At 38.1% G+C, this 57,671-nt stretch carries 46 protein-coding genes and 1 riboswitch (1 of these 47 cut by a window edge); of the genes, 35 read left to right on the plus strand and 11 right to left on the minus strand.

Annotated features, from left to right (window positions below):
- From BGC7_RS04790 to BGC7_RS04820, 7 genes are all read left to right on the plus strand, one after another.
- Positions 1-592 carry the 3' portion of an alpha/beta hydrolase gene (locus tag BGC7_RS04790; protein ID WP_050700421.1) on the plus strand. The gene continues 281 nt to the left of window position 1, outside the view, so 592 of the gene's 873 nt are visible here — the last part of the coding sequence; its start codon lies beyond the left edge, outside the window; it ends in the stop codon at positions 590-592.
- A 29-nt stretch (positions 593-621) separates the two neighbouring features.
- Complete coding sequence (locus BGC7_RS04795) at positions 622-1,845, plus strand: isocitrate dehydrogenase (NADP(+)) (RefSeq protein WP_050700422.1); 1,224 nt, start codon at positions 622-624, stop codon at positions 1,843-1,845.
- 111 nt (positions 1,846-1,956) lie between these two features.
- Entirely contained in the window at positions 1,957-3,081 is a 1,125-nt protein-coding gene (gene dnaN, locus BGC7_RS04800; protein ID WP_050700423.1) for a DNA polymerase III subunit beta, read from the plus strand.
- Between the two features lie 93 nt (positions 3,082-3,174).
- Positions 3,175-3,945 carry a 3'-5' exonuclease gene (locus tag BGC7_RS04805; RefSeq protein ID WP_050700424.1) on the plus strand — a complete coding sequence of 257 codons (771 nt, stop codon included), beginning with the start codon at positions 3,175-3,177 and terminating at the stop codon, positions 3,943-3,945.
- 136 nt (positions 3,946-4,081) lie between these two features.
- Entirely contained in the window at positions 4,082-4,897 is an 816-nt protein-coding gene (locus tag BGC7_RS04810; protein WP_242034346.1) for a patatin-like phospholipase family protein, read from the plus strand.
- Between the two features lie 17 nt (positions 4,898-4,914).
- Positions 4,915-6,603 (plus strand): alpha-amylase family protein, encoded by a 1,689-nt coding sequence (locus BGC7_RS04815; RefSeq protein ID WP_050700425.1) that lies wholly within the window; start codon positions 4,915-4,917, stop codon positions 6,601-6,603.
- Positions 6,604-6,686: 83 nt separating this feature from the next.
- Positions 6,687-7,625, plus strand: a complete 939-nt coding sequence (locus BGC7_RS04820; RefSeq protein WP_050700501.1) for a ribose-phosphate pyrophosphokinase — start codon at positions 6,687-6,689, stop codon at positions 7,623-7,625.
- Positions 7,626-7,685: 60 nt separating this feature from the next.
- On the opposite strand, the gene BGC7_RS04825 is transcribed toward BGC7_RS04820, so the two are convergent.
- Positions 7,686-8,648, minus strand: coding sequence for a PhoH family protein (locus tag BGC7_RS04825; protein ID WP_050700426.1), 963 nt, complete (start codon positions 8,646-8,648; stop codon positions 7,686-7,688).
- A gap of 281 nt (positions 8,649-8,929) precedes the next feature.
- On the opposite strand from BGC7_RS04825, the gene folP reads away from it, so the two are divergent.
- Positions 8,930-9,769 carry a dihydropteroate synthase gene (gene folP / locus BGC7_RS04830; protein WP_050700427.1) on the plus strand — a complete coding sequence of 280 codons (840 nt, stop codon included), beginning with the start codon at positions 8,930-8,932 and terminating at the stop codon, positions 9,767-9,769.
- Positions 9,770-9,844: 75 nt separating this feature from the next.
- Here the strand turns inward: folP and BGC7_RS04835 are convergent, their stop codons facing one another.
- Both BGC7_RS04835 and BGC7_RS04840 read right to left on the minus strand, forming a co-directional pair.
- Complete coding sequence (locus BGC7_RS04835; RefSeq protein ID WP_050700428.1) at positions 9,845-10,240, minus strand: VOC family protein; 396 nt, start codon at positions 10,238-10,240, stop codon at positions 9,845-9,847.
- Positions 10,241-10,287: 47 nt separating this feature from the next.
- Positions 10,288-11,352 (minus strand): tyrosine-protein phosphatase, encoded by a 1,065-nt coding sequence (locus BGC7_RS04840; protein WP_050700429.1) that lies wholly within the window; start codon positions 11,350-11,352, stop codon positions 10,288-10,290.
- A gap of 234 nt (positions 11,353-11,586) precedes the next feature.
- On the opposite strand from BGC7_RS04840, the gene BGC7_RS04845 reads away from it, so the two are divergent.
- From BGC7_RS04845 to BGC7_RS04870, 6 genes are all read left to right on the plus strand, one after another.
- Entirely contained in the window at positions 11,587-12,546 is a 960-nt protein-coding gene (locus BGC7_RS04845) for a tyrosine-protein phosphatase (RefSeq protein WP_050700502.1), read from the plus strand.
- Positions 12,547-12,809: 263 nt separating this feature from the next.
- Complete coding sequence (locus BGC7_RS04850; RefSeq protein ID WP_050700430.1) at positions 12,810-13,208, plus strand: DUF5856 family protein; 399 nt, start codon at positions 12,810-12,812, stop codon at positions 13,206-13,208.
- A 155-nt stretch (positions 13,209-13,363) separates the two neighbouring features.
- Entirely contained in the window at positions 13,364-15,031 is a 1,668-nt protein-coding gene (locus BGC7_RS04855; protein ID WP_050700431.1) for a formate--tetrahydrofolate ligase, read from the plus strand.
- A 10-nt stretch (positions 15,032-15,041) separates the two neighbouring features.
- The gene (locus BGC7_RS04860; RefSeq protein WP_082206475.1) at positions 15,042-15,896 is read left to right on the plus strand and encodes an N-acetylmuramoyl-L-alanine amidase-like domain-containing protein; all 855 of its coding nucleotides are present in this window, start codon (positions 15,042-15,044) and stop codon (positions 15,894-15,896) included.
- A gap of 6 nt (positions 15,897-15,902) precedes the next feature.
- Positions 15,903-16,790, plus strand: a complete 888-nt coding sequence (locus BGC7_RS04865) for a CPBP family intramembrane glutamic endopeptidase (RefSeq protein WP_199318938.1) — start codon at positions 15,903-15,905, stop codon at positions 16,788-16,790.
- A gap of 30 nt (positions 16,791-16,820) precedes the next feature.
- Entirely contained in the window at positions 16,821-18,233 is a 1,413-nt protein-coding gene (locus tag BGC7_RS04870) for an undecaprenyl-phosphate glucose phosphotransferase (protein ID WP_050700504.1), read from the plus strand.
- A 7-nt stretch (positions 18,234-18,240) separates the two neighbouring features.
- On the opposite strand, the gene mltG is transcribed toward BGC7_RS04870, so the two are convergent.
- Together mltG and BGC7_RS04880 are read right to left on the minus strand one after the other, a co-directional pair.
- Positions 18,241-19,260, minus strand: a complete 1,020-nt coding sequence (gene mltG, locus BGC7_RS04875) for an endolytic transglycosylase MltG (RefSeq protein ID WP_050700433.1) — start codon at positions 19,258-19,260, stop codon at positions 18,241-18,243.
- Positions 19,261-19,273: 13 nt separating this feature from the next.
- Entirely contained in the window at positions 19,274-20,494 is a 1,221-nt protein-coding gene (locus tag BGC7_RS04880; RefSeq protein ID WP_050700434.1) for an S-adenosylmethionine:tRNA ribosyltransferase-isomerase, read from the minus strand.
- Between the two features lie 85 nt (positions 20,495-20,579).
- Here BGC7_RS04880 and BGC7_RS04885 point away from each other — a divergent pair, with 85 nt between their 5' ends.
- Genes BGC7_RS04885 through BGC7_RS04895 form a run of 3 tightly spaced genes read left to right on the plus strand, consistent with a single transcriptional unit; the run spans position 20,580 to position 22,571 of the window.
- Positions 20,580-21,626 carry a DUF2027 domain-containing protein gene (locus BGC7_RS04885; RefSeq protein ID WP_050700435.1) on the plus strand — a complete coding sequence of 349 codons (1,047 nt, stop codon included), beginning with the start codon at positions 20,580-20,582 and terminating at the stop codon, positions 21,624-21,626.
- A 32-nt stretch (positions 21,627-21,658) separates the two neighbouring features.
- Positions 21,659-22,246, plus strand: coding sequence for an LEA type 2 family protein (locus tag BGC7_RS04890; protein WP_050700436.1), 588 nt, complete (start codon positions 21,659-21,661; stop codon positions 22,244-22,246).
- A 49-nt stretch (positions 22,247-22,295) separates the two neighbouring features.
- Positions 22,296-22,571: a GNAT family N-acetyltransferase gene (locus tag BGC7_RS04895; RefSeq protein ID WP_050700437.1), complete on the plus strand. Its 276-nt coding sequence runs from the start codon at positions 22,296-22,298 to the stop codon at positions 22,569-22,571.
- 80 nt (positions 22,572-22,651) lie between these two features.
- On the opposite strand, the gene BGC7_RS04900 is transcribed toward BGC7_RS04895, so the two are convergent.
- Positions 22,652-22,846, minus strand: a complete 195-nt coding sequence (locus BGC7_RS04900) for a CDGSH iron-sulfur domain-containing protein (RefSeq protein ID WP_050700438.1) — start codon at positions 22,844-22,846, stop codon at positions 22,652-22,654.
- 242 nt (positions 22,847-23,088) lie between these two features.
- Between BGC7_RS04900 and rpsO the strand changes: the two genes are divergently transcribed.
- From rpsO to BGC7_RS04915, 3 genes are all read left to right on the plus strand, one after another.
- Positions 23,089-23,358, plus strand: a complete 270-nt coding sequence (gene rpsO / locus BGC7_RS04905) for a 30S ribosomal protein S15 (RefSeq protein WP_050700439.1) — start codon at positions 23,089-23,091, stop codon at positions 23,356-23,358.
- An 81-nt stretch (positions 23,359-23,439) separates the two neighbouring features.
- Positions 23,440-24,216 carry an acetylglutamate kinase gene (gene argB, locus BGC7_RS04910; protein ID WP_050700440.1) on the plus strand — a complete coding sequence of 259 codons (777 nt, stop codon included), beginning with the start codon at positions 23,440-23,442 and terminating at the stop codon, positions 24,214-24,216.
- 111 nt (positions 24,217-24,327) lie between these two features.
- A complete protein-coding gene (locus BGC7_RS04915) occupies positions 24,328-24,936 on the plus strand; it encodes an outer membrane beta-barrel protein (protein WP_050700441.1) in 609 nt (202 codons plus the stop codon).
- A gap of 68 nt (positions 24,937-25,004) precedes the next feature.
- Here the strand turns inward: BGC7_RS04915 and BGC7_RS04920 are convergent, their stop codons facing one another.
- A complete protein-coding gene (locus BGC7_RS04920; RefSeq protein ID WP_050700442.1) occupies positions 25,005-26,900 on the minus strand; it encodes an amidophosphoribosyltransferase in 1,896 nt (631 codons plus the stop codon).
- 293 nt (positions 26,901-27,193) lie between these two features.
- On the opposite strand from BGC7_RS04920, the gene BGC7_RS04925 reads away from it, so the two are divergent.
- Positions 27,194-28,798, plus strand: coding sequence for a fibrobacter succinogenes major paralogous domain-containing protein (locus tag BGC7_RS04925; RefSeq protein ID WP_050700443.1), 1,605 nt, complete (start codon positions 27,194-27,196; stop codon positions 28,796-28,798).
- An 89-nt stretch (positions 28,799-28,887) separates the two neighbouring features.
- Here BGC7_RS04925 and BGC7_RS04930 read toward each other — a convergent pair whose 3' ends face one another.
- Genes BGC7_RS04930 through BGC7_RS04940 form a run of 3 tightly spaced genes read right to left on the minus strand, consistent with a single transcriptional unit; the run spans position 28,888 to position 32,231 of the window.
- Positions 28,888-30,627 (minus strand): DNA polymerase III subunit gamma/tau, encoded by a 1,740-nt coding sequence (locus BGC7_RS04930; protein ID WP_050700444.1) that lies wholly within the window; start codon positions 30,625-30,627, stop codon positions 28,888-28,890.
- 28 nt (positions 30,628-30,655) lie between these two features.
- A complete protein-coding gene (locus BGC7_RS04935) occupies positions 30,656-31,030 on the minus strand; it encodes a DUF3127 domain-containing protein (RefSeq protein WP_050700445.1) in 375 nt (124 codons plus the stop codon).
- A gap of 55 nt (positions 31,031-31,085) precedes the next feature.
- Complete coding sequence (locus BGC7_RS04940; RefSeq protein WP_050700446.1) at positions 31,086-32,231, minus strand: AI-2E family transporter; 1,146 nt, start codon at positions 32,229-32,231, stop codon at positions 31,086-31,088.
- An 85-nt stretch (positions 32,232-32,316) separates the two neighbouring features.
- Here BGC7_RS04940 and dacB point away from each other — a divergent pair, with 85 nt between their 5' ends.
- The 11 genes from dacB to BGC7_RS04995 all read left to right on the plus strand — a co-directional run bounded on the left by dacB (position 32,317) and on the right by BGC7_RS04995 (position 46,577).
- Positions 32,317-33,759, plus strand: coding sequence for a D-alanyl-D-alanine carboxypeptidase/D-alanyl-D-alanine endopeptidase (gene dacB, locus BGC7_RS04945; RefSeq protein ID WP_050700447.1), 1,443 nt, complete (start codon positions 32,317-32,319; stop codon positions 33,757-33,759).
- 73 nt (positions 33,760-33,832) lie between these two features.
- Positions 33,833-34,867, plus strand: a complete 1,035-nt coding sequence (gene galE, locus BGC7_RS04950; RefSeq protein WP_050700448.1) for a UDP-glucose 4-epimerase GalE — start codon at positions 33,833-33,835, stop codon at positions 34,865-34,867.
- Between the two features lie 140 nt (positions 34,868-35,007).
- Positions 35,008-37,803, plus strand: coding sequence for a DNA polymerase I (gene polA, locus BGC7_RS04955; RefSeq protein WP_050700449.1), 2,796 nt, complete (start codon positions 35,008-35,010; stop codon positions 37,801-37,803).
- A gap of 42 nt (positions 37,804-37,845) precedes the next feature.
- Positions 37,846-38,322: a hypothetical protein gene (locus BGC7_RS04960; RefSeq protein ID WP_157258661.1), complete on the plus strand. Its 477-nt coding sequence runs from the start codon at positions 37,846-37,848 to the stop codon at positions 38,320-38,322.
- A 34-nt stretch (positions 38,323-38,356) separates the two neighbouring features.
- Positions 38,357-40,051 carry a hypothetical protein gene (locus BGC7_RS04965; RefSeq protein WP_157258662.1) on the plus strand — a complete coding sequence of 565 codons (1,695 nt, stop codon included), beginning with the start codon at positions 38,357-38,359 and terminating at the stop codon, positions 40,049-40,051.
- Complete coding sequence (locus tag BGC7_RS04970; RefSeq protein ID WP_185112946.1) at positions 40,035-41,720, plus strand: hypothetical protein; 1,686 nt, start codon at positions 40,035-40,037, stop codon at positions 41,718-41,720. Before BGC7_RS04965 ends, BGC7_RS04970 begins: the two co-directional genes overlap by 17 nt.
- A 3-nt stretch (positions 41,721-41,723) precedes the next feature.
- Positions 41,724-43,403 (plus strand): hypothetical protein, encoded by a 1,680-nt coding sequence (locus tag BGC7_RS04975; RefSeq protein WP_157258663.1) that lies wholly within the window; start codon positions 41,724-41,726, stop codon positions 43,401-43,403.
- 79 nt (positions 43,404-43,482) lie between these two features.
- Positions 43,483-45,075 carry a YfhO family protein gene (locus BGC7_RS04980; RefSeq protein WP_050700453.1) on the plus strand — a complete coding sequence of 531 codons (1,593 nt, stop codon included), beginning with the start codon at positions 43,483-43,485 and terminating at the stop codon, positions 45,073-45,075.
- Positions 45,076-45,083: 8 nt separating this feature from the next.
- Complete coding sequence (locus BGC7_RS04985) at positions 45,084-45,296, plus strand: hypothetical protein (protein ID WP_050700454.1); 213 nt, start codon at positions 45,084-45,086, stop codon at positions 45,294-45,296.
- On the plus strand, positions 45,289-45,735 hold the full coding sequence (locus tag BGC7_RS04990) for a YqaA family protein (protein ID WP_050700455.1): 447 nt from the start codon (positions 45,289-45,291) through the stop codon (positions 45,733-45,735). The genes BGC7_RS04985 and BGC7_RS04990 overlap by 8 nt, the downstream gene beginning before the upstream one ends.
- A 62-nt stretch (positions 45,736-45,797) precedes the next feature.
- On the plus strand, positions 45,798-46,577 hold the full coding sequence (locus BGC7_RS04995; RefSeq protein ID WP_050700456.1) for a radical SAM protein: 780 nt from the start codon (positions 45,798-45,800) through the stop codon (positions 46,575-46,577).
- 89 nt (positions 46,578-46,666) lie between these two features.
- Here the strand turns inward: BGC7_RS04995 and hcp are convergent, their stop codons facing one another.
- Positions 46,667-48,307: a hydroxylamine reductase gene (gene hcp / locus BGC7_RS05000; RefSeq protein ID WP_050700457.1), complete on the minus strand. Its 1,641-nt coding sequence runs from the start codon at positions 48,305-48,307 to the stop codon at positions 46,667-46,669.
- A gap of 153 nt (positions 48,308-48,460) precedes the next feature.
- Here hcp and BGC7_RS05005 point away from each other — a divergent pair, with 153 nt between their 5' ends.
- The 3 genes from BGC7_RS05005 to BGC7_RS05015 all read left to right on the plus strand — a co-directional run bounded on the left by BGC7_RS05005 (position 48,461) and on the right by BGC7_RS05015 (position 57,665).
- Entirely contained in the window at positions 48,461-49,135 is a 675-nt protein-coding gene (locus tag BGC7_RS05005; protein ID WP_050700458.1) for a Crp/Fnr family transcriptional regulator, read from the plus strand.
- Positions 49,136-49,180: 45 nt separating this feature from the next.
- Positions 49,181-49,424: riboswitch (cobalamin riboswitch) on the plus strand.
- 247 nt (positions 49,425-49,671) lie between these two features.
- A complete protein-coding gene (locus BGC7_RS05010; RefSeq protein ID WP_050700459.1) occupies positions 49,672-56,754 on the plus strand; it encodes a DUF4465 domain-containing protein in 7,083 nt (2,360 codons plus the stop codon).
- 35 nt (positions 56,755-56,789) lie between these two features.
- Complete coding sequence (locus tag BGC7_RS05015) at positions 56,790-57,665, plus strand: porin family protein (protein ID WP_050700460.1); 876 nt, start codon at positions 56,790-56,792, stop codon at positions 57,663-57,665.
- Positions 57,666-57,671 lie beyond the last annotated feature (6 nt).

A 57,671-nucleotide genomic window follows, 5' to 3' on the forward strand; every position in this document is an offset into this window, starting at 1 on the left:
ACTTTGGCTCACCAAACTGGGTGTTACAGGCATTGTACTGAAATACAGAATGCCAAACCAGCACAAGGAAGTTCCGTTAGACGATGCGTGGCAGGCAATGTCCTATGTTCGCAGTCATGCAGAGGAACTGGGTATTGACCCCGGCAAAATAGGTATTGCAGGATTTTCGGCCGGTGGGCATTTAGCAGCAACGGCATCTAATCGTTTTGCCTCTTTAGGTACAAGTACACGCCCCGATTTTTCTATTTTGTTTTATCCTGTTATCACTATGGAAGTAGCTACTCATGGAGGTTCTAAGAAAAATCTGCTGGGAGAAAAGCCTTCAGCGACAGATGTTCATATTTTCTCGAACGAGAAACAGGTGAATGCCAACACTCCACCTACTATTCTGCTGTTGAGCGATGATGATACAAGCGTGCAGCCCGAAAATAGTATTTGCTATTACCAAGCGTTGAAACAAAATAATATTCCGGCTACAATGTACGTTTTCCCAAGAGGAGGGCATGGCTGGGGCATGCGCGAAAATTTCAGCTATCATACCCAAATGCTTACTTTGTTGGAAATGTGGTTGAAAGATATTCAGAAGAAGTAAAAACTAATAAGTAAAACAGTTCTTGAAATATGCAAAAAATAAAAGTAGACAATCCCGTAGTGGAAATGGATGGGGATGAAATGACCCGCATTATATGGCAATATATAAAAGATAAGTTGATTCTTCCCTATGTGGATGTGGATCTCAAATATTATGATCTCAGTATCGAAAATCGTGATGCAACAGACGATCAGGTGACGATAGATAGCGCCGAAGCTACAAAAAAATACCATGTAGCCGTAAAGTGTGCTACAATAACTCCCGACGAAGCCCGTGTAGAGGAATTCGGATTGAAAAAAATGTGGAAATCTCCGAATGGTACAATCCGGAATATTATTGGTGGAACGGTTTTTCGGGAACCTATCATTATCAACAATATTCCCAGATTGGTGAATACATGGACGAAACCCATTATTATAGGTCGTCATGCCAATGCAGACCAATACAAGGCAACAGACTTCGTTACCAAAGGAAAAGGTACATTGACTATGGTCTTCACTCCCGAAAATGGAGCACCGCAGGAATATACTGTCTACAACTATAGTGGAGATGGTGTTGCTATGGGTATGTACAATACGGATGAATCTATTTATGGATTTGCGCATTCTTGCTTCCGTTTGGCTCTTGAGAAGAAATACCCTCTATACCTTTCTACCAAGAATACTATCTTGAAGGCTTATGATGGACGCTTCAAAGATATTTTTCAGGAAGTGTACGAAAGCGATTATAAAACGAGCTTCCTGAATGCAGGAATCACATACGAGCATCGTTTGATAGATGACATGGTTGCTTCGGCCTTGAAGTGGAACGGAGGCTTTGTTTGGGCTTGTAAAAACTACGATGGAGACGTACAATCCGATACTGTAGCTCAAGGTTTTGGTTCGCTTGGTCTTATGACTTCCGTCCTACTAACTCCCGACGGACGGACTATGGAGGCTGAGGCTGCACACGGAACAGTTACCCGCCACTATCGTCAACATCAGCAGGGGAAAGAAACCTCTACCAATCCTATAGCTTCTATCTTTGCATGGACAAGAGGATTGGCTCACCGTGGTAAGTTGGATGGAAATCAGCCGTTAATTGACTTTGCCAATAAGCTGGAAGAAACATGTGTCGAAGTTGTAGAGCAGGGCAAAATGACGAAAGATCTTGCAATGCTTGTTCATGGCGATAAGATGCAGCGTTCGGACTATCTGAATACAGAAGATTTTCTGGAGGAAATAAATAAGGAATTACAAACTAAGCTGAATTAAATATTTGGATTGTAGAATGCAATAAGAAAAGCTCTTGTCATAAGTAAAAAAATTCTTATATTTGCTCTATTGATTTTGTATCAGAAAAAAACTAAATAATACACTGAAAATATGAAATTTGTTGTTTCCAGTACCGCACTATTAAGTCACTTGCAGGCGATAAGCAAAGTGATTAACTCAAAAAACACATTGCCTATCTTGGATTGTTTCCTATTAGAACTGGATGGATCCAAACTTACGCTTACTGCTGCCGATTCCGAAACCCGCCTTGTTACATCGTTAGAAGTGAATGAGTCGGAGGGTAACGGTAAGTTTGCCGTGAATGCAAAAAACCTGCTCGATCCTTTGAAAGAGTTGCCCGAACAGCCACTTACTTTCGAGATCAATAACGATAATCTGGAAACATTCATTTTCTTCCACAACGGAAAGTATAATTTTATAGGACAAAGTGGTGACGACTACCCACAGCCAAAAGAATTGAAAGAAACTGCTATCAGCATCACTATCGATCCTCAGGTTTTATTCGGTGGCATCAATCGTACATTATTTGCCAGTGCCGATGATGAACTTCGCCCTGTGATGAATGGTGTATTCTTCGATATAACAACAGACGATCTTACTTTCGTTGCATCGGACGGACACAAGCTGGTACGTTGCAAAACTTTGTCAGCCAAAGGTTCGGAAAGAGCTTCTTTTATCTTGCCTAAAAAACCGGCGAACTTATTGAAAGCAATCCTTCCGAAAGAATCGGAAGTTGTAGAAATAAAATTTGATGAGAACAACGCATATATAAAAATGTCGAGTTATACGATGACTTGTCGTTTTATAGAAGGTCGTTATCCTAACTATAATTCGGTAATACCTCAAAATAACCCGAATAAGGTTGTTCTCGACAGACTTGCTTTCTTCAACGCATTGAAACGTGTCTCTGTTTTCTCTAATCAGGCAAGCAATCTGATTAAGCTTCAACTGTCAGACAATAGTATTGTAGTGACGGCTCAGGATATAGATTTCTCTACAGCAGCAGAAGAAACTATTGCTTGCGAATATGCAGGCAGTGCGATGAGCATAGGTTTCAAATCTAGTTTTCTTATCGATATTTTGAATAATATTCCTTCTACCGATATTTCGCTGGAACTGTCCGATCCTTCACGTGCCGGATTAATTCTTCCTGCCGAAAACGAAGAGAATGAAGATTTGTTGATGTTACTTATGCCAATGATGCTCAACGACTAAAAGACGTAATCGTAAAAGAATAAAAAACAAAAGCTTTATCATTCTTCCATAGTGAAAAAAGGGGAATGATAAAGTTTTTTCTTACAACACGCTATGAAATTAAATCTGAAAAATCCGATTATATTTTTTGACCTCGAAACAACGGGTACTGATACCGTACACGATAGAATTGTTGAAATATCCTATCTTAAAGTATTTCCTAATGGAAAAGAAGAGGTTAAAACGAAAAGATTGAATCCTGAAATGCCAATACCGGCAGGAGCTACGGCTATACATGGCATATCGGATGAAGATGTGAAGGATGCCCCTACATTTAAGCAGATTGCAAAATCTTTGGCCGACCAAATGGAAGGTTGTGATTTGGCCGGATTTAATTCGAGCCGATTCGATATTCCTCTGCTTGCCGAAGAGTTTTTGCGTGCAGGAGTAGATATAGATTTTAGTCGCCGCAAAATGATAGATGTGCAGATCATCTTCCATAAAAAAGAACAACGCACGCTGGAGGCAGCTTATAAGTTTTATTGCGAAAAAGATCTTACAGATGCCCACTCGGCTGAGGCAGATACATTGGCCACGTACGAGGTGCTGAAAGCTCAACTGGATAAGTATCCCGATTTAGAGAACGATATGGAAAAGCTTGCTTCTGAATTTTCTTTCTTCAATAATAATGTAGACTTGGCGGGACGTATTATAAAAGACGAAAACGGAATAGAAGTTTTCAATTTTGGTAAGCATAAAGGAAAATCGGTAGTAGAAGTGTTGAAAAAAGAACCAAGCTTTTATGCCTGGATGATGGATGCAGACTTTCCTTTGAACACAAAGCAGGTGCTCACTAAAATTAAATTAAGAGAGATGCAGAAATAATATCTAGAATATATCATAACGAAATTGAATAAGAAAAGTACAGGAGCCTTTTGGTTTTTGTACTTTTTGTTGTATTAACTAATTCAATAATAGAGGTTTTATTACTAAATTTGTAGGAAATCTACACATTCAATAGATGATGGCTTCAGAAAAGAGTAACTATAAACTTGGGATAGCATTGAGTGGCGGAGGAGCGAAAGGCTTTGCCCACTTAGGAGCCCTGGATGCTTTCAATAAAGAAGGGCTGTTTCCTGAAATTATTTCGGGGACAAGTGCGGGTGCTTTTGCCGGAGTACTTTATGCTGATGGTCATTCACCTATGGAGATTCTGTCTTTCTTCAAGAAGAAGGCGTTTAAGGAGTTTGCCGAATTTACGATTCCTCATGGCGGTTTCTTCAAAACAGACAGGTTGCAATCTTTTTTGAAAAAACATCTTCGGGCAAAGACGTTTGAAGATCTGAAGATTCCATTACGTGTAGTTGCTACGGATATAGAATATGGCGAAAGCCATGTGTTTACTTCCGGCCCTCTTATCCCAGCCATAATAGCTTCTTGTTCTGTTCCTATTATATTTCGCCCTGTAGAGATAGACAAGCATTATTATGTAGATGGAGGTCTTTTCAAAAATTTCCCTGTATCTACAATCCGTCGCGATTGTGCCAAGATTATAGGAGTGAATGTAAGCCCGCTAACTCGATCGGAGTTTAAAAGCTCTATAAAATATGTTGCAGAACGTTCTTTTCACTATATGTCAGTATCGAATACCTTGCTCGATCGCAACCTTTGCGACTATCTGGTCGAAAGTTCAGATTTGTTTAAATATTCGATGTTCGATCTCGAACATGTAGAAGAAATTTACAATGCGGGGTATAATCTTACGATCGAATATCTGAAAAACAATGAAAACAATCTGTTGAAAGATTTCCCTCAGTTTGCTTCAGAACAGAGATAGACTAAACTTAAAAAATAATGAAAGAAAAAGTATTTATTTATCAGGTGCTTCCCCGATTGTTTGGGAACAATAAAGCTGATAATAAAGAAAACGGGACATTAGAGGAAAATGGTGTAGGTAAATTCTCATCCTTTGACAACAAGGCTTTACGCGAAATAAAGCGTATGGGATTTACTCATATCTGGTACACAGGGGTGCTTGAGCATGCTTCTAAGACAGATTATTCTACTCTTGGTATCCCCTGCGACAATCCGGATGTTATCAAAGGAAATGCCGGATCTCCTTATGCTATCCGTGACTATTATGATGTTTCTCCCGACTTGGCAGATATTGTAGAAAACAGGATGGACGAATTTGAAGCTCTGTTGGAAAGAACACACAAGAATGGGATGAAAGCGATTATCGACTTTGTACCTAACCATGTGGCTAGGCAATACCATTCCGATGCGAAGCCTAAGAAAGTAAAAGACTTTGGCCAAGATGATAATATGTCTGCATCTTTCGATCCTGACAATAACTTCTATTATATTCCGAATCAAAAGTTGGAGCCTGACTTTCTATGTGGACAGAATAGCACATACGAAGAGTTTCCTGCTAAAGTGACGGGAAACGATTGTTTTTCTAACAGACCGGGTGTGAATGACTGGTACGAAACGGTAAAGTTAAACTATGGTGTAGATTATCTAAATGGCGGGGTGAATTGCTTTACGCCAGTTCCTGATACATGGCTCAAGATGAGAGATATACTCTTGTTTTGGGCGGCAAAAGGTGTCGATGGTTTCCGTTGCGACATGGCAGAGATGGTTCCTGTCGAATTTTGGAACTGGGTTATACCTAAGATAAAAGCCAAGAACCGGAATCTTCTCTTTATAGCTGAGGTGTACAACCCTGCTCAATATCACGATTATGTGCATTGGGGCTTGTTCGACTATCTGTACGATAAGGTTGATTTGTACGATACCCTGCGAGATGTTATTTGTGGCTACAGACCGGCTTCTGATATTACTTTCTGTTGGCAGCGTATAGACGGGCTTCAAACCAAGATGCTCAATTTCTTGGAGAACCATGACGAACAGCGCATTGCTTCCGATTTTTTCGCAGGAGATCCTTTCGTGGCTCTTCCTGCAATGGTGGTGGCTGCGACTATGAATACAAATCCTGTAATGATTTATTTTGGTCAGGAACTAGGCGAAAGAGGCATGGATAAGGAAGGCTTTAGCGGGCTGGATGGGCGTACCACTATATTCGACTACTGGTCTGTAGATACTATCCGGAACTGGCGAAATGGCGGTGCTTTTGGCTATTCGGAGTTGACTGCCGAACAAATCAAGTTGCGTAAATTCTACACCCACCTGATAAAGGTGGCAAAAGAAGAAGAAAGTATCTGTTCGGGTAAATTTTTCGATCTGATGTATGCTAATTACGAAAACCCTGAATTCGATTCTACCAAGCAATATGCTTTCTTGCGTTCGGGTAAGAAAGAATTTGTTTTGGTAATATCCAACTTCGATACCAATGATGTAAATATTTCGGTACAGATACCGGTAGAAGCTTTCGATTATATGGGGATTAGTCCTAAAAAGATTAAAGGTGCAAAAGAATTACTTTCTAACAGAAGTTTTGCCTTAAATTCAGAATGGGATAAAGCCTTGTATATGAATATAAAAGCATATTCAGGTAAAATAATCAAATTTTATATAGATTAAACCCTGATGGCATAATTAGTTTTCTTAACTTTGTGGCTCTAATAATTATAAACAAATATAACCTGCCTAAAGATCAACTGAAAATGGACACTAACATCCCATTTAAAATTTTCTCGGGTACAAAATCCCGTTATTTAGCTGAAAAAATCTGTGCAAGCCTTGGATGCCCTCTTGGTAAAATGAATATTGAGCGTTTTGCCGATGGAGAGTTTTCCGTATCTTATGAAGAGTCGATAAGAGGCTGTCAGGTATTTCTTGTTCAGTCAACGTTTCCTACTTCCGACAATTTGATGGAGCTTTTGTTGATGATAGATGCTGCAAAAAGAGCATCGGCACATTCTATAATAGCTGTTATCCCTTATTTCGGATGGGCAAGACAAGACCGTAAAGATAAGCCGCGTGTTTCTATAGGTGCAAAACTTATTGCAGACATGTTGGCGGCAGCCGGAATAAACCGCTTAATAACAATGGATTTGCATGCAGACCAGATTCAGGGCTTTTTCGATGTGCCGGTAGACCATTTGTACGCATCTGCTATTTTTGTAGATTACATAAAAACTCTCAATACAGAGAATCTTGTAATTGCGACTCCCGATGTAGGTGGAACAAAACGTGCAAGCTCGTATGCCAAGTATTTTGGAATACCGATGGTTATCTGTTATAAGTTGCGCAAGAAAGCAAACGAAATCTCGGAAATGCAGATTATCGGAGATGTTACGGGTATGGATGTACTTCTTGTAGATGATATTGTAGACACAGCAGGTACTATTACAAAAGCTGCCGACATAATGATTGCAAGCGGAGCCCGTTCGGTGAGAGCGATAGCCAGCCATGCAGTGATGTCCGATCCTGCTTCGGAGCGTGTAGATCAATCGGGACTTACCGAAATGGTGTTTACCGACAGTATTCCATATTCTAAGAAATGTGAGAAAGTGGTAGTCCTTTCTGTAGCAGACGTTTTTGCTAATGCTATCCGTAGAGTATTGTGTAATGAGTCTATCAGCTCTCTCTATGTATTGTAAGTTATAAGAAAGACAAGATATTATATAGAAAGAGGCTGTTCTTTAAGAACAGCCTCTTTTCTATTTCGTAAGTTCGGGTTTCTTTTCCCTTTTCTCTTCTTTTTCGTAGGCCTCAACAATACGCTGAACAAGTTTGTGACGTACTATGTCTGTCTTGTCAAACTCAATATGCCCTATTCCTTTTACATTTCTCAGAATGCGTAAGGCATGCTTTAATCCCGATAGTTGAGATGGTGGCAGGTCTATTTGAGTTATATCACCTGTAATTATCATTTTAGCATTCATGCCAAGACGGGTAAGGAACATCTTTATCTGCTGGGTAGTTGTATTCTGGGCTTCGTCCAGAATTATTACCGCATCGCTTAATGTTCTTCCTCTCATAAAGGCCAGGGGCGCTATTTGTATTACCTTATTTTCTATATAGTCTTTCAGCTTTGCCGGAGGGATCATATCTTCCAAAGCATCGTAGAGGGGCTGTAAATAAGGATCGATCTTATCTTTCATATCTCCCGGAAGAAATCCCAGTTTTTCCCCGGCTTCTACAGCCGGACGACTCAGGATAATCTTCTTTACTTCTTTGTTTTTCAGAGCTTTTACAGCCAAAGCTATCGCTGTATAAGTTTTCCCTGAACCTGCCGGACCTATGCCAAACACCATATCATTTTCATAGAAGCTGTCTACAAACTTTTGCTGATTGGGTGTACGAGCAAAGATTGGTTTCCCGTTAATTCCGTATATAATAAGATTCTCTTGTTTTACAACGTTCGGAGATTTTCCTTTTACGATATCTATTATATCCTCTTCGGTAAGCTTGTTTCGTTCGGTCGAAAATTTTTCCAGTTCTCTTATTTTTTCTTCAAACAAAGGTACATCTTCGGCATTCCCTATAACCTTTATAGCATTACCCCGCGCAACAATGCGCAGCTTTGGAAAAAGTGTTTTCAGTAACTGGATATTTGCATTATTGATCCCGAAAAAGACAATGGGATCTATGTGTTCTAAAATTATTATTTGTTCTATCATTCAAATCTGTATCAACAATGTACCATATTCTTTATTTTGGTTAGTCGGGTGAGATGTAATGGTTTGCAAACTTACATAAAAAGTATGATTTCTATGCGGATATAATAAAAAATATGAGCTTATCTTTCTTTTCCGAAGTAGGGTTATATTCAGCTCTCGTTCTATCTGTTTTGTGCCGATAGGAAGTGTTCATTGATAAACTCTGAAAAAGTTGTTACTTTTACATACGCTATAGTTTCTGTGGTAGTTGGCAGTGGCGTTTTAGCTAGAAATAAAAAAGGATGAAAACAATAAATATAAAAGGAGAACTTCTCGACCTATCGTATCCTGTAGTAATGGGGATACTAAATGTTACACCCGATTCTTTCTTCAGTGGTAGTCGTAAGGAAACTGAAATTCAAATAATCGGCAGAGTAGCTGAAATTCTTAATCAGGGAGGGGCTGTTGTGGATATAGGAGCACAGTCTACCCGCCCCAATTCTACTCTGCTAACTGCAGCAGAAGAGATAGAGCGTTTGAGGTTTGCTTTGCCCATCATCGTGAGAGAATTCCCTGCTGCAATCCTTTCGATAGATACTTTTTATGGAGATGTAGCTCGTTTCTGTGTCGAGGAGTATGGAGTTGCTATAATAAACGATATATCGGGAGGCGAAATAGACAAAACGATGTTTCCTACAGTAGCCCGATTGAATGTACCTTATGTTTTGATGCACATGCGTGGAACTCCTCAAACAATGAGTTCGCTTACGCAATATGACAACCTGATTCAGAATATTTTTTTCTACCTGTCAGAAAAGGTAGCAGAATTGCATCTTCTTGGGGTAAATGATATTATTATCGACCCCGGATTCGGATTTAGTAAAACGCTCGACCAGAACTATGAGTTGATGGCTTCCCTACGTGGTTTTTCTGTTTTTGACCTTCCTCTTTTAGTCGGTATATCCCGAAAAAAAATGGTTGCGAACCTTTTGAATATATCCTCAGAGGAAAGTCTTAATGGTACAACTGTACTTAATACATTCGCTCTTCAAAATGGAGCTGATATTCTGCGGGTACATGATGTGGAAGAAGCAGTGGAGAGTATCAGGATAGTGAAAAAAATAGAAAGTTATAAGTTCTGACAATAATTTATTCTCTTATTATATCTGTAGGGGTTCGACTTATTCTTACTTGTCCAGTCGAAATCGCAAGAAAAATTATTCGGTTACATACATCCCAAGGCAGAAAGGGTGACCTGCAGGATCTATCATTGTTTTTGATGTCTTAAAATATTGTGTATCGGCTATCTTAGCTCCACACTCGATGGCATGCACCACTCCTTCTTCAAGATTGTTGACGAATAAGTCGAGGTGTAGCATTTGTGCCTGTTTCCCTTCTTGCCATGGCCATACGGGAGGTTGATATCTTTCTACTTCCTGAAATATAAAGACCATCCCTGTAGGGGAGGTAATTGCCGCCCAGCCCTCTTTAGCTCGGGGATGTGTCCATGCCCAACTCATCAGTTTACTGTAAAAAGCAGCCATGATGTTTGCGTCAGCACAATCTATCACAACGTTTATACCGATTATAGGAATCTCTTTTTTTGTTTCCACTTTATTCTTTTGTTTATATTAGGAGCTTTGTATGTTCAGTGGAAATTCTAATGTAGAAGTATACTTTTAAGCTTTTGAATCTTTTTAGGAGTAAGCTCCAGTTCATTTAGCATATAGTTGTCTACACTTCCACTCTTTTCTCGCATACATGATATTCCATATTTGAGAAAAAGTAAATCTGTTTTCGTGAGCATGGTGAGAGCCTCTTGTCTCGATTCGGAAAGGCTATCGGCATCTCTTATCAGTTTCGATCTGTCTATTCCTGTACCCGATTGCATATAATCGTCTTCTATTTCATCCAGAGGTACATCTAATGCCCTAAGAAGAAGGTAAGTAGCCAGACCTGTCTGATCTTTTCCCAGATAACAATAATAGACCAACGGATAGTTTTTCTCATCACACAGATAGTCGAAAAAGGCAGCATACTGTTTGGCGTAGTTATATACCATATCTCTATATGTATCCTGAGTATATATAACAGCGTCCCCTTTCAGGAAAGTCCCATTCAGTACCTTTTGGGTAATAGAGCTATAACCATCGTATACAACCGGTATCCGGATATTGTTGACATTGCTGTATCGGTTGAGTATTTGTTTTTTTGCATCTTCAGACCTCAGGTCAATAGCTGTTTTTATGTTTAGCTGATTCAACTCTAAGCTGTCATTTTGAGTCATACGTGAAAAGCTCCCCGACCTATATATCTTTCCCCATCTCACTCTTCGATTATCGGTTGTCATATAGCCACCTATATCTCTGAAATTTTGTATACTGTCGAGATCGAAAAAGCGATTTGTGATTATGTCGGATACAGTGCCTGCAACTTTCAGTCTGAAATATTTCCTCTCCTTATTGCTTCCGTTTTCCGAACTGTTTTTGATAACAGCCATGTAATCATTCGAATTAGCTATATAAGAAGGAGTGGATGGAAATACACTATCGTTGTCCGATTCATATATTTCCACAGGAGTGTTATCTGTTTCGGGGTATATTTCCCATTTCACAATGTAGTTACCTTTCGAATCTTTTTCACACAAGGCTGTGATAAATGGTTTCGAAGAGCAATTGTAAAAAACAATGAGTGAAGAAATAAAAGCTAAAATACTGATTTTCATAAATACTAAAGTCTTTAAACGACAATGCTTCTCTAACAAAGATACATTAGTCAGAATAGTATGTCAATAGTCCGTTACAATTTTGCGAAGTTTTACCTTTTTTTCACAGTTATATGCTATTTAACAGTACAATAAAAAATATATCAACTAATTCCGTATATTTGCTATATAATAGAAAATTAATGAAAAGAAACAGAATTGCTCTCGGTCAAGGAGTATTCTGTTTTAATGTCTATGGATAAATTCGTTAGGAAAGCTCAGGTACTCCGAAATAAGTATACTAAAGAAGCAAGCTTTGAGATCGAAGCTCAGGGAAATTGGTCTTTGTATGCCGGTCATGCTGTTGCGCGAATAAATTATGGAACACCTATTTTGTCAGGCAATGGAAGTGGAATATATCATTTGTCGGTGAGTACCTCCATTCGTATCTATTTCGATCTCGTTTCAGAAGACGGAGAACACCTAATTTTATCAGAGAGACATCTTCCTATGTCGGGAGGATATAATTTTCGTGATTTGGGCGGTCTCAAGACAAAAGAAGGTAGAACAGTCAAATGGGGTACCCTCTTTAGAGCGGACGAGCTTTCTAATCTTACCATTGAAGATGTCAAATACCTGTCGAGCATTCCAATAACTTCAGTTATAGATTTCAGAGCGCAAAATGAAGCTCGTCGCTCTCCTGACAGGCTCCCAAACAATGTTCATTTTACTTATCCTATAGCAATCACACCCGGAAACCTAAGTTCGGAAGGCATACAGGCCAATATGCTAAAGACTAATATAGATGCTCATATGAAACATATGAATAGGCTACTGGTAAGCGATCCTGCTTGCGTAAGAGCTTTTCGTATATTTTTTGCTATTGTTCAAAACAACTTAAGTGCCCCTCTTATATTTCACTGTTCTGCCGGAAAAGACCGTGCGGGAATGGCTGCTGCTCTGGTTTTATTTTCTTTGGGTGTGGATGAAGAAACGGTGATGGAAGACTATTTATCTTCGAAGAAATACCTGAGTGACAAATACGATGCTTTTATAGCTAAATATCCTAGAGCAGAATCTATATTTACTGTTAAACGTATGTTTCTGCAAGCAGGAATAAATCAGATGAAAAGAGATCATGGTTCTATCATGAATTTTCTTACTAATGAGCTGAAAGTAGACATTGTAAAAATGAGAAAACTATATCTCGACTAAATATTTTCTTTACAGGCTTCTTCTTTCTGCTTCTCTCAAATTCTACCATTCCTTAATCTTTGTTTAAAATTTTTGACGACCTAAACAAATTCAGAACTGCGTTGTTTATTCTATATTAAATGCTTTATTATGAGCATATAAGTGTGTTATAAACATGATCTATGTTGATATTAAAAAATTCAATTGATGATTTTTGGATAAAAAACGAAATAGTATTATATTTGTCTATATAAAAACTAAACAAATAAATAAAATTTATTATTATGAGTACATCAACATTAAAAAAAGGAACTACATTAAATGTAGAGATTGCTGAATTTATTGGTAAAATATTTTCTTTCAACAATAGTTTGAAACTTTACCATTGGCATGTAACAGGAAAAGCAAGTTATGCACAACACATCGCTTTAGATCAGGCGATAGGAGACCTTCTTGATGTAACAGACCGTCTTGTAGAAACATCTTATGCTGTAAAAGGAGACCTGAATATAGTTATTCCTGAAACAAAGAATCCGACAGATATTGTAAAACATGCTGAAGATTTCTTTGCTTATTCAGAAAGCCAAAGAGCCTTATTTGCAGAAGCCTTCACTCAGGCTATAATAGATGATTACCAAGAGGCTATCCAACAGTTGCTATATCGCTTGAAGAGACTTCAGTAATTATAAAAACGATTAACCTGTAATTATAATGAAAGCCATATCCTCTGAAAGGATATGGCTTTCTGCTTTTCTTTATTTCGGAAGAAGGTTAATCTGAATTGTATTATAAAAATTTATACCTTTGTGTTCCTTAAAACAAAATCTGATAATAAAAAATGAAAACAGATATAGAAATAGCCCGTGAGACGAAATTGACACCCATTTCGAAAATAGCCGGAAAGATAGGTATTGATAATGATGATGTACATCATTACGGCAAGTATATTGGGAAAATTCCACTTTCGTTTATCAATGAAGATAAAGCAGATAAAAATAATCTGATATTGGTTACTGCAATAACTCCTACCAAAGCCGGTATAGGCAAAACTACAACCTCGATAGGGCTTGCTCTGGGATTAAGTAAAATAGGAAAAAATACGATTGTGGCTTTGCGCGAACCGTCATTGGGCCCTTGCTTTGGGATGAAGGGAGGAGCTGCCGGAGGCGGATATGCACAAGTGTTGCCTATGGAAGATATAAACCTACACTTTACAGGAGACTTTCATGCCATCACATCGGCTCATAATATGATAACAGCTTTGTTGGATAACTATATATACAGAAGTCGTGGAACAGATAAATCGTTGAAAGAGGTAGTATGGAAACGGGTATTAGATGTAAACGACAGAAGTCTTCGGTATATTGTTTCGGGGCTGCATGGCTCTGCAAACGGAATTCCTGCTGAAAGTGGATTTGAAATTACCCCAGCCTCAGAAATAATGGCTATACTATGTCTGTCCAAAGATATAGATGACCTGAAAAGGCGTATAAATAAAATAATACTGGGTTATACAGTTGATAGCACTCCCTTTACAGTCAAAGATATTGGTATTGCCGGTGCAATAACAGTATTGCTGAAAGATGCTATAAATCCCAATCTGGTACAAACAACAGAAAATACTCCGGCGATAATTCACGGAGGTCCTTTTGCCAACATAGCTCATGGATGTAACTCTATTATAGCTACAAAGATGGCTATGTCTCATTCCGACTATGTTATTACAGAGGCTGGATTTGGAGCTGATCTTGGAGCTGAAAAGTTTTTCAATATTAAGTGTCGGAAAGCAGGCATAGCACCAAAACTTACTGTTATAGTGGTTACTACACAGGCTCTTAAGATGCACGGAAATGTAGCAATCGAGGATATCAAGAAAAAGAATATAGAAGGGCTTAAGTCGGGTTTTACCAATCTGGATAAGCACATCGACAATATGAAATCTTTCGGGCAAAGTGTTGTGGTTGCCTTAAACAGATATGGGTTCGATACTGACGATGAGATTGCTCTTATAAAGGAACATTGTGTGGCTAGAGGTGTCGCCTTTGCCGAGAATGAATCTTTTGCCAAAGGCGGAGATGGTGCTATTGAATTAGCGGAAGCTGTCGTTGATATGATAGAAAAGAATCCTTCTTCTTCTCTGAGTTTTACGTATAGCGATGAAGATGGAATAGAGAAAAAAATAGAGAAAGTAGCAAAGCAAATATATGGAGCACAAGCTGTTTCTTTGAGCGATCAGGCAAAAAAGAAGCTGAAACAAATAAAGGATTTGCAAATAGAGTCTTATCCTATATGTATTGCAAAGACCCAGTATTCTTTCTCCGACAATGCCCATGTTTATGGAGTTGCTAAAGATTTTACTCTTACTATCAATGATATAGTAATCAACAATGGAGCCGAATTTATAGTAGCTATTGCAGGAAGTATAATGCGAATGCCCGGATTGCCGGCAGAGCCACAGGCCAAACATATAGATATTGTAGACGGAATTATTGAAGGATTGAGTTGATAAAGAAAATATGAGCATCAGACTGTTTGTTATATGGATATCTCTGCTAATGTTCCCTTCGTTGAGAGCAGAAGCACAAGATGTTTTGTATAATGAAGAGGATGTCGTTATATATAATAACTTTATAAAAGAATTTAAAGGACAGGAAAACAAGCCCATTGATGAGCTTCTTATACAAACAGCCCGATATTTTCTTAGTAAACCTTATAAAAGTTCGACATTAGAAGCTTCTGATGAAGAGAGGCTTGTTATCAATCTTCAAGAATTTGACTGCACTACATTTGTCGAAACTTGTATAGCTCTTTCCAATACCTTAAAATCAGGGAATTATTCTTTTGAAAACTACTGTTCTCAGTTGAAGTCAATCCGCTATCGAAATGGGCTGATTGATGGCTATACATCACGGTTGCATTATGCGAATGACTGGATATATGAAAATAGTAAAAAAGGTTTGTTTGAAAATATTAGTCTAACTATTGGTGGAAAAGCTATTTATAAGCCACTCAACTTTATGTCTGCACATCCTGCTTCTTATAAACAGTTGAGTAATAGTCCCGATAATATTTCGAAAATAAAGAAACAAGAGGAGTTAATTAACGAAAGAAAGTCTTACGAAGTAATAGATATACCGACAATAGCTAGCCGTCAGACAAATATTAAGAATGGTGATATTGTTTTATTTGCCACTTCCGTTCCCGGCTTAGATTACTCTCATATGGGAATTGCTTACAGAAAAGGAGGAGTACTTCACTTTATCCATGCTTCGAGCAAATATAAACAAGTAGTAATAGAGCCTGAAAGCTTGTCGGATTACTGCAAGGGTTCAAAAAAGTGTACGGGGATATCTGTTGTGCGACTAAAATAGATCGAGATGAGTATAAAAGGAGCGTTATATAATATGGGAGGTTGGTCTCAGCTGTTCTTTTTCTTTTTTCTAACTTTTACCGGCTATATTTTAGCTGCCCTTATTGTTATAATGTGTTTCCATATAATCGGAATAGATAAGTCTCCGATGGGTATAAGAGTAACTATGCTTATTCAGTCGGTTTGTTTGTTCCTTATTCCTGCTCTGTTCTTTTCTTATCTGAGTCAGGAAAAGGGCAAAAAGTATTTATCAACAGATGCAAAACCGAATTTTCAAATACTTATCTTGTCCATTGCTCTTATTTTTACAATACAGCCGTTCATCTCTTTTGTCTCGTACTACAATCAGCAACTGGTTTTGCCCGAATCACTCTCTGCAATAGAGAGCTGGATGAGATCGACAGAACAAAGTGCCTATAAAACATTTGACACTCTTTTTGTCGATAAATCAATTGCAGGACTTATCTTCAATATTCTCATTATTGCGATAATGGCGGGAATTGCAGAAGAAATTTTCTTTAGAGGATGCTTGCAACAGATCATACAAAAGACTGTTGGTAATCTGCATTTAGCTGTATGGATAACAGCAATAATCTTTAGTATAGTTCATTTTCAGTTTTATGGGTTTGTACCACGTGTATTACTTGGTGCTTTGTTAGGCTATTTATTTGTATGGAGTAGAAGTATATGGGTGCCGATTGTAGTCCATATTGTGAATAACGGGATAGGTGTTATTTCTGCATATCTCTATTATGGTACTGAAAGATATAAGGAACTCTCCGATTTCGATTTAGGGAAGGATGTCTGGTTACTTTTATTTACTCTTATCTTATCGGGACTAATGATAAATCTTATCTTCAAAAAATATAGAAAGAGTATCGAGTCTACTTATTAGTATTATCTTTGTCTTTATTTTTATATGGCTATGGACGAAACAGAAAAAAAAGGAGGATATGCGTATCTTATCGACTGGATTATACGCATAGGTGATTTGTGCCTTATTAATTTCTTTTTCCTTGTAGTTTATCTTGTGTTTAAGGATACTGATACTTTCAGTCACAGTCTGCACTACAGAGAGAAAATGATTGCGTTTCTCTTAATCAATCTATGCTATTTTATAGTCTCTTCATTTATTCAATTTCATATTTCTTTTAATATAGCTTATCTTGAAAAGATAGTACAGCGTTCGAGCTATTTCATAATGTCATATGCTCTATTGCTTACTGCCGGATCATCCGTCTTTAATATTGTAAACATACGTGTAGTTCCATGGTTGATTGGTGTTTTCGTTTTGTGCACATTATTTATAGGCTGGCATATCCTTTTCCGTATATTGCTGAAATCTTATCGGCGGAGAGGGTATAATTATCGTCAGGTGATTATTGTTGGTGGAGGATCTAACGGAATAAAAGTGTATGAGGCGCTTATTTTTAGCGATTTTGGCTATAAAGTTATGGGCTTCTTTGATGATAATCTCGACAAAGCAGATAATATGCCTAATTATCTGGGTTCTACCGATGGAATTCAGTCGTATGTAAAAAGTCGAAAAATAGATGAAATATTTTGTACTGTATCAGCCAATCAGGAGGATTTGATATACGAATTGGTTCGCTTTTCGGAAAAAAATATGATTCGGTTCCACTTGGTTCCCGAGTTTCATAAATATATAAAAAGAAGATTCTCATTGCATTTTGTAGAGTCAATACCAATGCTTAGCTTACGTTACGAACCTCTTCAGCACTTTATGAACAGGTTTGTTAAACGAAGCTTTGATTTAGTTTTCTCCGGTTTAGTATTAGTTACTGTATTTCCTGCTGTTTATCTTATTTGCGGATTCCTTATCAAACGATCTTCTCCCGGCCCTATTTTGTTCAGGCAGAAACGAACAGGGATAAAAGGTAAAGAATTCTATTGCTATAAATTCCGGTCTATGCGTCTGAATAAAGAAGCTAATTCGAAGCAGGCTGTCGAAGGAGATCCCCGTGTTACAAGAATTGGGAATTTTATGAGAAGGACAAGTATTGATGAGATTCCCCAGTTTATAAATGTTTTGAAGAACGATATGTCGGTGGTAGGGCCTCGACCTCATATGTCTCAGCATACAGAGCTTTATTCGTCTATCATAGATAAGTTTATGGTTCGTCACCTTGTTAAGCCGGGTATTACGGGCTGGGCTCAGGTGTCAGGGTGCAGAGGTGAAACCAAAACTGTAGATGAGATGGAAGAACGTGTAAAAAGAGATGTATGGTATTTAGAAAACTGGACTTTTTTCCTCGATCTTAAAATAATATATCTAACTATTTATAATGCTATAAAAGGAGAAAAGAAAGCATATTGATTTTCTTTTAAAAAATACCTCTTGCAGTCAAAGCTCTCCTGTATTTTGCTGCATTTGCCTGATGTTCTGCATATGTTTTAGCAAAGTCGTGATAACCTGAAAAGTCAGCTTTAGCACACATATAGAAGTAATCGTGTTTCTTATAATTTAAAACAGCTTCAAGACCTTTGATAGAAGGGATTCGTATCGGTCCGGGAGGCAGTCCTGTATGTATATAAGTATTGTATGGAGAATTCACTTCCAGATGCTTATTCAATATTCTGCGTAAGTCAAAATCACCTACAGCAAACTTTACTGTAGGATCTGCCTGAAGCGCCTGTCCTATATGTAGTCTGTTGATATATAAGCCTGCTACCATAGGGTATTCGTCGCTGAAAGTACACTCTTCTTCCACGATAGAGGCTAGTGTGGAGACTTCGATAAGAGTTAGTCCTATTGCTTCTGCTTGCTTCGTTCTGTCGGCATTCCAGAATTTGGTGTATTCTTTTTTCATCTTCTGCAGAAAGCTGTCTATACTTATATCCCAATAAAACTCATACGTATTGGGTATAAACATAGCGGTGATAGTTCGGCTGTCAAAGCCTAGTTCACTGCACTTATTATCATTATCCAATACTCTGAGCAGATCATCTTCCGTCATCATCAATTGGTTGCTTATTCGTATAGCAAAGTCTTCTTTGGTTCTGATGTTGTTGAATTTTAGCTTTACCGGACTTTGATGTCCGCTTCTAAGGTCTAATATGAGATCTTTAATATTCATATCCGGTGTGACAGCATAACGTCCGGTTTTTAAATTTCCCGGATAGTTGAGAAGAGATGCCAATTTATTAAAATTAGCAATATTTTCTACTTTTGCACTATCTCTTACTTGGTTGATTAAATTATCGTAGCTTTTTGTTTGGTCTATATAAATATAGGTAGTCTTGTTTATATTGAATTTTGTGGATAAAATGCTGTACCCATAAACGCCCAAAGCAACGACAACAACGGCTAAAGTTATAACAATATATAGAATGGTCTTTTTCATATTTGATTTTAGTTTATTTCAATAGTAAAGAGCTGTCTCCATAACTGAGGAAACGATAATTATTGCCAAGAGCATGACTGTATATTTCTTTCCAGCGATCATCTCCAAGAAAAGCAGAGATAAGAAGCAACAGTGTACTTTGAGGTTGGTGAAAATTCGTTACTATTCCATCCACCAATTTGAAATTATAACCCGGTGCTATTATGATTTGTGTATCTGCTATCAGGGTGTTTTGTTGCTTTTCTTCCAGATAATTGAGTATATTCTTAAGGGCTACTTTTACTCCTATTACATTGTTTTCCGCTTTGTAAGGTGTCCATTGTTCTACTCTCAATTCTTGTTCCTGCCCTTTTTCTAACAGTACACCAATGTAGTATAAGCTCTCTAACGTGCGCACTGAGGTTGTTCCTACCGCAATAATCTTGCCTTGATGAGCATATAGTTCTTCAAGAAACTCTCTTCTTACCGAGATAAGTTCCGAATGCATGGTGTGATTCTTGATAAGTTCACTCTTTACAGGGCGAAACGTTCCGGCTCCTACATGCAGAGTAACTTCTGCGGTTTTTACTCCTTTGTTTCTCAGGCTATCGAATACTTCAGGAGTGAAATGTAGGCCTGCTGTGGGAGCGGCCACAGAGCCTTCTATTTTCGAATATACAGTCTGGTATGTTTGTTTGTCTTCTTCTTCTGTCTCTCTGTTCAGATAAGGAGGAATGGGCAACTCTCCCATTACTTCCAACAGATCGGAGAAAGTATAGTTCGGGTTATTCCATTCAAATTCCACAATGTGAGTATCTCCATTCGCCCCTATTCGTTCAGCACTGATTAATATATCTTGTCCTTCTATATTAATCGTTTTAGATAAAGTTCCTTCTTTCCATTTTTTCAGATTGCCCACAAGGCATATCCACGAACAATGGTTTGTTTGCTGAAAGTTGAGTAGGTAGTCGTGCGGAGTATGAGGTTCGAGACAAAAAATCTCGATCAGGGCTCCTGTCGGTTTGCGAAAGTGCAGACGGGCTTGTATAACTTTTGTGTTATTAAAGACCATCATACTTCCTTCGGCGATATAGTGTGATATGTTGTAAAACGTATCGTCTGTTATTTCCTGTTCCCTGTACACAAGAAGCTTCGAGGTGTCTCTTTTAGGCAATGGATATTTTGCAATCCGGCTGTCGGGAAGGTCGTAATTGTAATTTTCGATGCGTATTTCCTGAGGAGTTGATATTTCCACTTTTTCTTTTTTTATCCGACAAAAATAAGCAACTTTGTGTGAATAAAAAAGCCGATTAAGGCTTTGGAAAGAATTATTAAGACTTATGAAAATAGGAGATAAAGTCCGTTTTCTGAATACAACAGGAGGCGGTATAGTCAGAGGGTTTCAGGGAAAAGATATTGTGCTTGTCGAAGATGAAGAAGGCTTTGATATCCCTGTCCTTATTCGCGAAACAGTAGTTATAGAGCCTGCAAAAGACATACAGGTACGTCAGACAACAAATCCGGGTAATACTATTCCGGAGAGAGTTGCTCGGGTTGAAGAAAAGCCTGATGAGGAGTACAAAATAGAAGAAACTAAAGAGGGAGAAGCCCTCTCTGTATATTTAGCTTACTTGCCTGTCGATCTGAAAAGCCTGAGTACAACAGCTATCGAATGTTATCTGGTGAATGACAGTAATTATTTTCTTTCGTATAATTACATGAGCCGTTCCGAAGAAGGATGGGCTAGTCGCAACATTGGTGTTATAGAACCAAATACAAAACTTTTTATAGAAGAATTCGAAAAAACAGATCTAAATGATTTAGAGCGCGTATGCTTACAATTTTTTGCTTATAAAAAAGGAAAAGCTTTTTCTATAAAGAATACTTATTCGGTAGAAGTGCGTATAGATATTGTGAAATTTTACAAATTGCACAGTTTCAAAGAGAATGACTTTTTCGAAGACGAAGCTATTGTATATCCGATAGTTCGCAAAGATGTGGCCGAAAAAGAGCTTTTTGTCAGTGGAGAAGAAATAGAACAGGCCATGCAGCAAAAGGAAAATAAGCGTCCAAGAATACAGCCGATACAAAAGAAAGAAAAACCATCTGTCTTGGAAATAGATTTGCACATTGACGAGCTTCTTGACAACACAAACGGATTGTCTGCGGCAGATATACTCGAATATCAGATCAGGAAATTTAAAGACACAATGGACGAAAACAGACAAAAGAAAGGGCAGAAAATTGTTTTCATACATGGTAAAGGTGATGGAGTCCTGAAAAATGCTATTCTGAAAGAGTTAAAGATAACATATAAGTCTGCTTATTACCAGGATGCTTCTTTTCGTGAATATGGCTATGGAGCAACAATGGTTACAATAAAATAACATATAAAAACTACACTAAATTTGTAAATGAAATGAAAAAAAGAATTCTTGCATTATTACTACTGATTACGGTCTTAGTTAGCTGCGATAGCTTGCAAAAAGGCTTGTCGAGTACCTATAATATGATTAACTGCGAGTATAGCTACAAGTCTATTTCGGGGATGACTGTATCGGGCATCAATTTGTCTAATGGTTTGTCGCTTACATCTATCCCTAAAGTCACATCCATCTTATCGGGATCTGCAACCTCTATTCCTCTCAATTTTACACTCAATCTGAATGTGAAAAATCCGAATCAGTCAGAAGCAATGCTACATGGATTACAATATATTCTTAGTATCGACGATGTACAATTTACTACCGGTTCTATCAATCAGTCTTTGAATATAGCTGCCGGACAAACTCAGACACTGCCTCTTACTATTGGGGTCGATTTAGCTTCGTTGATGAAAAACAATTCGAAAAGTGCAGTTACTGAAATAGCAAAAAATTTCTTGGGTATAGGTTCTAAGAAATCGAATGTGTCTCTTCAGCTTAAACCTTCGTTTATGATAGGAAATACTCCTATAGCATCGCCTGTCTATATTCCGGTGAGCTTTAGCTTTGGAGGAGGAAACTAATATTTATACTTATTTGTTATATTCTTATAACAAGTAAAATGATATAATTATGGAATATAATATCTTGCATAATGAGGCTGCCAGTCGTTTCGAAGTAGTAGTAGAGGGGTTACTCTCTTTGGTAGACTATAAAGAGGTGAATGATACTTTTGTTGTTACACATACAGAAGTTCCTAAAGAGTTGGAAGGTAGAGGTATTGCTGCTGCTTTAACTAAGGTTTTGTTGGATTTTGTTCGGGCAAGCGGAAAAAAGGTTCGTCCTGTATGTCCCTATACTAAAGCCTATCTACAACGGCATCCTGAATATGAAGATATTTTAGTTTAACATATAAATGTTTGATTAATAATACATGGAGGTGTCTCAAATTTGAGGCACCTCTTTTGCTTTTTCATACTATAGCTCTTTTAGCCTTTAAACCCAATCTTAGCATGCGATCCATCGCAGTATGGCTTGTTGTTAGAGGCTCCGCATCGGCAAAGATGGGGGTTTTCTTTAATAACACTTGTGCCATCGGCTAAAATTAATTCTACAGTTCCTTCTACGAGTAGAGGGGCATTGGGAATCACTTTGATCTTTAGTAAAGAATCTTTCTTTTCCATAATGATAGTTTTTTATGCTATCCCAAATCAGGTATCAGTTGTTTATGTATTTCTACACAACAATCGACAGAATAATAAGATGATAGTTTTTAGTTTATAAATCACCACAAGTTACTAAATAAAACAGATAATTTAACATAAAATCAAAAAAGAATTAGTGTAAAAACTATTGCTAAATATTTGTCTGTCACAAAATAAGTTTTACCTTTGCACCTCGATTAATTAAACTTAAACAATAAGTTATGTATTTAGATTCAGCTAAAAAGCAAGAACTCTTCGCTAAATACGGAAAGTCTAACACTGACACTGGCTCACCTGAAGCTCAGATATCATTGTTTTCATACCGTATTTCGCATTTGACTGAACACTTGAAGTCAAATAAGAAGGACTATAACACAGAGAGATCTCTAAGACGTCTTGTTGGTAAACGTCGTCGTTTACTTGATTATTTGATAGCTAATGATATTGAAAGATATCGTGCTATAATCAAAGAATTGGGTATCAGAAAGTAATCTTCTGTGCGAAAAATTTACGAGAGATTGTTTCTTTATTAGAAGCAATCTCTTTTTCTTTGCTAATATTTAAGTAACGATATGGAAAAATTAACTATTATAAAAGTAGGCGGCAAGATCGTTGAAGAAAGCGAATCTCTCAGACAGTTGTTGCACGATTTCACAAAAATAGAAGGAAAGAAACTGCTTGTGCATGGTGGAGGGCGTTCGGCAACCAAGCTGGCGGAGCGTTTGGGAATTGAAAGCCACATGGTAAACGGACGACGCATAACAGACAAACAGACTCTCGAAGTAGTTACTATGGTTTATGGTGGACTTGTGAATAAGAATATTGTAGCCGGATTGCAAGCGGAAGGTGTCGATGCGCTTGGCCTGACAGGTGCAGATATGAATATTATCCGCTCCGAAAAGCGTCCTGTTGCAGATATAGACTACGGATATGTGGGTGATGTGAAAGAAGTGAACGCGCAAGCTCTTGTTTCTCTCATATCGCAGGGAATAGTTCCTATTCTGGCCCCGTTAACACATGACAAACAAGGAAATATCCTAAATACGAATGCAGATACTATAGCCGGAGAAACAGCAAAGGCATTGGCAAGTCATTTTGAAGTGACTCTTATATTCTGTTTCGAGAAAAAAGGAGTCCTTATGAACGAAGAGGACGATAATAGTGTGATTGCCCGGTTGGATAGAAAAAGATTCGAAGATCTTGTAAAAGAGGGCGTTATAAAAGGAGGTATGATTCCTAAGCTGGAGAATTCTTTTAAGTCTTTGAGTGCTGGAGTAAAGAGAGTTATAATAACAAATGCCTCAGAAATAATGGGCGATAGCGGAACTGTTATTACCGAGTCTATTTAGTTTTTTGTTACAAAAAGTGAATATTATAAAACTTTGTATATCTTTGTACCCGAATTGAAACAAACATAAAAACGAATTCAAACTATTTAATCACTTAATTTTTCACAAACTATGAGAAAATTATTTTTAGTAGGGGCATTAGCTCTATCTACTCTATTTGTTAGTGCTCAAGACGGTCTTCAAGGAAAATGGTTCGTTGGGGGACAATTGGGATTCGGAAGTAGTAAAGATAATAAAACAGCTCTTGAAACGAAAACAACAAGTTTTAATGTTGTGCCTATGGTTGGAACATTCATCTCTCCATCTGTAGCTGTTGGTGCCGGATTAGGATATACTTCTTCTAAAGTCAAAGTTGCTGGAGAACAGACTCGCAAGACAAATGGATTTGAAATAGCTCCGTTTGCCAGAAAATACTGGAACATTGCAGGAGGCTTGTATTTCTTTGGTGAAGCAGCACTACCTGTATCTTTTGGAAGTACAGAAGGGGCTAATAGCGACAGTAAGTCAAATTCGACTGCAATTAATATTGCTCTGGCTCCGGGATTTGACTATATTATCAATGACTGGATCTCTATCGAGACTAAGTTCAATATTTTAACTGCAGGATATAACAGTGACAAACCAAAAGGAGGAACAAGAAGTGATTCTTTCGGTTTTAATGGAAATACTCACCAAAACGAATTTGGCGATTTGACTATTGGTGTTAAATTCTTATTTTAATCGCTAAGCGTATAAAATAGAAAAGAGGCTGAATTTCAGCCTCTTTTTTTATTTCTATTCCTCCTTTATCAGCGATAAGATCTCTTGTTTACACCTTCTATATAATTAAGGAATGCTGTATTTACCATGCGGTTGCCTCCCGGGGTAGGATAGTTGCCTGAAAAATACCAGTCCCCTTTATGATTTGGAGTTGCTTTGTGTAGATTCTCTATACTTTGAAATACGAGTTCTATTTTAGCTTTAGTCCCTTTCGGTGTTAACATCTCCGCCATTTTTGCAGAAATTTCTTCGTCCGTAAAGGGAGCATATATTTCTTTTACGTAATTTACTATTTCTTCCTTAGGCTTGTCTTTCTGAGCTAGTGATTTGCGATATACTTCATCGATTATCGATTGCATTTTTCTTTCCTTCAAAAGTTCTATCGCCGCTCTGAATGCAGCAAACTCTCCCATACGTGACATGTCTATGCCATAACAGTCTGGATACCGTATTTGAGGAGAAGAAGACACTATCACTATTTTCTTAGGGTGTATTCTGTCTAGTATCTTGATTATGCTCTGCTTCAATGTGGTTCCACGTACAATGCTGTCGTCTATAACTACCAGATTATCCTTTTCCGGATTTATGGATTGGTATGTAACATCATAGACGTGGGCAGCTAAGTCGTCCCGATTGTTATCCTGTGCTATAAATGTACGTAGCTTTATATCTTTAATTACCACTTTTTCTGTACGTACCTTCATCGACAAGATTCTGTTCAGTTCTTCTTCTGTCAAAGAATGCCCTTTCTCGGTTATTTTGCGAATTTTGACATCATTCATATATTCATTTAAAGACTCGGACATACCAAAGAAGGCAACCTCTGCGGTATTAGGGATAAATGAAAAGACAGAATGTTGTATATCAGAATCAATAGCCTTCAGTATCTGAGGGAGCAATAGTTTTCCTAATTGTTTACGTTCTCTGTATATATCGGCATCAGATCCTCGCGAAAAATATATTCTTTCGAAAGAGCAAGGAGTAACATTTTTGGGCTCTTGTATTTGCGAGAACATAACTGTACCATCTTTTTTTACAATAATGGCTTGTCCCGGATTCAATTCTTTTACATTGTCTACATCAAGACCCAGAGCTGTTTGTATAACAGGGCGTTCTGATGCAACCACAACAATTTCATCGTCATTGTAATAAAAAGCAGGACGTATTCCCCACGGATCCCGAAACACAAAACCGTCGCCACAGCCGATCAAACCTCCGATAGTGAAACCTCCGTCCCAGTTTTCACTGGCTTTGTTGAGCATAAAGTGAATATCCAGATTCTTTTCTATTAGATCGTTCAAGTCGTTTCCTTTTGCTCCTGTTTTGCTTAATTTGTCAAATTGATACTGAACTTCTCTATCAAGGTGATGTCCAAGAGATTCGAGCAGAACGAATGTATCTGCATAATCGCGTGGGTGCTGCCCCTGAGCCAACAGATCATTGAACAATTCGTCAACATTGGTCATGTTGAAGTTGCCTGCTAAAGCCAGATTTCGTGAGCGCCAGTTGTTGCGGCGCATAAATGGATGTACATAAGAAATTCCGCTTTTTCCTGTGGTGCTGTAGCGTAGATGACCTAAAAACAGTTCTCCGGCGAAAGGTAAATATTGGTTTGCATATTCAGCGTCATTGAATTGTTCTGGAGATACTTTTTCGTAGTTTTTATAAACATTCGAGAAGATCTCGGATATCGCTCCCGAGCCTGTAGCTCTCTCTCTGAAAATAAACTCGCTACCCGGAGGTGAATCTAATTTTACGACAGCTAATCCCGCGCCTTCTTGCCCGCGATTGTGCTGTTTCTCCATTAGTAAGTATAGCTTATTTAATCCGTACTGCCATGTTCCATACTTTTTTTGATAGTACTCGAGGGGCTTTAGTAAGCGTATCATTACGATACCGCATTCATGCTTTAAAGGCTCTGTCATATAGAAAATCTCCTATTGGGAATGGTTCTTTCTTAAGGGTACAAAGATAACATGATTTTTGGAGCAATCCTACAATATATCTTGAACAAAAAGTGTATAATCTAATATATTTTTAAAATAAAATTAGAGGTTTAACTCGTAAATATTAGGTTATTAAATAAAAATAAGTAAATTTGCAACTTGAGATTGAGACAAATTTTTTTACGAAGACAAATTTAAACGAGGACAAATTTAATAAAGAGACCTTTTTTATAGAATAGAACTATAACACAACTAATAGAATCATACTTCTTATGAAACTAAATTTTATTTGCTTTAAAGCAACGCTTGTTGTTTTAACTCTTCTGACTAATCTAAATGTAAATGCGCAAGTAACTATCGGCTCCGGATTTCCTGCAAAGTCAGGCAGTATTCTTGATTTAAAAGAAAATGACAATCCTGGTGTAAACTCTACTAAAGGTTTATTATGTTCGCGAGTTCGCCTCGAAGGTCTTACCACCTTAGAGCCATGTATTCCGTCTTCTGAATTTGTGGCAGGAGATGAAACTACACATATCGGACTTGTTGTGTATAATATGAGGGATGATTTAAGTATTGGTCTATGTCCGGGATTGCATGTCTGGGATGGAGCTACATGGGTAAGATTGCCCGAACCATGTCAACCAGCCCCTATTGACCCGGATTTGATAAATACACCAAACTGTTATATTGTTGCTCCTGGTGCGGCTTCTGAAGAAATACCAGTAGGTAAGCCCTATTTGGTATGGGAGCAACGTTCCGATCTTGAGAAACTGAGCAGAGCGGATAAGGTTTCGTTAGATCTTATTTGGCAGGATGTTTCAGGATTGATAAGCGGAGTAGAACTTGTAGATGGAGATCAAGGTCCGTTTTCAAAAATTAAGGTAACAGCTAATAATCTTACAGGGAATGCTTTGGTTGCTGTACGAATAGGACCGAATGGAAATAACACTGACCCTATACGATGGTCGTGGCATATATGGGTGACAAGTTATGACCCTAATAACGGTGGAACGACATATACAACCAATAATGGAGAGAAGACGTATGTGTTTATGGATCGTAATATAGGGGCAACGACCGTTAATACGACCGATGCTAATTCTATGGGGATGACCTATCAATGGGGAAGGAAAGATCCTTTTCCTGCTAATAAATATTTTGGTACTGGTCCTGATTTCAGAGATTTATATAATAGTAGCAACACTATTATAACAGAGGTGGATGAGTTAAACACTGAAACTGTAGGGACTGGAATTCAACATATGCAAGTCGCAGACTTGAAAAACTTAGGAAAGTCTATTCTTAATCCTGTTATATATTACTATGCTCAAAAAGATGATACTGATACAAGTAATGACAGATCAGACTGGTTTACAACAGACGAAACAGGAGCATCGAGTGATAGTGATTTGTGGGGTGGCATTAGTGGTACAAAGTCTCCTTTTGACCCATGTCCGGCAGGATGGAAAGTTCCGCAAATGAGTAGTGAAACTAAATCGCCATGGGATAAATATGAAAATGGAGGTGGATGGGATCCGGAATATACTATGGGTAGTACAGGTGTTACTATGGGGGGAACTATGATGGGAACACAGCCCAGTTTAGGTTTCTACCCTTATGGGTTTCCTCGTTTTCCAAGACCTATCGTGAGCTGTGTTACTGTTGGATGTGCTGGCCAGAATTATGTAGGAGGTGCATTTGTCGGTAGCTATGTTGTTAATTCTGAAAGAGGTGCTTATTGGACAGCAACATCTAGTGCAAATAATCTGGCTGCAAAGACATCAGGGATTGTTGGTGCTGGCAGTCCTATGCCTAGTTTCACAAATATGGATTTTGCAAAATCAGGTGGTGCATATGTGCGATGTGTAAAAGAATAAATTGATATAAACAGAAAGATAAAGCGGCAACTAAACTTAGTTTAGTTGCCGCTTTATTTATTATTGTAGTATATTTTATTTTATCATACTTATGACAGTTCCAGCCCGAACTCGTCTTTCAGTTTTCGTAAGCTCTCATTTTCTTCCATCATCAAGTTGAATTTTTCGGCTGGGGTAAATGCCAGCTTTTTCTCATTGTCCTCGCTTATTCTCAGCTTCATGTCGATAGAAGAGTTTTTAAGTTTGGCTCTCAATGTATTCAGAATATTCATTTTATATTCTAATAGGCGTTGAGCCTGTATTGCATTGTTTACCACAACCTCAAATACGGTGTTTTCTATCAGATCGGGCAGACAGTTGAGCATTGTGTTCTTTAAGTGATGTTCTTCCACCAAAGATTCGGTATATGCTTTCCACTCATTGATAAGCTGTAAAGGTGTAAATTTCTCTTTTAGAACGTTAGTAACAATATTCGCATTCTCTTCATCCTCTTTTTCTTGCTTCTGATTGAGAGAGGCTATTGATATGCCTAGACCTCCCATAGTAGAAGGTGTATTCATTGGCTTATCGCTCTTTGGAGTCGTGGGAGCAATCGGTCTTTTTATTTCTACTGTCTTTGGGCGCGCGGTTGCAGGCTGTGTAGCATCTTTTACTGTTGCTTGCTGAGTGCTCTCCTGCTTAGTGAATATGGGAGCAATTACCTGCTTTTTTTTTTGATCTTCCGATCCTGCTTGAGGGGAAGATAATTGACATAGTCTTATTATTGTGAGATCGGAGAGTAGACGCTTGTTTCGGCTGAGCCTATAGTTGAGGTCACTCTCGTTGACTATATCAATGGCTTTGTACAGGAACTCATTACTACACTTCTTAGCTGTTTCTATATACCTTTGTCGAATAGATGCTCCTACTTCAAACATCTCTGCTGTTTTCGGGTCTTTGCATAAAAGCAGATCTCGGAAATGGGATGCGATACCTGTTATAATATTGTTTCCATCAAAACCCTTACTTAATATCTCATTGAGGATGAGCAATCCGTCTATTACATTATTTATAAGAATTGCATCCGTCAACTTGAAATAATACTCGTAGTCCAGCACATTCAGGTTTTCTATTACCGCCTTATAGGTCACATTCCCTCCTGTAAAGCTTACTACCTGATCGAAGATGGATAATGCGTCACGCATACCCCCATCAGCCTTCTGTGCTAAAACGTTAAGAGCTTCGGGCTCTGTCTTTACATTTTCCTGAGACGCAACGTATTGCAAATGCTCTACCGTGTCTTTTATTGTTATTCGGCTAAAATCATATATCTGACAGCGTGAGAGTATGGTAGGCAATATTTTGTGCTTCTCTGTTGTTGCCAGTATAAATATAGCGTGATGAGGAGGTTCTTCCAATGTTTTTAGAAAAGCATTGAAGGCTGCCTGTGATAGCATATGAACCTCATCTATAATATAGACCTTGTATTTTCCTATCTGTGGAGGTATACGTACCTGCTCTATCAGAGAGCGTATGTCATCTACCGAGTTGTTAGAGGCCGCATCCAACTCGTGAATATTGAAAGATCGCTGTTCGTTGAAAGCGACACAAGACTCACATTGGTTGCATGCCTCTCCTTCCGATGTTGGAGAAAGACAGTTTATAGTTTTAGCAAAAATACGGGCACAAGTGGTCTTGCCTACTCCTCGAGGACCACAAAACAGATATGCATGTGCCAGTTTGCCTGAAGCAATTGCATTCTTTAGCGTTGTAGTCAACGCCCTCTGTCCAACAACCGAGTTAAAAGTTGTAGGACGGTATTTACGAGCTGAAACTATATAATTATTCATTTTTTATCTATATGCTTAGGGCTTCTTACTAGAAAGGAAGATCGTCGCCGTCATCGCTGCTGCTAAAGTCTACCGGAGCGGCAGGCGGAGCCTGTGTGTTTGAAGACCCGTATGCAGGAGGAGGAACAGGTGCTCCGGATCCAGCCGGATCAACTTTCCATGCTCTAAGGTCTGTGTACCAGTTGCCATTGTATTCGCGACTTTCAATATCGAAAGATACATCAAGCAGATTGCCTATCTGAAGAACAGACTCATTTATTTTATCTCCCCACAAAGTAACGCATACTTTCTTTGGGTACATTCCATCTGTTTCGAGTATAATACTTTGTTTTCTCCACTCTCCGTTTTTTCCCATACCTGTTTGTACAGGCATTACTTGAATCAATTTAGCTGTTAATTGCATTTATTTTATAAGTTTTATATTTCAAAAAAGAAACGTAAAGGTACAAAAAAAATGATTAATTTCTGTCTTCCTTAAAAGGTATATCTCTCTGAAGAGCTTCCGCTGCCTGTAGTTTTTCGGCAGATGCTATGAACTCTTTGTAATAGGATAGTAAAAGTGTGGTTAGCGGTATAGCTATTATCATACCCACAATACCAAGCAATGAACCCCATACCGACAATGAAAGTAATATAATAGCCGGATTCAATCCCATTGCTTTCCCCATGATTCGGGGAACAAGGAACAAATCCATTATACACTGTACTATAACATAAACCAGAGCTACAAGTCCTATCATTACCCAAAAACTGTCATCGGTTTGTGAAGCTCTCAGCCAACAAAGTAAAATAGCCGGTGGAAAGGTTATAACTTGCAGATAAGGTACCATGTGTACCAATCCCACTATAATGCCAAACATAATAGCCAACGGCAATCCTATTATCTGAAATCCGGCAGCATATAAGCATGCAAGAATCAGACAGATGAATGCCTGATGCCTGAAGTATTTGTTCATACTGCTTTCTACATCCAGTGTAATGCGTCCGACTATCGACCTGTATTTGGGAGGTATAAGAAAACGCCAAAGTTCATTTATCTTATCATAATCCAACAAGATGAATATAATGTATAATAGTATAATGAACACTACTGTGAGACCAAACAAAAAAGAAATTGTATTGGAAAAAAGAGTCTCTACAGCCGGACTGAGATATTGTACCAATTCTACTATATTGTCTTTGGATAAGCTGTTTTGTATTTCCTTGTAATCTATATAACGGGATATAATATCTGCAACATTTACTGGTATTCCCCGACTATTACTCACCGATGTGAGGTCGTAGGTAGCTATCAGATCGTTTATCTGCCAGATCTCATTTTCGATGAGTGGTACCAGAATAAAACCCAGCAATGTTATTACTCCCACAACAGACAATAAGGTCAGGATTACAGCAAGCGAATGAGCTAGTCTTAACTTTCTCTGAAAAAAACGAACTATCGGATTCAGCATATAGGCAATCAGCCATGCAATAAGAAACGGCAATAAGACATCTTTCAGTAGATATAAGAAGTAGAGAGATCCACCAATAGCCAATACACTTATAAGCAAGCGTATGGTTCTATCAAAAGTAAATGGCTTTTCGAAGGGTTGTCCTTTTGACATGTTAATTCGATTGTTTTATTAATTTGGCATATCTTTACAAAGATATTTTATTTTTTTTGATTAATTGAGACATTTTTCTTCCACAATGAAAACAAATATTTTCTATTCATTAATATTCTTTCTGTTAGTACCTTACCTATTGAGTGCACAGTCTAAAGAAACCGCAATAAATACTTTCATAAATAACCCTCAACTGAAACATGCGTCGATAGGTATTTGTGTAAAAGATTTGTCGGGAAAGGCGATAGTCGCTTACAATGCTGATAAATCATACACTCCTGCCTCGGTACTAAAAGTTGTGACTACTGCCACTGCACTTGAGATATTGGGAGAAGACTACAGGTATAAAACCAATCTGGGCGAAGAAGACAGCAAGGAAAACCATATAATTGTGCATGGTTATGGAGATCCTACGTTGGGTACAGAGCATCTAAACAATACTCCTACCGAATTTTTATCGCAATGGGTGCAAAAAATTAAATCATATGCCGACACAACAAAGCCTGTAGACATCACAGTGATAGACGATTATTTCGGTTACGAAGGTATATCTCAGCGATGGATATATCAGGATATGGGAAACTATTATGCTGCTGCTACATATGGGATAAGTATTTTTGACAACACGTACAATCTTTATTTTAATACTATGAGACGGGATACATGTCCTGTAATTGTGAGGTCTGAACCCGAGATAAATCTGTCTTTTCATAATACTATGACTCTGAATACTACCGGACGAGACAACGGGTATATACATGGCGAACCGTTATCTGTTAACAGATTGCTCACCGGAAATATTCCCGCAGGCCGAACGAACTTTAGAATAAAAGGAGATATCCCGAATCCCGGGCTCTATTTAGGTGAAATGCTGGCCGAACGACTGAGCGATATTGGATTCACCATAAACAAAGTAGAAACATCATACGAAAGGTACAATAAAGAAATGTATACTCATAATCGGACGAATATTCAGGAAAATGTTTTTTATACCCGCCTTTCGTATCCCCTCAAGGATATTGTGAGAGAAACAAATGTGCGAAGCAATAATCATTACGCCGAGCATCTTATCAGAACTATTGGGCGAGCCCGAAATGCAGACATTTATATATCTCCGTTAGATGAAGGAGTAGAAAAAGTAAAAGAATTTTGGAAAACGGAAGGGCTTGATACCAATTCTCTTTCTATGTTCGATGGTAGCGGGCTGGCGCCATCTAATGCAGTTAGTCCTTTGTTTATGTGTGATTTGTTGGTGTATATGCAAACTAAAAGTAAATATAAAGAGACTTTTCTTCATTCGCTTCCGCAAGCAGGAAAGGAAGGTACTGTTCTGAACAGGCTGAAAGGAACCCGACTTGTTGGAAAGGTTTACATGAAAAGCGGGAGCATCTATGGCGTGCAATGTTTTTCGGGGTATTACATAAATGGAGAAAAAAGATATGCTTTTACAGTAATGGTAAATAAATTTACAGGACCACGAAGCCAAGTTATAAAGGCGATAGATAAGTTGCTGTTATCTCTGTTTTAAATTATTACCATAACAAAGGTGTCTCGTTTTATATGATTTTGTATCTTTACCATCTAATATAAAAACTCTAAGAATGAAAGGGAAGATACTTGTAACAGGCGGTACCGGATATATCGGTTCGCACACTGTAGTCGAGTTGCAAAACGCAGGATATTCTGTAGTTGTTATCGACAATCTATCCAATTCGACCACCGATTCGCTTGATGGGGTGGAACGCATTACAGGCAAAAGACCTGTTTTTGAAGAATTGGATTGCAACGATCTGGATGGGCTCAGAAAATTATTTCAAAAACATTCAGACATAAAAGGAATAATTCACTTTGCAGCAAGCAAAGCTGTGGGTGAATCGGTGCAAAAACCTCTTTTGTATTACCGAAACAACCTAAATTCGCTTATCAATCTTCTTGATCTGATGCCCGAATTTGGTGTCAAAAATATTGTATTCTCTTCTTCGTGCACAGTGTATGGTGAACCGGATAATAACCCGATAGACGAAACAGCTCCTGTAAAACCTGCAGAATCTCCTTACGGAAATACGAAACAAATCAATGAAGAGATCATTAAAGACTTTGTGCGGTCGGGTGCAGATGTAAACAGTATAATTCTTCGCTATTTCAATCCTATAGGAGCGCATCCATCGGCAGAAATAGGGGAGCTTCCTAATGGAGTACCTCAAAATCTTGTTCCTTATATTACACAGACAGCAATGGGCGTTCGTCAGGAACTGAGCGTGTTTGGCGATGACTACAACACTCCTGATGGTTCATGTATACGTGACTTTATCAATGTAGTGGACTTGGCTAAAGCTCACGTTGTAGCTATCGATCGTATGCTAGGAGGTAAGTCTCTCGACAAAGTAGAGATCTTTAATCTAGGAACCGGTCGGGGTGTTTCGGTACTTGAATTGATAAAAGTATTTGAAAAAGTATCGGGCACGAAGCTCAATTACAAGATCGTAGGCCGCAGAGAAGGAGATATAGAGAAAATATGGGCAGAACCAAAACATGCCAATACTGTATTGGGTTGGACTGCAAAAGAAAATATAGATGATACAATGGCTTCTGCTTGGAAGTGGCAATTGAAACTCAGAGAAAAAGGCATAATGTAATATTTCTTACATCTTATTATATTCGGGGATTCTGAAAAGAGTCCCCGTTTTTTTTGATAATAGGCAATACTCGGCAGATGTTCACTCTTTGTAATTCTATGCTTTTTCCGTAACTTGCCAAACATTTTTAATTTATTCCGATGAAACTATTCCTTTTAGACGCATACGCATTAATATATCGGTCATATTATGCCTTTATCAAAAGCCCCAGAGTAAATTCAAAAGGTCAAAATACATCTGCTGTATTTGGTTTTGTAAACACCCTTGAGGAACTTTTACGAAAAGAAAATCCCACACATATTGCTGTTGCTTTCGACCCTCCCGGAGGTACATTCCGACACGATGCTTATGAAAAGTATAAGGCTCAAAGACAAGAAACCCCCGAAGATATACGGGCTTCGGTTCCTATTATAAAAGAAATAATAGCAGCATATAATATAAAAGAGCTGGAAGTTCCTTATTACGAGGCGGATGATGTAATCGGCACTGTTGCGAAAAAAGCAGAAAAAGAGAAGTTCGATGTGTACATGATGACTCCCGACAAGGATTACGGGCAGCTGACCAGCGACCATATATTTATGTATAAACCCAAGTTTATAGGTACGGGTTTCGACACATTGGATGCCAAAGCTATTATGGAAAAATATCAGCTTTCTTCTCCCGAGCAGATGATCGACTTATTGGGGCTTATGGGGGACGCATCCGACAATATACCGGGTTGTCCCGGGGTTGGGCCTAAAACCGCCCAAAAGTTATTGGAAGAATACGGAACAATCGAAAAATTACTCGAAAATACGGAGAATATCAAAGGCTCACTTAAGCTTCGGCTCGAGGAAAATAAAGAACAAATAATTTTCTCTAAATTTTTAGCTACTATAAAGACAGATGTACCAATCGAATTTAATAAGGAAGAATACAAACGTCAGGAAATAAATGCTGAAAAAATAGCTACTCTGTTCGAAGAACTCGAATTTCGTACCTTGATCAACCGTGTGTTGAAAAAAGACGGAGCTCCGGCAAATCCGGTGAGAGTAACAACAACCCATGAGGCGATACAAGGAGATTTGTTTGCAGAGTTACTTCCCCCTCAGCCTGATGCTACTGAGAATACAAATCACTATGGTTTGCAAGAGCTCAAAGATGTAGATCATACTTACTATCTGATCGACAAAGAAGAAGATATAGAAAGTCTGGTAGCTAAAATACTGAAAGAAAACTCTTGTTGCTTCGATACTGAGACCACCGGACTAGATCCTACTGCGAGCGAACTTGTAGGAATGTCATTCTCTTTCAAAGAAGGAGAAGCTTATTATGTACCTGTTCCTGCCGACTTTGATAAAGCAAAACAGATTGTAGAGCCTTTCCGTTCATTCTTCGAAAATGACAGTATTCAAAAGGTAGGACAGAATCTTAAATATGACATTATAGTTCTCAAAAAATATGGTATTGAGGTCAGAGGAAATCTTTTTGATACAATGATAGCGCATTACCTGATAAATCCTGAATTAAGGCATAATATGGACTATATGGCAGAAACCTATCTGAAGTATAAGACAATCCATATAGATGAACTGATAGGGGCAAGGGGCAAAAACCAGTTGAATATGCGCAGTCTGCAACCCGAGCAAATAAAAGATTATGCTTGTGAAGATGCCGATGTAACACTCAAACTCAAGTCGATACTTGAAAAAGCCATTGAAAAGCAGGGATTGGAAAAACTTCTTTACGAAATAGAGTTGCCACTTGTCTATGTGCTTGCCGATATGGAATATACCGGTGTAGGGCTCGATACCGAGGCTCTTGCAGAATATTCAAAAACGCTGACGCGCGAGCTGCAAAGTATCGAAGCCGATATTTATAAAGAAGCCGGAACAGAATTAAATATCAACTCAGCAAAACAAGTAGGTGAAGTTCTTTTCGACAAACTAAAAATAGTAGATAAGCCGAAGAAGACCAAAACCGGGCAATATGTCACTAGCGAGGAAACTTTGGAAAGCTTGAAAGAAGCACATCCTATTGTAGGTAAAATACTTGAATACAGAGGATTAAAAAAGTTGCTTAGTACCTATATAGATGCACTACCTCAACTGGTAAATCCGAAAGACAGAAAAGTGCATACTTCATACAATCAGACTGTTACTGCAACTGGTCGCTTAAGTTCGAGCAACCCTAACTTGCAGAATATCCCGATAAGGGATGCTCAGGGAAAAGAAATACGCAAAGCGTTTATCGCTGATAAAGATTGTATTTTCTTTTCTGCCGACTATTCTCAGATAGAACTTCGCATTATGGCACATCTGAGCAAAGACCCTAATATGGTAGATGCATTTAATAGTGGTGAAGACATTCATGCTGCAACAGCCGCTAAAATATATAAAGTGCCTATTGCCGAAGTAACCAGCGATATGCGCCGCAAGGCTAAAACTGCTAATTTTGGTATTATTTATGGTATTTCGGTATTTGGACTTGCTGAGCGTCTGACTATACCTCGTGGAGAAGCAAAAGAGTTGATTGATGGCTATTTTGAAACATATCCTAAGGTAAAGGAATACATGGACAGAAGTATATCTGTGGCCAGAGAACATACCTATGTGGAAACTGTTTTTGGGAGAAAACGTTATCTGCCGGATATCAATTCCCGTAATACCACTGTGCGTGGCTATGCTGAGCGGAATGCTATAAACGCACCTATACAGGGGAGTGCAGCGGACATTATAAAAGTTGCAATGAATAGAATATTTGATCGTTTTCAACGGGAGAATGTGAAGTCGAAAATGATTTTACAGGTGCATGACGAGTTGAACTTTAATGTAGTTGCCAATGAGTTGGATAAAGTGCAAAAAATAGTGATAGAAGAAATGGAAGGTGCCTATAAACTCGTTGTTCCGTTAAAAGCCGATTGTGGAAAAGGTAAGAACTGGTTGGAAGCACACTAACTTGTTCCTGCTAATCATCAATAACTGCTATAATATAGAAAAATGTATAAAAAACTCTTGTTGGTATTATTTTTCGTTATGACTTTGTTGGCTCATAGTCAAAACTACGAATTCAAGGATATTTATAGTTTGAAGGTAGAAGCACCTAAAACAATAAAAGGAAATGGTATTGGCATATTTACAATAAAAGCCAAACTTACAAATAATTCTAATGACAAAATAAAATTAAGAGAACCTGTCAGTATAGGGTGTGGCTGTTGCGGATGGGGAATCAGTATTACAAAAGATAGTATTCCTTATAATTTTTCTGCAGGATATGTGACAGCTTTAGGGCCCGAAGTAAATATACGAAAAGGAGAAAGCCACACATTTGTTATTCCTCTCAATATAAAGCACTGGTCTTTTCAAAATGAGGAGAGTATGGGTAAGGGGAAATATGATATTCAGTTGAATGTTATCTTGGAGAGGCCTAATGATAAAAAAGTAATAAGCGAAAAGGCAACAATTTGGGTTGAATAGAGACTTAATAAAAGGATTACTTTGATATATGTACATGTTGACAATCTTACTGCAAAATAAGAAAAGCCAATACTGGATATTCCTTTCGGTTCTGGTTTTTCTTGCATTATTTATGATGTATTGCAATGGTTTGTCGTCTTCTTATTCAGGATTCGATTTTTTCTTTCATTTTCGCAGACTCGATGTGCTTATTGATGCTTTGAAACACGGAGAGTATATCTCATATATAGACTATAGTAATGTCGATGGATACGGGTATTTTACTAAAGGGTTCTACCCTGACTTCATTCTTGTTCCGTTTGCTGTTGTAGGCATATTCACCGGTACATATTTCGCTTATGACTTTATGATATTCAGTATGACTATCCTTTGTGGGATGTTTATGTATCATGCAGTTTGTGCAATCTATAAAAGCAGGTATGCAGCAGCTATAGCCTCTATTTTGTACACATTTGCTGTTTATCGGCTTTACGATATTTATCAGCGAGGGGCATTGTCAGAGGCATTATCTTTTACTTTCTTGCCTATCGTTTTTCTCGGATTGTATCACATAATAAAAGGAGATTACAAAAAGTGGTATATCCTTGCCATAGGTTATATCTTGTTGATATATACTCATGCCATAGCGTCAGTGTTGATGTTTGTAACTCTTCTGATTATTTCTATTGCGTACTGTAAATGTCTGACTCGTGAACCTAAACGCATTGGGTATTTGTTCCTTGCTGGAGCGGTTACACTTGTGGGGGTATCATATTTTACTCTTCCTCTGCTAGAACAGCTGAATTCTAATTCGTTCTATCTCGATTCTCGTACTCCGGGTGGAGGCGCAGGATATGGAAAAGTCGGTTTCGACGATCTGTTTTGGGGTTTTGTCAGTGGATTGGCATATCCCGATAAGTTGTGGTCGGGAATAGGAATCATCCTTACTCTTGTTATATTTCTCCGATTATTTATAAGAAAGAAAAGAGACGAAGCCTTGAAAAGTATTGATACGGCTGTCATCATCGGTATTTGCTTTATTATAGCTACTTCCAGAATATTTCCTTGGGGGCGTTTCCCGTTCAATATTCTTTCGTTTATACAGTATCCATGGAGATTATACGAATTTGTCAGCTTTTTCTTTGCAATAGCCGGAGGATACTATTTATCTTTGTTGCTCGTTAAGCACAAACAGAAACTTTTTGGTTTTATATTCATCATTTTGGCTACACTGATTACAATATATATACACAGCGAGAATTTTAAAACTCTATTTCCATTAAAAGATAAGACAATAGCTGTTATCAGCGAAATACCTTCGTTTGATAACAGATATCATACTATCGGAGGTGAATATTTTCCATCGAAACTACCTAATATAGAGTATGTCAGGGATAGAGGTGAGATTGTTGAGGTGAAAAACAATGAAACTAAGACATACAACCTGAAACGAGGAAACAGAGGCGAAACAGATGTGAATATTGTTATAAATCAGCCCGATACTGTAATATTACCTTTGCTCTATTACAAAGGCTATGAAGTGACACTAAACAGGAGTAATGTTCCATTTTTTGAGAACGAAAACGGACTGATTGCTGTGCCTGTCAATCAGTCGGGAAAGATAATGGCTTGGTATGCAGGAACAAATGTTCAGGAAATTAGTTTCTATATATCAATGGCCTGTATGATAGGTTTAATTATATTTGTTGCTCGATACAGCAGAAAACAAAAGAATGAACGCAATAGATAATCTTCTAAATAAGATAGCAGGGAAAAAAGAAAGCCATTTTTGGATTTTTCTTTTTGCCTTGATTATACTCACTGCGGCAATGATAGCATTGTATCAGCCTCTTTGTCCGGGGCAGGATTTCTTTTTCCATTATCGTCGTTTTCAGGCATTGATGGATGCTCTCAAAACCAGCCCTTTTCTTATTTATCTCGACTATTCGGCAATAAACGGTTATGGATACTTCGCTAAAGCATTTTATTCTGATGTAATTCTTATTCCTTTTGCAGCCATAGGAAATGCGACTAATGCCGAATTTGGCTATTTGTCTATGATTTTTACGATGACTATCCTTTGTGGCATATTCACATACAAGGCTATCGATCGAATATATGACAGCTCTTTTGCCGCTTTCATCGGGGCTTTATTATTTACTTTCTGTATTTACAGGGTATTGGATGTATATCATCGTGCCGCATTAGGCGAAGCACTTTCTTTCACATTCATTCCTTTGGTATTTTGGGGGCTTTATGAAATAATAAACGGCAATTACAAGAAATGGTATATCTTGGCAATAGGCTATAGTTTGCTCATTTTCACACATGTAATATCTTCGGTGTTGACATTTGTAACAATGCTTATACTGCTTGCCATCTACTACAAGCCTCTTATTAAAGAGCCTAAGCGAATATACTCTCTCCTTTTCGCCGGTTTGGCTACCCTTCTTATAGTCAGTTACTATCTGTTTCCGATGTTGGAGCAAATGTCATCGAATACCTTTTATTACAACGGACGAAACATGATGGCAAAAGCCGGAGATATGACTCTCGATTTTCACTGGATTATGTGGGGTATGTTTAGCGGTATTATTCACCCCAAACAATTATTCATTCCGGGAACGGGATTGTTGCTGACATGCGTTATTGCAATACGGATTTTTATAACAGATAAATCTTCCCGATTGAGAAGTGCAGATATAGGAGTTATCATAGGATTGATATTCATTCTTATGTGCACACCTATCATTCCGTGGAGTGTATTTCCGTTTAGTTTGCTCAATTTTATACAAATGCCTTGGCGTTTGTTTGAGTTTTCGAGCTACTTTTTTGCTGTTGCCGGAGGATATTATTTGTCTTTACTTGTGACTTCCAATAAGAGGCGAGTTGTCGTAGGTCTGATGGTTTTCATCTCTATTCTTATGGTATTGGTAAACGATAGTAAAATATATAAAGAGGTTAGATGCTACAATTCCATCGAGGGAAATATCCCATTGCCTCCAAACGGTTATCATATGGGTGGTCTGGAATATTTACCGGCAAAGGTACCTTCTGCCGATTTTATTGAGCAGCGTGGAGACAGTATTGCTCGCCGACATTCGGAAACAAAAATATCACCTATCCTTCGCGAAAAGGGACTAAACACACTCGATATAGAAACTGTTCGACAAGAAGTACTAGAGCTTCCTCTCACTTATTATAAGGGGTATAAAGCTGAACTAAATGGAAAAGAGATAAGTGTTGCGCAAAGCGATAACGGATTGATACAAATAGAGCCTAAAGAGTCCGGTAAAATAAAAATATTCTACAATGGAACTACACTACAAGTCGTAAGCTGGTTTATTTCTCTTTTTGCAATTGTAGGCTTATGTATATACATTTTTATGTTGAACCGGAAGAATAAGCAAGATATCTGATAAATGACTCTGCAACCTCGAATATCAGTAAAAGATAAGAAGTATGATTGCCTCATATTTCTATTTGCCTTGACAGCCTTATCTTTATTTATGGTCTGTTGGTCGGGGCCAATATCGGAATACGCAGGGCACGATTATTATTTTAACACTATTAGATTTGGTGTATTGATCGACAATCTGAAATCGGGTACATATCCTATCTATATCGACAGCAATGCTCTCGATGGATACGGATATTTTACAAAAGCGTTTTATCCCGATCTCATTCTTTTACCTTTTGCCTTGCTTGGTATTCTTACAGGTGCGGGATTCGCATATTTAGCAATGATATTCTCTCTTACTATTCTGTGTGGCTTGTTTATGTACAAGGCAATGAATACAGTATTCGAAAGTTCGGTGGTTGCTACAATTGGGAGTATATTATATACATTCTCGGCATATCACCTTTTCGACTGGTACAACCGGGGTGCATTGGGCGAAGCCATATCTTTTACCTTTTTACCAATCATATTTCTGGGTTTATATCAGATTATAGTCGGAGATTACAAAAAATGGTATTTGCTTACTATCGGTTATAGTTTGCTTATATATACTCATCTGCTTTCCTCATTCATTACTTTTATCACACTTGCCATCATCGTGCTGATGTGTATAAAACCTTTGCTAAAAGAACCGAAACGTATTGCTTATCTTTTATTAGCTGCTTTGGTTACACTACCATTGGTTGCCAGTTATTTGTTCCCGATGTTGGAGCAAATGGCATCAAATACATTCCATTACAGCCTGAAAGAAAACATCACAGGACAAACTAAGCTCGGCTTCGTTGATATGGCGTGGGGAAGCCTTAGCGGTATCTTTTATTCGAAGGAGAATAATCTTTGCGGAACAGGTCCTTTACTTATAATTGCCGTTATATTGCGTCTGTTTGTTAAGTTTCCCAAAATACATATAAGAATTGCAGATTTGAGCCTATTCATCGGAGTTTTTTATATGATCTGTATTTCTTCTGTGTTTCCTTGGGGAAGGCTTCCTCTCGGTTTCATTCAGTTTCCTTGGCGATTGTACGAGTTTGTTACTTTCTTTTTTGCCATTGCAGGAGCATATTATGTTTTCTGTCTGTTGAGAACCCGCAAGCAATTCTATGTAATAGCATCTGTTGTAATAGTGTTTGCAGTAGTGACAATAGTAGTGAATAACAATAGTTATCAATATTGGCAATCGAAAACTAAAGCCGCAGCACCCGAATGGTTTACAGGAATACCTTCGGTAGAGAACGAGTATTATCAGGGCGGATTGGAATACCTACCTATCAGTGTACCTTCGTATCATTATATACATCAAAGAGGAGATAGTGTGAAATCTCAGCTAAGCACAACTGAAATAATCTCGACGAATAGAGATGGAGGTGTCATTAACATACAGTTGTCTTTGACATCAGCAGATAATATAGAATTGCCTCTTGTATATTATAAAGGATATAAAGCGATATTAAATACACGGAATGTGGAAGTAGGTGAGAGCAAATCTGGACTGGTAGAAGTCTCGGTAGCCGAATCGGGAAATCTGACTGTGTATTATGCTGATACTCTAGTGCAAAAATTTAGCTGGTACATATCTTTGGTTTCGATATTGCTTTTGATCGTATATATATGGTTTTATCGTAAAAAGAAAACTATTGAATAAATTCTTAAAACATATCCTACTAAATAGAAATTATCATTTTTCGATATTTTTTATAACATTAGCCCTTTTGTCTGTATGCATGACATTGGTATATGGGCCTATGTATAATCATCCCGGATGGGATTATTATTTTCATCTTACTCGCTTCGATGCCCTTATTACGGCCATGAAGGAGGGTACTTTCCCTTTTTATATTGACCATGCTGCTGCTCTCAATTATGGATATCTGAGTAAGGTCTTCTATTCAGATATAGTAATGATTCCTTTTGCAGCATTAGGTATCATCACAGGGCCGTATGCCGCATACGAGGTGATGTCGTTTACCCTGACTCTGCTGTGTGGTCTGTTTATGTATGGAGCTGTAAAAACAATCTACAAAGACTCTTTAGTGGCTTTTCTCTCTGCTATTTTATATACTTTCTCTGTATACAGGCTTTTCGATATATACAACAGGGGTGCGTTTGGAGAAGTCTTGGCTTTTACTTTCGTTCCACTAGTATTCTGGGGATTGTATCACATTATAAAAGGAGATTACAAGAAATGGTATATTATTGCTATTGGCTTTAGTCTGCTCATATTTTCGCATGTAATATCCACCGTGCTTACTTTTATAACGGTAGTTATTATTCTTGCAATTTATTATAAGCCTCTGCTTAAAGAGCCTAAACGCATTCAATATCTTTTCATTGCCGGAATTGTCACAGTCTCTATTACATCGGCATATATTCTCCCATTATACGAACAACTTCAATCTAACACTTTCCGCTACGAGTCTAACGACTGGACTCTGCCATCGAGGGCAAAACTTCCCCTCGAATATATGCTGTGGGCAGTAGGTTGCGGGTTTGTATATCCAAAAGAGATTGTGATAGTAGGTATTGGCATCCTGCTTTTCGCCCTTATCTTTTTACGCTTCTTTATAAAAGAGAAATCAGCTGCGTTGATAAGCGTAGATGTAGGTGTATTGATAGGTTTGTTGTATTTGATAGCTACATCTTTCATATTTCCGTGGGGTCGATTTCCATTCTCTTTGTTGTCATTTATACAGTATCCATCGAGACTTTTTCTTTTTGTCACCTTCTTTTTCTCCATTGCAGGAGGATTCTATTTATCCCAAATTTTCAGGAAAGACAAATCTCGGATCATTATGGTTTCAATTGTGCTGTTGAGTACATGTGCAATAATGTTTTTCCACAGCGAACATTATAAGGATATATATTGCAAGTATGTAAAAGAGACTAATGAAAAGCCTGATCCGGGCAATTTCTTTTATCTGAACGGGGCTGAATATGTGCCCGACAAAGTTTCTTCGGCATATTATATTCTTTCGAGAGGCGATGGCATAACGAGCTTGTCAGGGCAAACTATAGTAAATTCTTATAAGAGAAATAAAGAAGTGTTGAGTATAAATATATCGGTACAAAGGGTCGATTCACTTGAATTACCGTTGTTTTACTATAAAGGATATGGTGCAACGTTGAACGATAAATCTATTGCTGTCCTGCAAAGTGAGCTGGGGCTGATTCAAATTCCGGTAAACACATCAGGAGAAGTCGATGTATATTATAAAGGGACTACAATTCAGAAAATAACATCGTATATAACTATTCTGAGTATTTTCTTGTTATGTATATATATCTTTGTAGGTAGAAAAATATCGCACAAAAAATAAAATGAATTATGCAAAAGTTCTCTAACTTCGATTATTTATATGCCATTTTCATGTTCCTGTTCGGACTATTCATGATTTTCAGTCCGGGTACTTTTATCCGTAAAGTAGGGTATAACGAAGAACGTGTAAAAGCTGAATCGTGGCTCAAAAAGATAGGTATAGGTCTGTGTATCATAGCTCCTTTGTTCGCATATTTTATTTATACCAAACTGAATGCTTGACGGATTTGTCGAATACGGTTATATAGGGTTGTTCCTAGCCTCTTTTCTTGCTGCAACCATTCTTCCTTTTGGCTCGGAGTTTGTCTTTGCCGGACTTTTAGCTATGGGAATGAACGCATGGGGCTGTGTCATTGTCGCATCTGTAGGTAATTGGCTTGGAGGTATGACCAATTATTATCTGGGTAGCCTGGGCAAAGTGGAGTGGATAGAAAAATACCTTAAAGTAAAAAAAGAGAAAATCGAAAAAATGCAGCATTGGCTCGAAGGAAAGGGTGCTATAATGGCCTTTTTCAGTTTTATGCCTGTTGTCGGAGACATTATAGCATTAGCACTAGGTTATATGCGGGCTAATGTATATGTTGTAAATATTGCCATGTTTGCCGGAAAATTTGTACGGTATGTATTGATTATGTATGGTGTTAACTGGATTGTTTTTTAATTGCAGCAAAGTCTGCTTTTGGCAAGATTATTGATGTACGATATAAGATAATTTATAAAAGAATGTCAACAATATTATTTCATGAAATTGTTTTTGGTCCTATCCACAGCCGCCGATTAGGCTCGTCTTTGGGTATGAACTTACTACCGTATGACGGCAAGCTATGCTCATTCGACTGTATATATTGCGAGTGCGGATATAACAAAGACTTTAGAACAAAAACAAAGTTGCCCGATCGGGAGAATGTAAGAGCAGCTCTGGAAGATAAGCTGATTACTCTACAGAAAGAGAATACACCCATTGATGTTATTACTTTTGCCGGAAATGGAGAACCTACAATGCACCCGCAATTTTCGGAGATTATTGATGATACCATTCTCTTACGCGATAAATATTATCCCGAAGCTAAAATCAGTGTGCTGTCAAATGCCATGCACTTGGGTAAAGAAAAAGTGTTTGAGGCATTAAAGAAAGTGGATAACAATATCTTGAAGCTGGACTCTGCCATTCTTGAAACAGTTTATCTTATAGATCGTCCAAATTCAAGAGAATATAGCATTGAGAAGCAAATAGAGCTATTTAAGCGCTTTGAGGGCAATTTTATAATGCAAACAATGTTTGTAAAAGGATCTCATGATGGTAAAATCGTAGATAATACCACAGATAAAGAGATACAAGCATGGATAAATGCAGTTAAGGCAACGAATCCACGTGAAGTGATGATTTATACTATAGACAGAGAAACCCCTGAGAAAAATCTGGAAAAAGTATCTATCGAAAAACTAAGAGAGATAGGAAAACAAATAGAGGCTTTGGGGATAAAAGTCAATATAGCCGGATAAAGGTTTTAGTTTTTATTTTTATAATAAAAAAACTCTGCCCTTTTATGTATTTTATCAAAAGAGCAGAGTTACGAAAAATAAGATAGTCTTTAGCGTGCCATAAACATTTCAATATCTTCTTCTACAGAAGAAATACCTCCAATTCCAAAATTTTCAACCAAGACTTTAGCTACATTCGGAGACAAAAATCCAGGTAGAGTTGGCCCTAAGTGTATATTCTTTACACCTAAATATAGTAGAGCCAATAGTACAATAACTGCTTTTTGTTCGTACCATGCTATATTGAAAGCAATAGGAAGGTCATTTATATCATCTAAGCCGAATACCTCTTTTAGTTTAAGAGCAATTATTGCCAACGAATAACTGTCGTTGCATTGTCCGGCATCTAGTACACGAGGGATTCCGCCTATATCGCCCAATGGCAATTTATTGTATCTGTATTTGGCGCAGCCTGCTGTAAGGATAACAGTATCGTTTGGTAACGCTTCTGCAAAATCTGTATAATAGTTGCGGCTTTTCATTCTGCCATCGCATCCTGCCATTACAAAGAATTTCTTGATCGCTCCTGTTTTTACGGCATCTACTACTTTGTCAGCTAATGCTATTACCTGAGCATGAGCGAAGCCTCCTGTGATTGTTCCTGTTTCTATTTCTTGTGGAGACTGGCATTGTTTTGCCATTGCTATTATTTCAGAGAAATCTTTTGGCTGTCCGTTTTTACGTTCCGGGATATGTTTTGCTCCTTCCAGACCTGCTGCCCCTGTAGTAAATATTTTTTCTTTATAAGTTGCTCGTTTCGACGGTGGAACTATACAGTTTGTAGTAAATAGAATTGGCCCGTTGAATGACTCGAAATCTTCTTTCTGTTGCCACCATGCACCTCCGTAGTTGCCGGCCAGATGTTTATATTTCTTTAGGTGCGGATAATAATGTGCCGGAAGCATTTCGCTGTGGGTATATACATCTATCCCTGTTCCTTCTGTCTGTTGCAACAGTTCCTCTATATCGCGAAGATCGTGACCGCTAATAAGTATTCCCGGATTATTACCTACACCGATATTTACCTGTGTAATTTCAGGATTACCAAATCGTCCGGTATTGGCTGCATCTAACAATGCCATAGCTTGTACTCCATATTTTCCTGTTTCCAAAGCCAATGCAACCAATTCATCGGCAGAAATGTCTTCTCTGGTGATCTCGACCAAAGCTTTTTGCATAAAAGTGAATATTTCATCGTCAGTCTTATCCAGATTGTAGGCATGCTCTGCATAGGCAGCCATTCCTTTTAGTCCATAATGAACTAATTCTTTCAGAGAGCGAATGTCTTCATTTTTAGTTCTTAGTACACCTACGCTCAAGGCTTTGTCCATAAACTCTGATTCATCGCCATTCCATATGCATTCGTCCGGTAACGTCTGATCGTTTGTGTTTACAGATTTTGCCAGATTAGATTTTAATAGCAATCCTTCTTTTACTTTTTCCTTTATTGCCTCAAAATCGAAATTTGCATTTGTAATGCTTATAAACATGGCATCTACTACAAATTTATCAGCAACGGGTGAAGCGTTTCCTTCTTTTCTAAGCATATCATTATACACAGCGATTCCTCTGGTAACAAAAAGGAGTAGATCCTGTATATTTGAAACTTCCGGAGTTTTTCCGCATACTCCCATTATATCACAGCCCGAACCTTTAGCTGTCTCCTGACATTGAAAACAAAACATACTCATAATTTCTATTTTTTAGTTTTTATATTAATAATTTTTTTGCGAATCTATATTTCAATCATTTATACAAAAATAGGAGCCTTGCCTCAGATAAAGTGTCTCGTTTGAGACACCTCTGAAAATATTTTGTATATTTGATTCTATAAATCGTATAAGATGGATGTAAATATATTAACTCGTATACCTTTGTTTTTTTCAATAAAAGGAGAAGAGATAGATCGGATATTCTCCGAATTGCAAATAAAGGAAACGCATTTCAAAAAAGGGGAGATTCTCGCTTTTCAGGATGAGGTATGTAATAGGCTCATTCTGCTATTATCGGGAAGTGTGAAAGGTGAAATGAACGATCCTTCGGGCAGAGTAGTGAAGGTTGAAGACATATATGCCCCCAATCCGCTTGCGATACTATTTCTGTTTGGAGGTGAGAACCGTTTCCCGGTACAGGCTACAGCTAGAGAAGATACAACAGCATTGGTGATACCAAAACAATCTGTTCTTCGGATGCTGAGTATGAATGAGACATTATTAAAAAACTATTTAGACATTTCTGCGAATTTTGCAGGGAAGTTGAGTAACAAATTGCACTTTATGTCTTTTCGTACTATCCGTCAAAAGTTGACTATGTATATATTGAATCTATCGAAAAGGGATCTATCGGATGTGGTAATTCTGGATAAAACTAAGAGTGCTTTGGCTGAATATTTTGGAGTATCTCGCCAATCGTTAGAAAGAGAATTGACAAATATGCAATCCGATGGCCTTATTGTGTCGGAACAGAAGAAAATCACAATAAAAGACAGAAGCAAGCTGATACAGCTTATACGCTTTTGAAACAATAAAAAGTGACAAAAAGAAATCTATTTAATAAATAATCGTATCTTTGCCGCAGATTTTGGTGTCATTCTTTGTATTCACAGAGTATGATGAAAAGGGAATCAGGTGAAAATCCTGAACAGACCCGCTGCTGTAAGCTCTTTTCAGTGATCGGTTAACAGTAATCAGTTAACACCTCACTGATAATGATGTTTCTTCATTACCATTGCCACTCTTATTCAGTTAAGGGGAAGGCTGTAAGAAACAAGAGTAAGTCAGAAGACCTGCCAGAATTAAATATGAAATATAATCCCGTGGTTAGGATTATGTTGAAGGAATGAATAACTGTTTATAAACAGTGCATTTCCATATTTTAATTATTCAGAATAAGAAATTTTCAAGCTCCGAGGCTTAAGCGGGCTTATAAGTTTATTCTTATAAGTTTCTTAGATCCGGTAGTTTATATTTTCTAATATGCTGACTGTAGTCTGTTTCGAATACAGATTGCAGTTTGCGAAGTGCGTCTATATAAATTTCTGATATATTAAATTAATATGAAAAACTTCAAACTATTATTCTTGATGATTGGCTTTATGTTGGCAGGCATAGGTCAGATCGGTGCTCAAGGGGTAAAGTCTCTTGGCGATGATGGCGTTTTCTACCTCCGTACCAGCGATGGACACGAAGACTATGTGGTAGACGGCGAAGTGACGTTCAAAGCAGTGGCGTCGGGTCTTATAAAAACAAGTCTTGATGCAGGGGTTTGTTTCTCTCCTAAAAATGAAGGAGACCTGATACAAGTTACATTTGAGGATATTGACCTTAATGGTACAAATACGTACCTGCGTCTCTATCATGGTTATGCTCAAATAAAATATCCTTTGCCTACCGGACATTTTGCTCAAGTGGGTAAAGAAGTGAAAGGACAATCGTACTTGTCGGAGTCGGCAGACGGTAAATTCACATTCGGATTTCATAGTAATTATAATGCTGACGGACAAACAGGCTGGACAATAAAAGTAAAGAGTATTACTCCTGCCGACATGACTTATAAGTCTGCTTCGGTATTTCTCGACCAAACATTAGTGAACCGGGGCGGTCGCAATCAGATTCTATTGGGAGTGAATGTAGTCACCGAAGGACTTAATAATCGTCTTTCTCTCAAAGAACTGAACTTTGGAACTACAATCGGAGAAAATTTATTGCAATCCTATAAGATATATTATACCGGAGCAAATAAAAGTTTTGCTACAGATACGAAGATATCTGAATCATCGAATATAACTTCTTCTATAAATATTGCCACAGATGTGGCATTGGCAAACGGTAATAATTATTTTTGGTTTGTAGCTGACATTGCTCCCAATGCAGCAGTATCTTCTTCTCTGCCTGTAAATCTTACTTCTCTGAAAATAGGAGAGGAGACAAAAACACCGGAGACCTCTTCTCCGTCTGTTGCTGCAACTATATCTTCCGATATCTTGATGCAGAAAGAGCATTTGAGCTATACCATAGGTAGTGACATGAATTTCTTTGACGATGGAGGCAAGAATGGAAATATCTCTTCAAACTTTGAAGGAACAATAACTTTTGTACCATCTTCTGTCGGTAAAAAGATAAAAATTGATTTTTCGAAGTTAGAACTGTTCACTACTTCTACTGTAGGTTACAACGATGTATTCAACTTCTATAACGGTCAATCGGTAGATGCACAAAAGTTAATAACTACTCTACTAAAAGACATTGAGCCTATAAAATCGACTGCGGATGATGGAGCGATAACTATAACATTTAAAAGCACAACAGGGTTTCCTACTGCCGGATGGGAAGCTATTGTTTCAGAATTTGTTCCCGAACCGATGACTTACAATAGCACTGAAGTGCAATCGGCTACCGAAGAAACTTTAGCAGCAGGAAACGTAAACGAAAAGATGCTTATCTTCAATGTGAAAACATCTAATACCCTTACACCTCTAGCTGCCGAAGGATTTAAGTTTGACGCTACTGGAACAACGACCTTGTCTCGATTGACTAAAGCGAAGGTCTACTTCTTGGGGAAAAAAGCTGAGTTTTCTACAAGTAACCTTGTCGGAGAAGTGAGTTTGTCGGGAAGTTCTACTTTCGAAGTTACCGGTAGTCAAAGTCTTATTGAAGGGAACAATTATTTTGCATTGACGTATGACATATCTGCCGAAGCTGTTAATGAAGAGGAAGTAGCCGCAGCCCTAAATAGTGTGAAGCTATCGGGGACAAGCCATACAGTTACTAACTCTGTTCAGGCAAAGCGCAAAGTAGACAATACGTTTAAATCTTTGGCAGGAACGCATACACGTATACTCTATGGTAATTGGATGTATACAGATACAAAGAGTCCTTTCAATTCTTCTTACTATGATTACGAGGATAAAGATTGTATTGTAACTTTTACTCCTGCCAATACAGGGGCAGTTGCAGAAATAGAGTTCAGTGCTTTCGATGTATATTATGCTAATGCTTCATATGGAGTGAAAGCTATATTTGAGATATACAGTGGAACGGCAGTAAATAGTGCAAATCTTTTGTGGAAGTTAGATGATGCAGCCAAAAGTAAAACCGGGCCCGTAAAGAAATTACGTTCTACAGCAGCGGATGGTTCTATCACCATTAAATTTAATGCAAAAACAACATCGTCATATTATGCAGGAACAGGATGGAAAGCAGCCGTTCGTCCGTATGTGAATCATGATATGACAATAAAAAGCATTTCTGCTTTTCAGACCGAAACATCGAAAGTAAGTCCAAGTGCAACAAATCAAGAGATAATAGGCTTTGAGATTGTAACAGATGGTACACTCAATCCGTTGAAAGCAGAAGAGGTAAAGATAAATCTGAAAAAATCCTTATCTGCTGTCGATAAGGTTCATCTATTGTATTCCGGTGAGGTAAAAGATTTTTCTACAGCTCTCCCTATAGCTGAACTTTCTCCTACTACCGCACAAATAGCGATTTTGGCAGAGCAGATATTACCTGAAGAGAAATCATATTTTTGGATAAGCTATGATACTAAATCTGATATAGAAAGTGATCAGGAATTAGATGCTGAACTCTTATCTGTAAAGGCAAGTGGTACTACATATACACCTGTTGTTGGCGATCCGGAAGGAAGCCGTCTTACTAAGAATGAAATAGTTCTAGCTAGTGGAGACAACGGGCAGGTGACATTGAATAAAACAACTCTCTTCTATGACGATGGAGGTGCTGATAATAGCTACAGTAAAAGTTTCGATGGACAGATTACATTTCTTCCGGCAGCCACAGGACAGGTTGTGAAGCTTAAATTTAACGATTTCTTTACTGCTTCGGCTCATTATATGTACATATATAATGGCAAAGAGGCGAAAGAAGAGAATCTATTATATAAGATTTCGAGCACAACTACTCCCGGAACAATATTGCCTACATCGGCGGATGGAGCTTTGACAATCCGCTTTGTAAGTACAACGACTTCTACATATCGCGGATGGGAGATCGAAGCCTCTTCATACACTTTGCAAGATCTTGTAGTAAAAGGTATTGCAACAGCACAAGTAGGTGATGACAACATATTGCGAGGAGCGAATAACGAGGCATTGCAAAAAATTGTAGTTAGTGTCGAAGGAGATAAAAACGTAGTCAAACTGAACAATCTTAAGTTTGGAACCGGTACGACGACTAACGCGGGCGATATATCCTCGGCAAAACTGTTTTATACAGGCAAGACATCGAGCTTTATAGCCGAAGGTCAGTATGGTAATAATGCTACTTCATCCAATCTACTTTTCACCGGAACTCAGGACATTGAGATCAGCGACGCGGGAGATTATTATTTCTGGCTGGCTTATGATATTTCTAAGACTGCAACAATAGGCAATAAAGTGAGTGCTAAGCTCGAATCTCTTTCTGTTGGAGGAAACAACTATACTTCGATAGTAGAAACTACAGGTGTTGAACGTACTATAAAAGGAGGTTTTAAAGGAACATATACAATCGGAAAATCATCATCGGCAGACTATGCTACTTTTGCGGCAGCCATCGCTGATATGAAAGGTGGAGTAGAAGGTGCTGTTGAGTTTAAAGTAGAGGCTGGTACATACAACGAGAATATATTGATAAAAGACATTCGGGGTACATCTGCCGAAAACACCATTACCTTCACTTCTGCATCGGGCAAGAATAACGATGTAGTAATCAAAGGTTCGGGCTATTCTGCAACTTCTTCTTACGGAATGTTTGCCGTAGATAGTACAAGCTATGTTACTATAGAAAATATGAGCCTTATCCCTACCGATCAGTCATATAAATACAATATGCACATTCGCCGGATCAGTCGCCACTTTACTTTGCGAAACTGTATTCTGACAGCTAATCTCATCACATCAGGTTATTCAGGTATGAACCACTTCTATATGGAGTCAATCAATGAAGAGGGCAAGAATAACGATTACGTAACAGTGGATGGTAATATTATTACAGGAGGATATATAGCCTTGTATATGGGAGGAACAGGATATGTGGCTTTGTCTAAAGAAAAAGGCGCTGTTATACGTAACAATAAGATATACAATCCGTGCGGAAAAGGGATTTATATATTTGATGAGCGTGACGCCTTGGTAGAAAATAATACTATAATCAGCGAAACAACTACCAAGACAGGATATCAGGGAATGGATATTTATCGTAACAAAGGCAATCTGATTATACGCAACAATAAAATTGTCAACAAGCAATCATCTTATTCGACAGGTATAGAACTAAGATCGGAAGTTGTAGGCTCTGCCGACAAGCCTGTACAGATTTACAATAATAGTATCTCTCTTACCAATTCGCCTAATACATCCAGTTATGGTATGTCTATCACGGGTGATTGTTCGTACGTACACTATTATAATAATACGGTTCGTATAGCAGGAAATGGTGGTTATCCTTTTGGATTTTATAAGACAGATGAGAAAGGAAGTAATCTTATTGTGCAGAACAACTTGTTTCAGAATAAAACAGCCTCTCCTTTATATGCGTTCTTTAGAGAGTCGCAGTTAAAAATGGTTACATTCAAAAATAATGCTTATCTGCTTACAGGAAGTAAATTTACAAACAACTATGGTGGAGACAACTTTACTACTTGGGTAGCCAACTCAGGAGAAACGGGAGCGATTGAATATGCAGCCGAGTTTTTTACCGATACGGATTTACACCTAAGAGTGGCAGGCAATTTGAATGCTGCGCTACCTGTAAGTTTCATTACTTACGATATTGATGGTAAAACACGTAGTACAACAACACCTACGATCGGAGCTTATGAATATGTTCCGTTTACCATAGGCATTCCAGAGATGGAAGCAGATTACCCGAAAGTACAGTCTAAGGAGTATAATAACGCTGCTTTGAATGTAAAACTAACTCAGCCCGGAAAACTTTATAGCCTGATTAAACTGGCTACTGATGCTGCGCCGTCTGTAGAAGATATTAAGACCGGGCAGAAAGTGGATTTAGGACTGGGAGAAGAGGGGATTGTTGCGTTCTCTGGCTTGACCGAATTGACAGATTACAAGGCATACTTCTATATGGAGAGTATCTTTGGGGACAATTCGGCAATAATGTCTAGCGAATTATTCAAAACTCCGGTACAAATTCACCCTATGGTAGTTACTCTTCCGAGAAAGTGGGATAGGGTAGAAGCGGGTAAATCCGTTAATTTGTTCCCTATTGTCACAGGAGGTGTATATCCATATACATATAGCTGGAAGAATGCCAAAGGTGAGCAACTTTCTACTGATTCTATTTTGACTGTTGCTCCTCAATTCTCGGCACAATATACGCTGACAGTAAAAGATTCGAATGTAGAGAATAAAGATTACAGAACAGATGTATTGGTTACAGGAAACCAGGCTGTTGCTACATTCGATGACCTTTATCTGGCTTCTGAATCTTACTGGCAAGGCTTTGACGATGAAGAGCTATCTGTCTTTTATAGCGGCTCATACTCTTTCTCCAATATGTATTATCCTTCGCTCTATACATGGGGAGGATTCAGCTATTCGAATGTAACGAATACAAACTTTAATCCGGCTGAATTTCTCACTCAGCAATTCCGATCGGTTACAGGTAAAGGAGTAGAGGATAGTAAGAATTTTGCAGTTCTGTACACAATGGGATCGCGTACCGAAGTGAAGGTTGAAAACAATCCGGTGCAGGGAGAAATAATTCCCGGAGTTTTTCTTACTAATGCCGCCTATACAATGAGTAGTATTAAGAAAGGTGACTCATTCACAGGAGATCCTTTCAAAAAGGGGGATTGGGCTAAAGTAACATTTAAGGGAACAAAAGCAGATGGAGCTACATCCACTCTCGATTATTATTTTGCAGATTATCGTTCAGAGAACGAAGCAGAGCATTATGCAATAGATACCTGGAAGTGGGTAGATCTCTCTTCTTTGGGGCAAGTGGTTAAAGTAGGCATTACCATAGATGCCTCTCGCAAAGATGCCTATGGATTGACATTGCCGGCATATATCTGTATGGATAACTTCGGGGCAACAGATCCTACACCTATTATTGCAGATGGTTATCCTGTCTTGAAGGGAACGACACGCAATACAGCAAGTTTCGAAATGAAAGCAGATAATGCGGGTAAGTTATATAAATATGCTCAAAAGGCAACGGATACAACAACTCCAGATCTTTCGACAATATTAGCTTCCGGTTATGATGAAATTGAAGCTAATAATATTACCAATGTTCTTCTGTCCGGTCTAATTCCTAATACCGAATACAAAGCTTATTTTGTTCTTGAGTCGGCAGGAGGTTTCCATTCTGCAATTAAGGCTAGTAGTTCTTTTACAACAAAGGCTGCGTTTGATTATACATTGACAATAAACGATAAAGGATGGAATGTTGAAGACAAATATATTATTGGCTGTGGCGAACAGAGCTTGTTATCTGTAAAGGTAGAAACAGCAGACAATGACATTGTCAAGATAGATGGAGTTGCAAAAGAAAGTAATGAATTTGAAATTACTGTCGAAAAACCATCTGTGAGAAATATTCCGTTTGTTATCGAGTCTCAGGATGGAAGTTATAGTGAAACATATACTATTGCTATCGAAAAATATTTTGCATTCGGAGATATTGTCAAAACAATGTGGAATAATACTTTGATGCTCAATCTGAAAAAACTGAGAACAGAAGGATACACAGTCACCGGATATCAGTGGTACAAGAACGGGCAGCCTATCCAAGGAGCAACTGCGGCTTCCTATTCGGCAGGATCTAAAGCTGGTGATCTTTTAGATAAAGATGCTACATATGCCGTTGCTATCACTACACCTGACGGAACAATCCATTCTTGCGCAGAAAAGATCGTGTTTAAGAGTATGCAGGTAAAAGCTTATCCTAACCCGGTAAGTGCAGGAGAGACAATATATATAGATGCGGATATAGACGATGAGTTACTTACAGGTGCAGTGATTGAGATATATAACATTTCGGGAATACATATGAGTACTGTAAAAGTAACAGGGCGTATTACTTCGATTGATTTGCCTGCCAGCTCTGGCGTGTATATCTTGAAATTCAAGGCTAATAACGGTTTTGGTAAAGATCTGAAAACGATAGTAAAATAGCCTCTTTTTGTAACAAAAGATAAAATAGTAAAAACATGAGAACAAAGAAATATATATCTATGGTTGTTGCAGGATTTTTATCCTGCACAGCCTTGCTTGCTCAGCAAAAACAGGAGGTATCTGTATATGGTGCAGGCGGATTGTCGACACTGAACTATGATGCGAAAACAGGGGAGAGAAAAAATGGTGCAGGCGGAGATTTCGGTGTTGGCTACACATATTCATTAACAGAAAAATTTGCGCTGAATACAGGTGTAGGCATAGCTTTTTATAATGCTAAATTCTCAGCAAAAGAGATGACGGATATACTTTATGGACTTACCGATCCTCACAGTGAAGAAGTATATGATTTTCATTCTTCGATAACAGGATATGAAGAAAAGCAGAATGTAACATATCTCAACATCCCTTTGATGGTACGCTATTATCTCGATAATGCGAACCGATTCTATGTCTCAGGAGGAGTTAAAGTAGGTATTCCTCTTAGTGGGAGCTACAAAACAACAGGAGCTACCTTTGTAAATAAAGGTTATTTTGTCGATCTTGAGAATTGGGGAACATCTCAGGAGTTTATGGGTTTCGGTACTTTCAGGAATAAGACTGTCGATGAAGATCTGGATCTGAATATAGCTTGTATGGCAAGTATAGAAGCAGGTACAAAATGGGATTTAAATGATAAGTTAGTGCTGTATGCCGGACTTTATTTCGACTATGGACTCAATGATATTGTCAAAGGAAACAATGACAAAAGTTTTATTATCCATAACCACAATGCCTCAGGTGCAGAATTTTCCAACAATAGTGTGTTAGCATCTCACTACACTGCGGATAAAGGTCAAAGCAAGTTTACCGGAAAAGTTGTGCCAATGACATTCGGACTTAAAATGAGCTTAGCCTTTCAGATAAATTGACAATTT

Origin of the sequence: Dysgonomonas sp. BGC7 (assembly GCF_001261735.1) — a bacterium.
Lineage (GTDB): Bacteria > Bacteroidota > Bacteroidia > Bacteroidales > Dysgonomonadaceae > Dysgonomonas.

Bases quoted from the DNA above. Each gene is read 5' to 3' on its own strand.
- mltG (WP_050700433.1), bottom strand. From the start codon at position 19,260: ATGAAAAAGACCATTCTATATATTGTTATAACTTTAGCCGTTGTTGTC.
- BGC7_RS04810 (WP_242034346.1), top strand. From the start codon at position 4,082: ATGATGGCTTCAGAAAAGAGTAACTATAAACTTGGGATAGCATTGAGT.
- BGC7_RS04865 (WP_199318938.1), top strand. From the start codon at position 15,903: ATGAGTATAAAAGGAGCGTTATATAATATGGGAGGTTGGTCTCAGCTG.
- BGC7_RS04930 (WP_050700444.1), bottom strand. From the start codon at position 30,627: ATGAATAATTATATAGTTTCAGCTCGTAAATACCGTCCTACAACTTTT.
- BGC7_RS04825 (WP_050700426.1), bottom strand. From the start codon at position 8,648: ATGATAGAACAAATAATAATTTTAGAACACATAGATCCCATTGTCTTT.
- BGC7_RS04850 (WP_050700430.1), top strand. From the start codon at position 12,810: ATGAGTACATCAACATTAAAAAAAGGAACTACATTAAATGTAGAGATT.
- BGC7_RS04855 (WP_050700431.1), top strand. From the start codon at position 13,364: ATGAAAACAGATATAGAAATAGCCCGTGAGACGAAATTGACACCCATT.
- BGC7_RS04895 (WP_050700437.1), top strand. From the start codon at position 22,296: ATGGAATATAATATCTTGCATAATGAGGCTGCCAGTCGTTTCGAAGTA.
- BGC7_RS04920 (WP_050700442.1), bottom strand. From the start codon at position 26,900: ATGACAGAGCCTTTAAAGCATGAATGCGGTATCGTAATGATACGCTTA.
- BGC7_RS05010 (WP_050700459.1), top strand. From the start codon at position 49,672: ATGAAAAACTTCAAACTATTATTCTTGATGATTGGCTTTATGTTGGCA.
- BGC7_RS04900 (WP_050700438.1), bottom strand. From the start codon at position 22,846: ATGGAAAAGAAAGATTCTTTACTAAAGATCAAAGTGATTCCCAATGCC.
- BGC7_RS04860 (WP_082206475.1), top strand. From the start codon at position 15,042: ATGAGCATCAGACTGTTTGTTATATGGATATCTCTGCTAATGTTCCCT.
- BGC7_RS04970 (WP_185112946.1), top strand. From the start codon at position 40,035: ATGAACGCAATAGATAATCTTCTAAATAAGATAGCAGGGAAAAAAGAA.
- dacB (WP_050700447.1), top strand. From the start codon at position 32,317: ATGAAAACAAATATTTTCTATTCATTAATATTCTTTCTGTTAGTACCT.
- BGC7_RS04840 (WP_050700429.1), bottom strand. From the start codon at position 11,352: ATGAAAATCAGTATTTTAGCTTTTATTTCTTCACTCATTGTTTTTTAC.
- BGC7_RS04935 (WP_050700445.1), bottom strand. From the start codon at position 31,030: ATGCAATTAACAGCTAAATTGATTCAAGTAATGCCTGTACAAACAGGT.
- BGC7_RS05005 (WP_050700458.1), top strand. From the start codon at position 48,461: ATGGATGTAAATATATTAACTCGTATACCTTTGTTTTTTTCAATAAAA.
- BGC7_RS04815 (WP_050700425.1), top strand. From the start codon at position 4,915: ATGAAAGAAAAAGTATTTATTTATCAGGTGCTTCCCCGATTGTTTGGG.
- BGC7_RS05015 (WP_050700460.1), top strand. From the start codon at position 56,790: ATGAGAACAAAGAAATATATATCTATGGTTGTTGCAGGATTTTTATCC.
- BGC7_RS04795 (WP_050700422.1), top strand. From the start codon at position 622: ATGCAAAAAATAAAAGTAGACAATCCCGTAGTGGAAATGGATGGGGAT.
- argB (WP_050700440.1), top strand. From the start codon at position 23,440: ATGGAAAAATTAACTATTATAAAAGTAGGCGGCAAGATCGTTGAAGAA.
- dnaN (WP_050700423.1), top strand. From the start codon at position 1,957: ATGAAATTTGTTGTTTCCAGTACCGCACTATTAAGTCACTTGCAGGCG.
- BGC7_RS04990 (WP_050700455.1), top strand. From the start codon at position 45,289: ATGCTTGACGGATTTGTCGAATACGGTTATATAGGGTTGTTCCTAGCC.
- BGC7_RS04870 (WP_050700504.1), top strand. From the start codon at position 16,821: ATGGACGAAACAGAAAAAAAAGGAGGATATGCGTATCTTATCGACTGG.
- BGC7_RS04890 (WP_050700436.1), top strand. From the start codon at position 21,659: ATGAAAAAAAGAATTCTTGCATTATTACTACTGATTACGGTCTTAGTT.
- BGC7_RS04985 (WP_050700454.1), top strand. From the start codon at position 45,084: ATGCAAAAGTTCTCTAACTTCGATTATTTATATGCCATTTTCATGTTC.
- BGC7_RS04915 (WP_050700441.1), top strand. From the start codon at position 24,328: ATGAGAAAATTATTTTTAGTAGGGGCATTAGCTCTATCTACTCTATTT.
- BGC7_RS04980 (WP_050700453.1), top strand. From the start codon at position 43,483: ATGACATTGGTATATGGGCCTATGTATAATCATCCCGGATGGGATTAT.
- BGC7_RS04805 (WP_050700424.1), top strand. From the start codon at position 3,175: ATGAAATTAAATCTGAAAAATCCGATTATATTTTTTGACCTCGAAACA.
- BGC7_RS04940 (WP_050700446.1), bottom strand. From the start codon at position 32,231: ATGTCAAAAGGACAACCCTTCGAAAAGCCATTTACTTTTGATAGAACC.
- BGC7_RS04925 (WP_050700443.1), top strand. From the start codon at position 27,194: ATGAAACTAAATTTTATTTGCTTTAAAGCAACGCTTGTTGTTTTAACT.
- BGC7_RS04965 (WP_157258662.1), top strand. From the start codon at position 38,357: ATGTTGACAATCTTACTGCAAAATAAGAAAAGCCAATACTGGATATTC.
- hcp (WP_050700457.1), bottom strand. From the start codon at position 48,307: ATGAGTATGTTTTGTTTTCAATGTCAGGAGACAGCTAAAGGTTCGGGC.
- polA (WP_050700449.1), top strand. From the start codon at position 35,008: ATGAAACTATTCCTTTTAGACGCATACGCATTAATATATCGGTCATAT.
- BGC7_RS04995 (WP_050700456.1), top strand. From the start codon at position 45,798: ATGTCAACAATATTATTTCATGAAATTGTTTTTGGTCCTATCCACAGC.
- galE (WP_050700448.1), top strand. From the start codon at position 33,833: ATGAAAGGGAAGATACTTGTAACAGGCGGTACCGGATATATCGGTTCG.
- BGC7_RS04885 (WP_050700435.1), top strand. From the start codon at position 20,580: ATGAAAATAGGAGATAAAGTCCGTTTTCTGAATACAACAGGAGGCGGT.
- BGC7_RS04845 (WP_050700502.1), top strand. From the start codon at position 11,587: ATGGATAAATTCGTTAGGAAAGCTCAGGTACTCCGAAATAAGTATACT.
- BGC7_RS04960 (WP_157258661.1), top strand. From the start codon at position 37,846: ATGTATAAAAAACTCTTGTTGGTATTATTTTTCGTTATGACTTTGTTG.
- BGC7_RS04975 (WP_157258663.1), top strand. From the start codon at position 41,724: ATGACTCTGCAACCTCGAATATCAGTAAAAGATAAGAAGTATGATTGC.
- rpsO (WP_050700439.1), top strand. From the start codon at position 23,089: ATGTATTTAGATTCAGCTAAAAAGCAAGAACTCTTCGCTAAATACGGA.
- folP (WP_050700427.1), top strand. From the start codon at position 8,930: ATGAAAACAATAAATATAAAAGGAGAACTTCTCGACCTATCGTATCCT.
- BGC7_RS04820 (WP_050700501.1), top strand. From the start codon at position 6,687: ATGGACACTAACATCCCATTTAAAATTTTCTCGGGTACAAAATCCCGT.